Source organism: Olleya sp. KKT75 (assembly GCF_055635485.1).
The window spans coordinates 2,085,343-2,143,013 of sequence record NZ_CM145759.1 but is presented as its reverse complement, the minus strand read 5'-3'; the positions used below and the strand labels follow the sequence as shown (position 1 = coordinate 2,143,013).

Annotated in this window: 58 protein-coding genes, 1 other RNA gene and 1 pseudogene (2 of these 60 only partly in view); 30 read left to right on the top strand and 30 right to left on the bottom strand. The window is 31.9% G+C overall.

Annotated elements, in window-relative coordinates; translation table 11 throughout:
* The 4 genes from ACZ2G2_RS09455 to rlmB form a co-directional block, all read left to right on the top strand.
* A protein-coding gene (locus ACZ2G2_RS09455; RefSeq protein WP_470391945.1) for a RagB/SusD family nutrient uptake outer membrane protein crosses the window boundary here: on the top strand, positions 1-999 show its 3' portion. It extends 480 nt beyond the left edge of the window; only the last 999 of its 1,479 coding nucleotides appear in the window; its start codon lies beyond the left edge, outside the window; it ends in the stop codon at positions 997-999.
* Between the two features lie 18 nt (positions 1,000-1,017).
* Positions 1,018-1,770, top strand: coding sequence for a hypothetical protein (locus tag ACZ2G2_RS09450; RefSeq protein WP_470391944.1), 753 nt, complete (start codon positions 1,018-1,020; stop codon positions 1,768-1,770).
* 12 nt (positions 1,771-1,782) lie between these two features.
* Complete coding sequence (locus ACZ2G2_RS09445) at positions 1,783-2,583, top strand: hypothetical protein (RefSeq protein ID WP_470391943.1); 801 nt, start codon at positions 1,783-1,785, stop codon at positions 2,581-2,583.
* 67 nt (positions 2,584-2,650) lie between these two features.
* Positions 2,651-3,385, top strand: coding sequence for a 23S rRNA (guanosine(2251)-2'-O)-methyltransferase RlmB (gene rlmB, locus ACZ2G2_RS09440; protein WP_470391942.1), 735 nt, complete (start codon positions 2,651-2,653; stop codon positions 3,383-3,385).
* Here the strand turns inward: rlmB and ACZ2G2_RS09435 are convergent.
* The gene (locus tag ACZ2G2_RS09435; RefSeq protein ID WP_470391941.1) at positions 3,380-4,132 is read right to left on the bottom strand and encodes a rhomboid family intramembrane serine protease; all 753 of its coding nucleotides are present in this window, start codon (positions 4,130-4,132) and stop codon (positions 3,380-3,382) included. The genes rlmB and ACZ2G2_RS09435 overlap by 6 nt on opposite strands.
* A gap of 197 nt (positions 4,133-4,329) precedes the next feature.
* Between ACZ2G2_RS09435 and ACZ2G2_RS09430 the strand changes: the two genes are divergently transcribed.
* Positions 4,330-5,607, top strand: a complete 1,278-nt coding sequence (locus ACZ2G2_RS09430) for a replication-associated recombination protein A (protein WP_470391940.1) — start codon at positions 4,330-4,332, stop codon at positions 5,605-5,607.
* Here the strand turns inward: ACZ2G2_RS09430 and ACZ2G2_RS09425 are convergent.
* From ACZ2G2_RS09425 to radC, 4 genes are all read right to left on the bottom strand, one after another.
* Positions 5,604-6,398 (bottom strand): hypothetical protein, encoded by a 795-nt coding sequence (locus ACZ2G2_RS09425; RefSeq protein WP_470391939.1) that lies wholly within the window; start codon positions 6,396-6,398, stop codon positions 5,604-5,606. The genes ACZ2G2_RS09430 and ACZ2G2_RS09425 overlap by 4 nt on opposite strands.
* A gap of 1 nt (position 6,399) precedes the next feature.
* Complete coding sequence (locus ACZ2G2_RS09420) at positions 6,400-7,092, bottom strand: YjjG family noncanonical pyrimidine nucleotidase (protein ID WP_470391938.1); 693 nt, start codon at positions 7,090-7,092, stop codon at positions 6,400-6,402.
* Entirely contained in the window at positions 7,076-8,374 is a 1,299-nt protein-coding gene (locus ACZ2G2_RS09415; RefSeq protein WP_090841320.1) for a polysaccharide deacetylase family protein, read from the bottom strand. Before ACZ2G2_RS09415 ends, ACZ2G2_RS09420 begins: the two co-directional genes overlap by 17 nt.
* Positions 8,375-8,538: 164 nt before the next feature.
* Positions 8,539-9,237 (bottom strand): RadC family protein, encoded by a 699-nt coding sequence (gene radC / locus ACZ2G2_RS09410; RefSeq protein WP_090841321.1) that lies wholly within the window; start codon positions 9,235-9,237, stop codon positions 8,539-8,541.
* A gap of 69 nt (positions 9,238-9,306) precedes the next feature.
* Between radC and ACZ2G2_RS09405 the strand changes: the two genes are divergently transcribed.
* Both ACZ2G2_RS09405 and ACZ2G2_RS09400 read left to right on the top strand, forming a co-directional pair.
* Positions 9,307-9,900 carry an FMN-binding negative transcriptional regulator gene (locus ACZ2G2_RS09405; RefSeq protein WP_470391937.1) on the top strand — a complete coding sequence of 198 codons (594 nt, stop codon included), beginning with the start codon at positions 9,307-9,309 and terminating at the stop codon, positions 9,898-9,900.
* A 37-nt stretch (positions 9,901-9,937) separates the two neighbouring features.
* A complete protein-coding gene (locus ACZ2G2_RS09400; RefSeq protein ID WP_470391936.1) occupies positions 9,938-10,303 on the top strand; it encodes a DUF1304 domain-containing protein in 366 nt (121 codons plus the stop codon).
* Between the two features lie 107 nt (positions 10,304-10,410).
* On the opposite strand, the gene ACZ2G2_RS09395 is transcribed toward ACZ2G2_RS09400, so the two are convergent.
* The 3 genes from ACZ2G2_RS09395 to ACZ2G2_RS09385 all read right to left on the bottom strand — a co-directional run bounded on the left by ACZ2G2_RS09395 (position 10,411) and on the right by ACZ2G2_RS09385 (position 13,648).
* Positions 10,411-10,839, bottom strand: a complete 429-nt coding sequence (locus ACZ2G2_RS09395; protein WP_090841328.1) for an FKBP-type peptidyl-prolyl cis-trans isomerase — start codon at positions 10,837-10,839, stop codon at positions 10,411-10,413.
* Positions 10,840-11,229: 390 nt separating this feature from the next.
* Positions 11,230-12,210: a PLP-dependent cysteine synthase family protein gene (locus tag ACZ2G2_RS09390; RefSeq protein WP_101203376.1), complete on the bottom strand. Its 981-nt coding sequence runs from the start codon at positions 12,208-12,210 to the stop codon at positions 11,230-11,232.
* Between the two features lie 202 nt (positions 12,211-12,412).
* Positions 12,413-13,648: an ABC transporter permease gene (locus ACZ2G2_RS09385; RefSeq protein WP_470391935.1), complete on the bottom strand. Its 1,236-nt coding sequence runs from the start codon at positions 13,646-13,648 to the stop codon at positions 12,413-12,415.
* 8 nt (positions 13,649-13,656) lie between these two features.
* Here ACZ2G2_RS09385 and ACZ2G2_RS09380 point away from each other — a divergent pair, with 8 nt between their 5' ends.
* The gene (locus ACZ2G2_RS09380; RefSeq protein ID WP_470391934.1) at positions 13,657-14,937 is read left to right on the top strand and encodes an exo-beta-N-acetylmuramidase NamZ family protein; all 1,281 of its coding nucleotides are present in this window, start codon (positions 13,657-13,659) and stop codon (positions 14,935-14,937) included.
* 6 nt (positions 14,938-14,943) lie between these two features.
* Here ACZ2G2_RS09380 and ACZ2G2_RS09375 read toward each other — a convergent pair whose 3' ends face one another.
* From ACZ2G2_RS09375 to ACZ2G2_RS09360, 4 genes and pseudogenes are all read right to left on the bottom strand, one after another.
* On the bottom strand, positions 14,944-15,930 hold the full coding sequence (locus tag ACZ2G2_RS09375) for a hypothetical protein (RefSeq protein ID WP_470391933.1): 987 nt from the start codon (positions 15,928-15,930) through the stop codon (positions 14,944-14,946).
* A 262-nt stretch (positions 15,931-16,192) separates the two neighbouring features.
* Positions 16,193-16,342: pseudogene (locus ACZ2G2_RS09370) on the bottom strand (sterol desaturase family protein); the annotation flags it as partial.
* A gap of 75 nt (positions 16,343-16,417) precedes the next feature.
* The gene (locus ACZ2G2_RS09365) at positions 16,418-17,311 is read right to left on the bottom strand and encodes a hypothetical protein (RefSeq protein WP_470391932.1); all 894 of its coding nucleotides are present in this window, start codon (positions 17,309-17,311) and stop codon (positions 16,418-16,420) included.
* A 27-nt stretch (positions 17,312-17,338) separates the two neighbouring features.
* Positions 17,339-17,833: a YkgJ family cysteine cluster protein gene (locus ACZ2G2_RS09360; RefSeq protein WP_090841341.1), complete on the bottom strand. Its 495-nt coding sequence runs from the start codon at positions 17,831-17,833 to the stop codon at positions 17,339-17,341.
* A 21-nt stretch (positions 17,834-17,854) separates the two neighbouring features.
* Here ACZ2G2_RS09360 and ACZ2G2_RS09355 point away from each other — a divergent pair, with 21 nt between their 5' ends.
* Complete coding sequence (locus ACZ2G2_RS09355) at positions 17,855-18,553, top strand: class I SAM-dependent methyltransferase (protein WP_470391931.1); 699 nt, start codon at positions 17,855-17,857, stop codon at positions 18,551-18,553.
* On the opposite strand, the gene ACZ2G2_RS09350 is transcribed toward ACZ2G2_RS09355, so the two are convergent.
* The 4 genes from ACZ2G2_RS09350 to ACZ2G2_RS09335 all read right to left on the bottom strand — a co-directional run bounded on the left by ACZ2G2_RS09350 (position 18,550) and on the right by ACZ2G2_RS09335 (position 25,621).
* Positions 18,550-19,077 (bottom strand): DUF2059 domain-containing protein, encoded by a 528-nt coding sequence (locus ACZ2G2_RS09350; RefSeq protein WP_470391930.1) that lies wholly within the window; start codon positions 19,075-19,077, stop codon positions 18,550-18,552. The genes ACZ2G2_RS09355 and ACZ2G2_RS09350 overlap by 4 nt on opposite strands.
* Positions 19,078-19,110: 33 nt before the next feature.
* Complete coding sequence (locus ACZ2G2_RS09345; RefSeq protein ID WP_470391929.1) at positions 19,111-20,733, bottom strand: amidohydrolase; 1,623 nt, start codon at positions 20,731-20,733, stop codon at positions 19,111-19,113.
* A 99-nt stretch (positions 20,734-20,832) separates the two neighbouring features.
* Positions 20,833-22,560 carry a TonB-dependent receptor gene (locus ACZ2G2_RS09340; protein WP_470391928.1) on the bottom strand — a complete coding sequence of 576 codons (1,728 nt, stop codon included), beginning with the start codon at positions 22,558-22,560 and terminating at the stop codon, positions 20,833-20,835.
* A gap of 40 nt (positions 22,561-22,600) precedes the next feature.
* Positions 22,601-25,621, bottom strand: coding sequence for a tetratricopeptide repeat protein (locus tag ACZ2G2_RS09335; protein ID WP_470391927.1), 3,021 nt, complete (start codon positions 25,619-25,621; stop codon positions 22,601-22,603).
* A gap of 255 nt (positions 25,622-25,876) precedes the next feature.
* Between ACZ2G2_RS09335 and ACZ2G2_RS09330 the strand changes: the two genes are divergently transcribed.
* The 3 genes from ACZ2G2_RS09330 to ACZ2G2_RS09320 are packed head-to-tail and all read left to right on the top strand — an operon-like array spanning position 25,877 to position 28,400.
* Positions 25,877-26,563 (top strand): cell division ATP-binding protein FtsE, encoded by a 687-nt coding sequence (locus tag ACZ2G2_RS09330; protein WP_090841353.1) that lies wholly within the window; start codon positions 25,877-25,879, stop codon positions 26,561-26,563.
* 11 nt (positions 26,564-26,574) lie between these two features.
* Complete coding sequence (locus tag ACZ2G2_RS09325) at positions 26,575-27,465, top strand: glycosyltransferase family 2 protein (protein ID WP_470391926.1); 891 nt, start codon at positions 26,575-26,577, stop codon at positions 27,463-27,465.
* Positions 27,462-28,400 (top strand): glycosyltransferase family 2 protein, encoded by a 939-nt coding sequence (locus tag ACZ2G2_RS09320; RefSeq protein WP_282068720.1) that lies wholly within the window; start codon positions 27,462-27,464, stop codon positions 28,398-28,400. The genes ACZ2G2_RS09325 and ACZ2G2_RS09320 overlap by 4 nt, the downstream gene beginning before the upstream one ends.
* On the opposite strand, the gene ACZ2G2_RS09315 is transcribed toward ACZ2G2_RS09320, so the two are convergent.
* Complete coding sequence (locus ACZ2G2_RS09315) at positions 28,386-28,802, bottom strand: sugar 3,4-ketoisomerase (RefSeq protein WP_272023473.1); 417 nt, start codon at positions 28,800-28,802, stop codon at positions 28,386-28,388. The two genes, ACZ2G2_RS09320 and ACZ2G2_RS09315, sit on opposite strands and share 15 nt — an antisense overlap.
* Complete coding sequence (locus tag ACZ2G2_RS09310; protein WP_470391925.1) at positions 28,789-29,901, bottom strand: glycosyltransferase; 1,113 nt, start codon at positions 29,899-29,901, stop codon at positions 28,789-28,791. Before ACZ2G2_RS09310 ends, ACZ2G2_RS09315 begins: the two co-directional genes overlap by 14 nt.
* A gap of 31 nt (positions 29,902-29,932) precedes the next feature.
* Here ACZ2G2_RS09310 and ACZ2G2_RS09305 point away from each other — a divergent pair, with 31 nt between their 5' ends.
* Positions 29,933-31,075, top strand: a complete 1,143-nt coding sequence (locus ACZ2G2_RS09305; RefSeq protein WP_101203363.1) for a glycosyltransferase — start codon at positions 29,933-29,935, stop codon at positions 31,073-31,075.
* A gap of 1 nt (position 31,076) precedes the next feature.
* On the opposite strand, the gene ACZ2G2_RS09300 is transcribed toward ACZ2G2_RS09305, so the two are convergent.
* The 8 genes from ACZ2G2_RS09300 to typA all read right to left on the bottom strand — a co-directional run bounded on the left by ACZ2G2_RS09300 (position 31,077) and on the right by typA (position 40,221).
* On the bottom strand, positions 31,077-32,384 hold the full coding sequence (locus ACZ2G2_RS09300; protein ID WP_470391924.1) for an O-antigen translocase: 1,308 nt from the start codon (positions 32,382-32,384) through the stop codon (positions 31,077-31,079).
* Positions 32,385-33,488, bottom strand: a complete 1,104-nt coding sequence (locus ACZ2G2_RS09295; RefSeq protein WP_470391923.1) for a DegT/DnrJ/EryC1/StrS family aminotransferase — start codon at positions 33,486-33,488, stop codon at positions 32,385-32,387.
* Complete coding sequence (locus ACZ2G2_RS09290) at positions 33,485-34,357, bottom strand: GNAT family N-acetyltransferase (RefSeq protein WP_470391922.1); 873 nt, start codon at positions 34,355-34,357, stop codon at positions 33,485-33,487. The genes ACZ2G2_RS09295 and ACZ2G2_RS09290 overlap by 4 nt, the downstream gene beginning before the upstream one ends.
* Before the next feature lie 156 nt (positions 34,358-34,513).
* Complete coding sequence (locus tag ACZ2G2_RS09285) at positions 34,514-35,992, bottom strand: hypothetical protein (protein ID WP_470391921.1); 1,479 nt, start codon at positions 35,990-35,992, stop codon at positions 34,514-34,516.
* Complete coding sequence (locus tag ACZ2G2_RS09280) at positions 35,989-37,368, bottom strand: class I SAM-dependent methyltransferase (protein ID WP_470391920.1); 1,380 nt, start codon at positions 37,366-37,368, stop codon at positions 35,989-35,991. Before ACZ2G2_RS09280 ends, ACZ2G2_RS09285 begins: the two co-directional genes overlap by 4 nt.
* Positions 37,368-37,568, bottom strand: coding sequence for a hypothetical protein (locus tag ACZ2G2_RS09275; RefSeq protein ID WP_090841374.1), 201 nt, complete (start codon positions 37,566-37,568; stop codon positions 37,368-37,370). Before ACZ2G2_RS09275 ends, ACZ2G2_RS09280 begins: the two co-directional genes overlap by 1 nt.
* A 76-nt stretch (positions 37,569-37,644) precedes the next feature.
* Positions 37,645-38,418 (bottom strand): nicotinamide mononucleotide transporter family protein, encoded by a 774-nt coding sequence (locus ACZ2G2_RS09270; RefSeq protein ID WP_101203357.1) that lies wholly within the window; start codon positions 38,416-38,418, stop codon positions 37,645-37,647.
* A gap of 3 nt (positions 38,419-38,421) precedes the next feature.
* Positions 38,422-40,221 (bottom strand): translational GTPase TypA, encoded by a 1,800-nt coding sequence (typA, locus tag ACZ2G2_RS09265; protein WP_470391919.1) that lies wholly within the window; start codon positions 40,219-40,221, stop codon positions 38,422-38,424.
* A 226-nt stretch (positions 40,222-40,447) separates the two neighbouring features.
* Between typA and ACZ2G2_RS09260 the strand changes: the two genes are divergently transcribed.
* Genes ACZ2G2_RS09260 through ACZ2G2_RS09240 form a run of 5 tightly spaced genes read left to right on the top strand, consistent with a single transcriptional unit; the run spans position 40,448 to position 45,769 of the window.
* Positions 40,448-42,205, top strand: a complete 1,758-nt coding sequence (locus ACZ2G2_RS09260; RefSeq protein WP_470391918.1) for a hypothetical protein — start codon at positions 40,448-40,450, stop codon at positions 42,203-42,205.
* A gap of 5 nt (positions 42,206-42,210) precedes the next feature.
* Positions 42,211-42,843 (top strand): ATP-binding cassette domain-containing protein, encoded by a 633-nt coding sequence (locus ACZ2G2_RS09255; RefSeq protein ID WP_470391917.1) that lies wholly within the window; start codon positions 42,211-42,213, stop codon positions 42,841-42,843.
* Entirely contained in the window at positions 42,840-44,033 is a 1,194-nt protein-coding gene (locus ACZ2G2_RS09250; protein WP_470391916.1) for a hypothetical protein, read from the top strand. The genes ACZ2G2_RS09255 and ACZ2G2_RS09250 overlap by 4 nt, the downstream gene beginning before the upstream one ends.
* A 30-nt stretch (positions 44,034-44,063) precedes the next feature.
* Positions 44,064-44,882, top strand: coding sequence for a 3-deoxy-8-phosphooctulonate synthase (kdsA, locus tag ACZ2G2_RS09245; protein ID WP_470391915.1), 819 nt, complete (start codon positions 44,064-44,066; stop codon positions 44,880-44,882).
* A 26-nt stretch (positions 44,883-44,908) separates the two neighbouring features.
* Positions 44,909-45,769, top strand: a complete 861-nt coding sequence (locus tag ACZ2G2_RS09240; protein ID WP_470391914.1) for a hypothetical protein — start codon at positions 44,909-44,911, stop codon at positions 45,767-45,769.
* On the opposite strand, the gene ACZ2G2_RS09235 is transcribed toward ACZ2G2_RS09240, so the two are convergent.
* Together ACZ2G2_RS09235 and ACZ2G2_RS09230 are read right to left on the bottom strand one after the other, a co-directional pair.
* Entirely contained in the window at positions 45,770-46,117 is a 348-nt protein-coding gene (locus tag ACZ2G2_RS09235; RefSeq protein WP_470391913.1) for a DUF1801 domain-containing protein, read from the bottom strand. It abuts the gene before it with no gap.
* Between the two features lie 6 nt (positions 46,118-46,123).
* The gene (locus tag ACZ2G2_RS09230; RefSeq protein ID WP_090841394.1) at positions 46,124-46,498 is read right to left on the bottom strand and encodes a hypothetical protein; all 375 of its coding nucleotides are present in this window, start codon (positions 46,496-46,498) and stop codon (positions 46,124-46,126) included.
* 147 nt (positions 46,499-46,645) lie between these two features.
* On the opposite strand from ACZ2G2_RS09230, the gene ACZ2G2_RS09225 reads away from it, so the two are divergent.
* From ACZ2G2_RS09225 to ACZ2G2_RS09190, 8 genes are all read left to right on the top strand, one after another.
* The gene (locus tag ACZ2G2_RS09225) at positions 46,646-47,254 is read left to right on the top strand and encodes a hypothetical protein (protein WP_470391912.1); all 609 of its coding nucleotides are present in this window, start codon (positions 46,646-46,648) and stop codon (positions 47,252-47,254) included.
* A gap of 265 nt (positions 47,255-47,519) precedes the next feature.
* The gene (locus tag ACZ2G2_RS09220; protein WP_470391911.1) at positions 47,520-47,813 is read left to right on the top strand and encodes a winged helix-turn-helix domain-containing protein; all 294 of its coding nucleotides are present in this window, start codon (positions 47,520-47,522) and stop codon (positions 47,811-47,813) included.
* A 54-nt stretch (positions 47,814-47,867) separates the two neighbouring features.
* Positions 47,868-49,259: a DUF4153 domain-containing protein gene (locus tag ACZ2G2_RS09215; protein WP_470391910.1), complete on the top strand. Its 1,392-nt coding sequence runs from the start codon at positions 47,868-47,870 to the stop codon at positions 49,257-49,259.
* Positions 49,260-49,261: 2 nt separating this feature from the next.
* Positions 49,262-49,624, top strand: coding sequence for a hypothetical protein (locus ACZ2G2_RS09210; protein ID WP_470391909.1), 363 nt, complete (start codon positions 49,262-49,264; stop codon positions 49,622-49,624).
* Positions 49,625-49,631: 7 nt separating this feature from the next.
* Complete coding sequence (locus ACZ2G2_RS09205; RefSeq protein WP_470391908.1) at positions 49,632-50,105, top strand: Coq4 family protein; 474 nt, start codon at positions 49,632-49,634, stop codon at positions 50,103-50,105.
* A gap of 2 nt (positions 50,106-50,107) precedes the next feature.
* Complete coding sequence (locus ACZ2G2_RS09200; RefSeq protein WP_470391907.1) at positions 50,108-50,740, top strand: SanA/YdcF family protein; 633 nt, start codon at positions 50,108-50,110, stop codon at positions 50,738-50,740.
* The gene (locus ACZ2G2_RS09195; RefSeq protein ID WP_470391906.1) at positions 50,741-51,124 is read left to right on the top strand and encodes a ribosomal maturation YjgA family protein; all 384 of its coding nucleotides are present in this window, start codon (positions 50,741-50,743) and stop codon (positions 51,122-51,124) included.
* Positions 51,111-51,755 (top strand): DUF1361 domain-containing protein, encoded by a 645-nt coding sequence (locus ACZ2G2_RS09190; protein ID WP_470391905.1) that lies wholly within the window; start codon positions 51,111-51,113, stop codon positions 51,753-51,755. The genes ACZ2G2_RS09195 and ACZ2G2_RS09190 overlap by 14 nt, the downstream gene beginning before the upstream one ends.
* 70 nt (positions 51,756-51,825) lie before the next feature.
* On the opposite strand, the gene ACZ2G2_RS09185 is transcribed toward ACZ2G2_RS09190, so the two are convergent.
* Both ACZ2G2_RS09185 and ACZ2G2_RS09180 read right to left on the bottom strand, forming a co-directional pair.
* Positions 51,826-54,072, bottom strand: coding sequence for an Ig-like domain-containing protein (locus ACZ2G2_RS09185; protein ID WP_470391904.1), 2,247 nt, complete (start codon positions 54,070-54,072; stop codon positions 51,826-51,828).
* Positions 54,073-54,137: 65 nt separating this feature from the next.
* Positions 54,138-55,343, bottom strand: coding sequence for an NAD(P)-dependent oxidoreductase (locus tag ACZ2G2_RS09180; protein WP_470391903.1), 1,206 nt, complete (start codon positions 55,341-55,343; stop codon positions 54,138-54,140).
* Positions 55,344-55,443: 100 nt separating this feature from the next.
* Here ACZ2G2_RS09180 and ssrA point away from each other — a divergent pair.
* From ssrA to ACZ2G2_RS09160, 4 genes are all read left to right on the top strand, one after another.
* Positions 55,444-55,838, top strand: a transfer-messenger RNA (tmRNA) gene (gene ssrA, locus ACZ2G2_RS09175).
* Positions 55,839-55,982: 144 nt separating this feature from the next.
* The gene (locus tag ACZ2G2_RS09170) at positions 55,983-56,828 is read left to right on the top strand and encodes a hypothetical protein (RefSeq protein WP_470391902.1); all 846 of its coding nucleotides are present in this window, start codon (positions 55,983-55,985) and stop codon (positions 56,826-56,828) included.
* A gap of 63 nt (positions 56,829-56,891) precedes the next feature.
* Positions 56,892-57,182, top strand: coding sequence for a hypothetical protein (locus ACZ2G2_RS09165; protein ID WP_470391901.1), 291 nt, complete (start codon positions 56,892-56,894; stop codon positions 57,180-57,182).
* A 102-nt stretch (positions 57,183-57,284) separates the two neighbouring features.
* Positions 57,285-57,671, top strand: partial view of a primase-helicase family protein gene (locus tag ACZ2G2_RS09160; RefSeq protein ID WP_470391900.1) — the beginning only. The gene runs 810 nt beyond the window's last position; 387 of the gene's 1,197 nt are visible here — the first part of the coding sequence; its start codon is at positions 57,285-57,287; the stop codon falls past the right edge of the window.

The window sequence follows — 57,671 nt, the reverse complement described above, 5'->3', positions numbered from 1 at the left end:
ATGGGCGCGATAGCTTTAACGTATGTACCTGAAATTGGAGAACAATTACCAAGAAATACAAACGGAGAGGTGTTTACTTTAATAGAGTCTGACTTAACATTAGCTAATAGCTTATTAGATAATAGCACAAGTAACCCAACGTTTATAAACAAGGATGTTATTAAAGCACTTTCTGCAAGAATGGCAGCTTATAGAGGTAACTATACATTAGCTTCAACATTAGCTTCAGAGCTGTTAGCTGACTACCCAATTGCTAACACAGCAGATTACTTTAACATCTGGACAGATACAAGTAACTCTGAAGTTATATTCAAGTTAGAAAGAACAGATAACGATGCTTATGATAACCAAGGAACAGCAAGCGGTGGTACTGCTGGTAGTTTATTTGCTTTTGGTAACAGCACAATCTCTGGTTCTCCATTTATGGAAATGGACCGTCACTTATTTAACAATTTAAATAGTGGGGATATTAGATCTTCTCGTTACATAGATCCTTCATCACTTATATCTCCTGACTACGAGAATGCACTTAATTATAAAGCTGAAGACGTTTTAGTAATTAGAAAATATCCTGGTTCTGAGGGAGTTAACTTAATGAATGATTTAAAAGTATTTAGATCTCCTGAAATGCTATTTATTATGGCTGAGGCTGCTGCCGAAAATGGACAGCTAGTGCAAGTTGCAACGTTAATTAAACAATTAAGAGACGCTAGATTTGGATCTTCGCAAACATTGCCTGTATATGACAACCAAACAGAAGCTTTTGGTGCAATATTAGACGAAAGAAGATTAGAGTTGGCCTATGAAGGACATAGATGGGTGGATATTAAAAGACTTGGAGCTAAAGGGAACAGAACTTTAGACAGAGAACCTTTAGATTGTGCGGCTGTAAATGCAGCTGAATGCAGTATGCCAAATACAGATAAAAGATTTACAATGCCAATTCCTTTAAACGAAATTGACATTAATCCTTTATTAGCTCAAAATCCTGGGTACTAATTTAAATATAAAACAACAATGAAAAACATAAGAAAAATATTAACAATGTCACTAGTAGCTTTTAGTTTCTTCGCATGTGAAGAAAATGAAAATGTGACATATGACGGTTCTCAAACTGGTGTTGGTTTTACAGAAGCAACACAATCATTAACTGTACGTACTGAAGGATCAACAATAACTTTAGATGCACAAGCAACTACTTTGTCGGAATCTGACAGAACGTATAACGTAACTGTTGATATGGAAGCAACAACTGCTCCATCTCCAAGTAACTACTCATTTGGTACTTTAACTATCCCGGCAAATTCTTTTGACGGGTCTATGGACGTTACATTTAACGACACAGACTTAGTTGATTTTGTATCATATGACTTAGTATTAAAACTAGAATTGGATGCAGGATTAGCTGTAGTAGGATCAGAAACAGCAACTATATCATTTAATAAATATATACTATGTAATGATGTAGAACTTGTAATAAACGATGATAGATATGCTTCAGAAAGAACTTGGGACATCGTAGATTCAAATGGTGATGTAGTGCAATCTGGTGGACCTTACAGTGATGTAATTGGTGGCCAGGTCATAACTGCTAACTTTACATTAGCTGACGGTTGTTATACATTTACTATGTATGACTCATTTGGTGATGGACAAGTTGATGGAACTGTGACTGGAGATTACTCTTTAGACTGCTCAATTATTAACCATGCATCCGGTACAGGTAACTGGGGTAGTTCAGATTCAACTGATTTTTGCGTTAACCCATAATAAATAAAAAAAATGAAAAATATAAAACATATACTTTCAATATTCGCTATCTGCCTATTAATAGTAGGCTGTGAATCTAATGATGACAAACTTACAGGTGGTAATTCAGACTCTGGTTGGATCCAATTAGATGCTGACTCGAGTAGTGCATTTGATAATCAAGGAATTGTTGAAATTCCTTATTCTTTACCTTACGGTACAAATTTTGAAGGTTTAGCTTTAACGTACAGTATTGAATTAGTATCAGGTTCTTATCCTGAATCTTCATTAGGTAACTTTACAACTGCAGTAGGCTCAGGGCTTAACGAAGGAGTAATACAATTTAATTTACAAAATGTAAGTAGCAATTATGAATTACTTTTTACTTTAGTAAGCTCTAGCAACCCTGACTACTTAATAGGTTTACCTGACGGTAGCAAGCAAACTACTTATACGCTTTCTGTTTGTAATGTACAAACATCTGCAACCTATTTAGGGGATGCTTTTTCTACTGATCTAGGAGATCCTGCAGGAACAGTAGTGCCACCATACACTGTAACTGTAACACCTTTAGAAGAATGTGGAACATACAGTTTAGACACTAGTTGGGGTCCAGATTTTGTCCCTAACGTATGTGGAGGATGTGTAGCTGTAGGACAATTTCCTAACGCTTCAGTTCTAACTATAAATTCAGATAACTCTGTAACAATAGTTGGAGATAATGGAAGTGGAACTGGTACATTTGATCCTATAAACGACACGTTTACTTTAAGTATAGCACAAGAATTATTTACGAGTGACTTTAATGTGGATGTAGTTTTAACTGGAAACTAAAAAGAATATTTTCTTTATACTTAAAAGAGCCTGCAATTTGCAGGCTCTTTTTTTATACCTTTGCGTCATGGAAAAAACCACTCAAATATTTGGTCTTAGAGCTATTATTGAAGCTTTAAATGCAGGAGAGCATGTAGATAAAGTCTTTTTACAAAAAGGACTTAAGGGCGACTTGTTTCAAGAATTAGAAACCGTTTTAAAAAGCAAAAGAGTAAACTCTTCTTATGTACCGGTTGAAAAATTAAACCGATTAACTAAAAATAATCATCAAGGCGCTGTAGCACAAATTAGCCCAGTCAAGTTTTATGACATTGAAGAGCTATTTGAAATGGTATCTGCAAAAACAAAAACACCTCTTTTTTTATTACTTGACCAATTAAGTGATGTAAGAAATTTTGGTGCTATTATCCGTACTGCAGAATGTACTGGTGTGGATGGTATAATTATACAAAGTAAAGGTGCTGCTCCTGTCAATGGAGACACAATTAAAACTAGTGCTGGTGCTGTATTTAAAGTGCCATTATGTAGAGTTGATCACATAAAAGACGCGGTATTCTTTTTACAGTCGTCAGACATAAAAGTAATTGCGGCTACAGAAAAAACAGATAATACATTGTATGATGTTTCTTTTAAAGAACCTTGTGCTATAATAATGGGATCTGAAGGACGTGGCATAAATCCTTCTATTTTAAAAATAGCAAACGAAAAAGCTAAATTGCCTTTATTAGGAGAAATAGAATCTTTAAATGTAAGTGTAGCTTGTGGTGCGTTTTTATACGAAGTTGTAAGACAACGTTTATAGTTCCTTATTTTCTTTAAACGTATAAGTAATAGTTACTGGTAGAGTTACTTTTGGAAGATTACTTTCAGGTAACTCCTCCTCTACTACGGTTTCAATAAAATTACCATTTTCATCAAAATGTTGTAAAAACTCGTCCTCCTCTTCATTGTAGTTTGGATCTTCCCACACATATCTTTTCGGCTTTGCTATTTGTTTTCTAAATACAAATGCAAATAGTAATCCTACTAATAAACCACTTAAATGGCCTTCCCAAGAGATGCCTTCTTCTAGTGGTATTGTATTCCAAATCATACTCCCGTATAAAAAAGCCACTAATAAGGATAAGGCTATTAACCTATAGTGTTTTGCAAAGACACCTTTAAAAAAAATAAAACTAGCCAAGACATAAATTAAACCACTTGCACCTATATGGTAAGATGGTCTTCCAATACACCATGTTAAAAAACCTGATAATAAAATACCGTATAGTAAAACTTTAAAAGCTATAGGCCTGTAAAAATAAAACAGCGCTGTACTTAAAACAAATAATGGTATGGTATTATGCCATAAATGGGAAATTCCGGAATGTATAAACGGACTACATATAACACCAATCAAACCTGAGAGTTTTTGAGGATAAATACCTAAAAAATTTAATGGATACCCAAACCTTAACTCTAGAGCAAATATTAACCACAACAACATTACAAATGCAATTGGATAGATTATAACATCTATGGTAAATTTAAAAGGCTCTTGTGGTTTCATTCAAAGTCAATATAGCAAATAGTTATCCAATTTTACTGTATTGCAATAATGTCAGTCGCATACTGCGTGAAGGATTGAACGGGTTGTCTGAAATCCTTTTTGCCTAAGCAAAAAGATTGAGTAGTGAAAGCCTGACTTTTTTGTGAAGAATGAGCAAAAAAGGCACGCCAAAACAAAATTTAATTTAATTTTACATTATGAACACGCCTTTAGCAGAAAGATTACGTCCACAAACCCTAGACGACTACATCAGTCAATCACACTTAGTAGGACCAAATGGAACTTTAACTAGCCATATTAATCAAGGAATTATACCTAGTATGATCCTTTGGGGCCCTCCTGGTATTGGAAAAACAACATTAGCCAATATTATTGCGACTACTTCTAAACGTCCTTTTTATACTTTAAGTGCGATAAGTTCTGGTGTTAAAGATGTGCGAGAGGTTATTGAAAAGGCCAAAAATAGTGGTGGGCTTTTTACTGCTAAAAATCCCATATTATTTATTGACGAAATTCATAGATTTAGTAAATCGCAACAAGATAGTTTGCTTCAGGCTGTAGAGAAAGGTTGGGTCACATTAATTGGGGCTACTACAGAAAACCCAAGCTTTGAAGTTATCTCTGCATTATTGTCACGCTGTCAGGTTTATATTTTAAAAGCTTTTGAAAAAAGCGATTTAGAAGCCCTTTTAAAGCGTGCAATTGAAAAAGACGAGTTCTTGTCTAAAAAGAACATAAAACTAGAAGAAACTAATGCTTTACTGCGCTTATCTGGTGGAGATGCCAGAAAATTATTAAACATCTTTGAATTGGTGGTTAATAGTGACGTTAAAGATGTGATTACTATTACTGATGCAATGGTTTTGGAGAAGGTCCAAAATAATACGGTACGTTATGATAAAACGGGAGAGCAACATTATGATATAGTATCGGCATTTATAAAATCTATTAGAGGAAGCGATCCTAATGCGGCTGTTTACTATTTGGCTAGAATGGTTGAAGGTGGTGAGGATGTTAAATTTATTGCTCGTCGTTTATTAATCCTGGCTAGCGAAGATATTGGCAATGCTAACCCGACTGCTTTGGTTATGGCAAATACAACGTTTCAGGCAGTAACCACAATTGGTTATCCTGAATCAAGAATTATTTTAAGTCAATGTGCTACATATTTAGCATGTTCGCCAAAAAGTAATGCTGCTTATATGGCAATAAACCACGCGCAACAATTGGTTAAACAAACGGGCGATTTAAGTGTGCCTTTAAATATTAGAAATGCACCGACTAAATTAATGAAAGAGATTGGTTATGGAGAAGACTATAAATACAGCCATAATTATGAAAATAATTTTGCTAGTCAAGAATTTTTGCCAAAAGAGGTTAGTAATACAAGATTATACGAACCCGGAAATAATGCTAGGGAAAATGCCCAACGTGACTTTTTAAAATCACGTTGGAAAGAAAAATATGGATACTAAAACTGGATATTAATTGCTTTAGTCACTAAAGTATCATTTTTATACTGTGCTAAAATCCATTGCGCATTCATTTTATAAATAACAGCATCCATTCCTTTTACAACATAAACATCTTCTTTTCCTGAAAACAAAATGGTGTAAGCGATAGTGTTATTATCCGTTTTTAATTGATAACAAAATACTGAACCTGGGATCAATTCTGCTGTATACAAATCCTTTTTAGAGACTTTTAAATTAGTGGTCTCAACCACTGTTTTTAATACTGTATTTGGTGTTTTTTCTTGAGGCTTAACTATTGTATCAGGCGTATCTTCTTCCTCTAAAACTAATGGTTGACTTACCTTTTTTGCTTTATAGTTATGCTTAAAATTTTGAAAGGTTTTAATTGTATTACGTAAAGCAACATTGTAAGCTACTTTATATTGCTTATCAGAAGAAATCCCCTCTTCCGAGGTAAATACAACCTGATTATTGCAATTTCTAAAATTAATTGTTAGCTTTGTTTTAAACATATTACTATGTTCAGTCACATCTGCATAAACCACTAAACATCCATTTTTAACAGCATCTTCTGGTAAACTTTCTGACTCCAGAAAAACTATAAAGTTTTGCTTGCGTAATAAAAACTGAGTTAGTCCATTTAATTGGTAATCGTTAGCGTTTTTTTGACAAGAAAACTGTTCCGGCACCACAATGTATTTATAATCGTTTAACTGTTCTTGTGCATTTAAAGCGATTGAAAAAGTAAATAAGAAGATTACTAAAGCTGTTATTTTATGTTGAAATTTCATGTTATAAATATTTTTTAATGTCTAATAAGTGGTTTACAAATTTAATATCTGGTTGCTCTTGTACGTTGTGGTAATTAAAACAGATGGCATCTAAACCTATATTTAAAGCACCCAATATATCTGCTTCGTAATTATCTCCAATCATAATACTATTTTTTGTTTCGGCTTTAGCCGAATTTAAAGCATGATTAAAAATTTGAGGGTTAGGTTTTTTAACGCCTGCGCTTTCTGCACTAGTCACCGTTTCAAAGTAGTGATCCAATTTGGAGCTTTTTAATTTATTAGTTTGCGCCTCTTTAAATCCGTTTGTTATTATGTGTAATTTATACTTTGTTTTTAGGTAATCCAAAATTTGATAAGTACCATCATAAACATGATTAAAACTAGATAAAAAAGTAATGTAATCTTCTGATAACTGATGGATTATTTGATCTTCTACAGTAAACTGTAACGCATCAAAAGTTTCCTTTAACCTATTATAACGTAAATCTTCTTTGGTTACTTTTTCGTCTCTGTATAATTTCCAGTATTTAAGATTTATGGGTTCGTAAAAACTTAAAAAATCCGTTAAACTAGCAGTTACATTATGCTTTTTAAAAATAAACTCAAAGGTTAAAGCTGAGTTTTTATCAAAGTCCCAAAGGGTATGATCTAAATCGAAAAAAACGTGTTCTACTTTATTTGTTTTTGGCATCCAATATTATATTAAAAAGGGTTTTAAAATGTTTCCAACGGTCTTGTTTGCTAAACGTATAATTATGAAATACGGGTACAAATGTTCCGTTTACTTTTTTGATACTGCTTATTAGTCGTTTTAAAGCTTGTTCCTTATCTAATAACGAATGGTATTTTAAAAAAGCAAAATCTAACGCTTGATAGGGCACTATTTTTAAAGGCGTTTGAACTTCAAAATCTAAGTCAAAAAATAAAAAAGGAGTACATGTTCCGGCTCTAAAGCCTAAGTGATTGACATAACCCATGGTGTAGTCTTCAGGGATTTCTAACTCTACTAAATTACGGTAAGACTCTGGTAAATTTACTTTAGAAAACGATTGCCTAGAGCCAACAATAGCCGTATTTATAATGGCTTCCATCCTAACTTTCTCTTCCTTTAACAACTCTAAATTTGTTAATGCGAAAAATGATGTTTTTATACCGACTTGGCAATAATCTGCCACGTGCTTTATAAGCGATACAAACTTTTGTTTTTGGGGATTTATATTTTTATCGTAGGTCGAAAAATCGCCTAACAAAAAGAAAAATACAAATTTATATTTTGAAGATTTTTGCTTATTAATAATATATTTATAAGTATCAAAAGGGTCCCGTTTAAATCCACTTAAAACAGAATAACGTTGATAAAATCGTTTAAATTTAAAAGTAAATACATCTTTAAACGTCCCACCTAAAGTACGCATGACGCCTTTTAACTTATACTCATAAGCCACAGGTACATCTATAACCGGTTTAACGGTATATACTTGTTCTGGAAAAACAAAATCAGGATAATTACTTTCTAATAGATGTTTAAATTTATAAGCCCAAATATCTACGACTGGTTGATCCAGAAAATTATTTTTAAAGGCTATACTCTCTTGTGCAGTAAAACGCCCATATTGATCCTTTACATGTGGTAAATACTCTTCATAGCGACTTAATAAATAAAACGAAGCTGCAAAAATATCAAATGGTAATGCACTTTTATCTCCTGCAGTAAAAAAACACTTGGTGTCCTCCCAAGGTAGCACAGCAATATCTATGTCTGACAAACCTTGTTCAAACAATAACTCATTACTACGTATAAAAATCTCGTTACTTAAAGGTTGTCTTGTGTAGGACATTTTTAGGCTATCGTGCGCAATAAAGGTTTCGATAGTTGTAGTAAAACTTACAGGTATGCCCAAAACACGAGTGCAAATTTGTTTAAAAACATATTTGACTCTTGGTGTTATTTTATGTGTGTAAACTAGTAGCATTTATTTTGAAAGTAGTATTCTGTATTTAGTAAGCAGTCTACTAATATCAAAAATATGAATTTCCAAAAGTAAAAGCCTTACATTATAAATATAAATGCATAAACCAGGTCTTCTAATTATAGATATTTAATATTGGACAATACATTACACTTTAAACTAGTGTTTTAAAGCATCCCCTCGTCAGCAAAACTAAAATAAGCGTTTTCTGTAATAATCAAATGGTCCAATACTTTTATATCTAAGCTTTGTGCAGCTGTTTTTAGTTTTAAAGTCACATCCTTATCCGCTTGACTTGGCTTTAAAGTACCAGATGGATGATTATGCGATAAAATTAAGCCTACTGCACCAACCTCTAAGGCTGTTTTTAAAACTAAACGCGTATCTACTAATGTTCCTGTTATGCCACCTTTACTAAGTTGATTTTTGTAGATTACTTTATTAGAATTATTAAGATAGACTATCCAAAACTCTTCATGAGGTAGCTCTCCAATAACGGGTTGCATTAGCTCGAAAACAGACTTACTGGATTGGATTTTCTTTTTTTGTAACGCTTCTTCACCTCTGCGACGTCTCCCAAGTTCTAAAGCCGCAATAATACTTATAGCTTTAGCCTCTCCAATACCTTTAAATTCCATTAATTGCTTTATGCTAAGTTTACCAAGATCGCTTAAGTTATTATCCACACTGGCTAAAATACGCTTGCATAAAGACACCGCACTTTCACTTCTGTTACCTGAACCTATTAATATAGCTACTAACTCCGCGTCACTTAACGTTGCTTTTCCTTTGTATAATAACTTTTCCCGAGGTTGATCGTCTTGAGACCAATTTTTAATTGAAAATGAAGTACTTTTATCTGACATTTTATAAAACTACATAATATTTTGTGATTTTTAAATGAAATTAAAAACATAACCTAACAGCCAACAACTTTGTATCCTCCTAAAAAACATCAAGATAGCGACAAAAAACACTTAATAGAAGTGATAAAAACGTATCCTTTAGCGACTGTTATTTCGGTTAAAGACAACACACCATTAATTACACACTTGCCTTTAATTTACAGAGCATCTGATGGTAAACTAGTTGGTCACATTGACATTTATAATCCACAAACCGAATTACTAAAGGATTTAAATGAAGTGACACTTATTTTTTCTGGCCCACAATGTTATATCTCTCCAAGCATTTATACAACCACTCAATTACCAACTTGGAATTATATTAAAGTCCATTTAACTGGGACCGTACAACGTATTGAAAATAAAGCCGAATTAAAGCAATCTTTAATAGACATGACGTCTTTTTTAGAAGCGCCTGATCATAAATATGTATTAGAGGCGGACAATCCAAGACTAGATAAAAATCTAGATTACATCAAATTATTTGAGATTACAATAAAAACATGGGAAGGAAAATTTAAATTGTCTCAGGATAAAAAACCAAAAGACACCGAAAACGCAAGACTAGAATTATTAAAGACTAATCAAGAACAAGTTAAAATGTTTTTAGATCAAGTCTTTTAAAGTACCTATTTTATAATAACCAGCTTAAACTAAACTTATGGATATACTAATTAAAATAATTATTGCAATTGTAGCAGCGCTACACCTCTACTTTTTATACTTTGAAATGTTTGCATGGGAAACTACCGGACGTAAAGTTTTTAAAAGCTTGCCGAAAGAGATCTTTAAACCCACTAAAAGCATGGCAGCAAACCAAGGTTTGTATAATGGTTTTTTGGCTGCGGGGTTAATTTGGACCTTTTTTATAACTAATCAAGAATGGTATAGCAATATTGCTATTTTCTTTTTAGGATGTGTTGCTGTTGCTGGTATTTATGCAGCATTAACAGTCTCTAAAAAAATATTTTTTATACAAGCAGGACCTGCTTTAATAGGTATTATATTGTTATTGATTGCTAATTAAGTATCGCGTTTAAAAAATAGAATTTACGACTTAAAAAGAAGCATAAAAAAACAGCCATTATTATACAAAATATAATAATGGCTGTTTTTAATTATAAAATAAGTGACTTATTTAATACCTACAACTTCAAGGTCAAAAATAAGGTCTTTACCTGCTAACGGGTGATTTGCATCTAACACGATAGTTTCGTCTTTTACCTCAACTACTAATAAATTAGTTTCACGACCATCTTCTGTTTTAGACACTAAGCCCATACCTACTGCAGGAGTCATATCCTCAGGTAAATCTGATTTGCTTACTTCTTGTATTAAAGCTGGGTTAACATCACCATAAGCTTCTTCTTTAGCTATTGTAATGGTTTTTTTCTCGTTCAACTTCATATCAATCACACCTTTTTCAAATCCAGGAATTAATTGTCCTTGACCTAAAGTAAACTCTAAAGGCTCTCTTCCTTCTGAGCTATCAAAAATTTGCCCGTCAGATAATTTTCCTGTGTAATTTACTTTAACTGTGTTGTTTTCTTTTACTTGATCCATACTATATTATAAAATTTAAAACGTGCATTCTGCATAATTTTTATGCTGTAATTATTATAGATTAAATGCACTGACAAGGTAAACGCCAAAATCAAGCCAAACCCTAAAATATTAATATTCAAACCAATATTATCTTATTTAGAAATAAAAATTTAACAGATCAGCCCTTTGATAGCAGTAAATGGGTTAGTTAAAAATGCTTTTGAAAGAAAAAATAAAGCCTAAATTAAAATCAGCAACTATGTCATGTTACCAATTAAAGTTAAGTATTTATGTGTCATAACTACAAAAAAACGAATTATAGATTACATGTATTTGTTATATCAAAAAAGCTCACAATTAAAATTGTGAGCTTTTTTATATACTTAATTTGCTTACGCAACATTTGTGCTACTCTATGTAACCCATTTTACGCATCCAATCGTCATTAAACATTTTTCCAACGTATCTACTTCCATGATCATGGAATAATACCACCACAACATCATCTTTAGTAAAGTGTTCTTTTAATTGTAACACACCTTTAATAGCTGCTCCTGCACTATTACCTAAAAACATACCTTCTTCTTTAGATAGTCTTTGTGTATACACAGCTGCGTCTTTATCTGTTACTTTAGTAAACCCATCAATAATATCAAAGTCTACGTTTTTTGGTAGGATATCTTCTCCGATACCTTCTGTTACGTAAGGATAGATTTCTTTTTCGTCAAAAATCCCTGTTTCATGGTATTTTTTAAATACAGAACCGTAAGTATCAATTCCCCAGATTTTAATATTTGGATTTTGTTCTTTTAAATATTTACCAACTCCAGAAATTGTACCTCCTGTACCTACACCAACCACAAAATGTGTGATTTTACCATCTGTTTGCTTCCAGATTTCTGGCCCTGTACTTTGGTAATGTGCTTTAGCATTACTTGGGTTATCATATTGGTTAACATACCAGCTATTTGGTGTTTCTTCTCCTAAACGTTTTGATACAGAATAGTAAGATCTTGGATCATCTGGCTCCACTGCTGTTGGACAAACTACTACCTCTGCGCCTACTGCTTTTAATATATCTACTTTTTCTTTACTTTGTTTGTCCGCCATTACAAAAATACATTTGTATCCTTTTATTATGGCTGCTAATGCTAATCCCATTCCTGTATTACCTGAAGTCCCTTCTATAATTGTTCCTCCTGGTTTAAGACGTCCATCTGCTTCTGCGTCTTCTATCATTTGTAAAGCCATACGGTCTTTAACGGAGTTTCCTGGGTTAAAAGTTTCGTATTTAGATAATACTAAACATGGTAACTCTGCAGTTAACTTGTTTAATTTAATTAGTGGTGTATTACCTATGGTTTCTAATATGTTATTTGCGTATTGCATCTATTGTTTTTTTTTCTTTTGCAAAAATAAGTTAAAAGTTAAAGCTTGAAAGTTAAAACCGAAATTATTTATTTTGGAATGGAACTTTGGTTGGTCGCGTTAAGGATTGAGCAATCTGTTTGAGCTCCTCGCAGAGAGCGAGTTGTGAAAGCCTGACGGTTGTCCTGATCTAAAATCAGGATAACAGTAACGCCCAAATTATTTAATCAAATCTAATAGCCTTTACAGGCGAAATTTTTGAAATTATATAAGATGGTATTAACAGCATTAATAGGCATAATACAAACGTCCCAATATTTAACGCTATTATATAACCTAGGTTTATATAAACGGGTACTGCCGATACATGATAGGTTTTTGGATCTAATGGAAATAGTCCAAAATACTTTTGAAGCATTAGTAAACTTATCCCTATTACATTACCCCAAAACAGTCCTTTTAATATCAGATATGCTGCGTTATAAAGGAAAATTTTACGGATGCTATTATTGGCGCTTCCTAAGGCTTTTAAAATTCCAATCATTTGTGTGCGTTCTAAAATTAGCACTAATAATGCGGTTATCATGTTTATCCCTGCTACTAAAATCATGATACCAATGATAGCGTATATGTTATTATCAAAGATTTTAATCCACTCAAAAATCATTGGGTATACTCTATCTACGGTTTTAGCATTTAAGGTAGATGGTACTTCTTTAAAAATTGCGCTACCCGTAGCTTCTAATGTATTAAAATCTTCTATAAAAACTTCGAAACGTCCAACTTGATCGCTATCCCATTTGTTTAAACGCTGGATTTGTTTGATATCTCCAATAACATAAAGCTGATCCATTTCTTGCAAACCAGAATTGTAAACACCAACTATATTATATGTTACTCCGCGCGGTGGTTTGGTAGAGTCTTCCCTTAAAAAGTAGGTATTTATACGGTCGTTTAATTTTAATTGTAGCCTATTAGCCAGATATTGCGATACTAAAACATCGGTACTAATATCCTTTGTGTAATCGGGTAATTTACCTTCTATTAAAAATTCTTTAAAATATTGCCAATCATAATCTGCACCAACACCTTTTATTACAATATATTCAAAATCGTTTTCTAATCTTATTATTCCTGATTTTGTTGCTGTACCTTGGACATGTGTTACTTCTGGAATATTTTTAAACTCGGGATAAAAATCTTGTTGGGTAGTTATTGGTCTTATGCTTTCTTGTGAGTTGTTGGTATCGTAATTTTCGATAATAGTGTGTCCATTAAAGGCAATTACTTTTTCTCTAATTTTTTGCTGTAAACCAATTCCTGTCGCAATAGCTATCATCATTACAATAATACCCAATGCAATTGCTACGATACCAATTTTTATTATTGGTGCCGATATACTACTTTTATACGCTTTACTATCAATTATGCGTTTAGCTATAAAAAACTCGAAATTCAAACTAGATTATGCGATTTAATGTTTTCAAAAATACAGTTTTATTATTTGTTTTAGTATTAATTTCTTGCGGAATGAAAAAGCAAGATTCAAGTTTAAATACAAATGAAAAAACACCAGTTACTACAACTTTAAAAGCAGAGGTACAAAATCCGATTCAGGAAGTCAAATCCTTAATAGTTGGCGCTAATCAAACCGAAGCATATTTACCTTTACTAAAAGGACAACGTGTTGGTATTGTAGCCAATCAAACTAGTGTGCTTTTTAATGTTTTAACTGATAACGCTTCAGGTAACAATTATACACACCTTGTAGACTCTTTAGTGCGTTTAAATATTGACGTCAAAAAAGTGTTTGCTCCAGAACATGGCTTTAGAGGTAAAGCTGATGCAGGAGAAGTTGTTAAAGATGGTTTTGATACTAAAACAGGGTTACCAATTGTGTCTCTTTATGGTAGTAACAAAAAACCAAGTGTTGCACAATTAAAAGACCTTGACATCGTGATTTTTGATATCCAAGATGTTGGAGCGCGTTTTTATACTTACATTTCTTCTTTACATTATGTTATGGAAGCTTGTGCTGAACAAAACAAAACTTTAATAGTTTTAGACAGACCTAATCCAAATGGACATTATATTGATGGTCCTATTTTAGAGGAAGCACATACTAGTTTTGTAGGTATGCATCCTGTACCTGTTGTACACGGTTTGACTATTGGAGAGTATGCACAAATGATTAATGGCGAAAACTGGCTTAAAAACAACGTACAATGCGCCTTAAAGGTTATTACTGTTAAAAACTATACTAGACAAATAGCTTATGACTTACCTATTAAACCATCTCCAAACTTACCTAATGCACAAGCTATAAACTTATATCCTAGTTTATGCTTTTTTGAAGGTACAAATGTAAGTGCTGGACGTGGTACGGATTTGCAGTTTCAAATATATGGTTCTCCTTTTTTATCAAAAACACACTACACATTTACACCTAAACCAAATGAAGGTGCAAAATATCCAAAACATGAAAATAAAGTCTGTAATGGCTATAATTTAAGTGACGTTAAACACCAAAGTGCATTAAATTTAAGTTATCTAATTACTGCTTATAAAAACACGACAAACCCATCTACATTTTTTGTTAGTAATGGCTTTTTTACAAAACTTGCTGGAACTAAAAAACTGCAACAACAGATTGAAGCTGGTTGGAGTGAAGACAAAATAAAAGCCACTTGGACAAGTGGCTTAAATGATTTTATGATTAAACGAAAACCTTATTTGTTATACAAATAATATCGGTTATTCGTCATACTTTTTACCGTTAGGTCTTAAGTTTTCTTTTCTGTATTCTTCTCTGGTTTGCTTATCTAAACCATCGTTGTTTATATCAGAAATATTGTACTTAACTTCTTTTACCTCTATTGGGTCACTAGATCTGTCTGAGTTATGCTCTGCAACATCACGCTCTTGCTTTTTTCTTTCTGCTTCTTCTAAAGCAAGTGCTCTTTGCTTTTCACGCTTTGCTTCTGCAATTTCTCTATCTTTAATTGCTTGACGGTTAGCTTCTATTTGGGCTAATTGTTTGTCAGCTTTATCTTTTGCTGCTTTCGCTCTGTTGGCTTCTGCTAGTGCGTGTTCTTTTCTAGACTTATCCGCAGCTTCTTTTTTAAGACGCTCTTTTAATTCTCTTTCTTTTACCTCAGCTACTGCACGCTCTTTTTTAGCTTTAGCATCACCCTCTCTTTGGATACGTTCTCTTTCAGCTCTTTCTTTAGCTTCTTTTTCTGCTCTGCTTGGTTTAGAATTTGCACTAGCTAAACGTGTATCATCTTTTTTATAACCTCTTGGCTTAATATTTCTTTTAAGTAATTCTTCCGCAGGTAAACTTGCACGTAAAACATCTTCCTCCAAATCCGCAATGGCATTTGTTGGTTTAGCTATAGATTCTATTCTGTTTAAAGAAATTGGATATACAGCATCTTCTCTATACGCTACAACAGTGTAACGTCCTACTTCAAAATGGTGAAGCGGAATCCTAGCTTCTTTACTTCCTAAATCCATTAAAACAGATTCTTTTTGACTGTGGAATAAAAAACTAAATCTAAAAATTTGAGTGCTACTTTTAAGAATGATCGTATCTCCAGTTCTATTTAGAACATGGACAAGACCAGCTTTAGTTGCATTTACGTTTTCTGTAATAGTAGTTCTGCTTCTTGATTGCGCTAACGCAGAAGTAGTTACCATAAGTAAAACAAGGAGTGTGTATGTTATTTTTTGCCTAATCATAATTTTAAATTATATCGATACGCTAAAAATCAGTTGTAAGGGAGTACAAATTTAAAATGAATTTGTGTTAATACATATTAAACTCCCTTTAATTTACTTAAAATTAGCTGAACGTCACAAAATATTCGACGAATAGTTAATTTATCTGATTATCAATGATTTAGAGATATATCGCTTATTTGATTAGTATATATTCAAATAATGTACCAAGTCTATATAGTATCAACACTATTTAACAAAATATTACAAAAACCCTTTAATATTAGTCTGTTGTTGGGTTTCTATACTTATAAAAAGGTTGCTTTAACAAGTGTGATAGCTCACTGTTTTTGGCTTCGTCCGGAAAGGTGTCTACACCATAAATAATTTGATCTCTATCCAAAGTCATATAAGTCCCCAAAAGACGATCCCAACTATTAATATTTACACCCTATGAGAAGATGGAATCGTTTCGAAGTATGTAATTATAGATTCCATTAATGATATGCTATTTGTTTACAATAAACTTAACTTTATTTAAATCTGATTGTAACACTTGTGCTTTCCATGGAAGTGCCTCCTCAATATTATCTAAACTTCTATAGGTTGCATAATTTAAAAATGCGAACAAAGCAACATTAATCTTATCAATGCCTTCCTCTGTATATTTTTTCAACATTCGGCGTGCCTTATTATCTTTACCTAATATTAAAGCTTCCTTTATCTTTAATAATTTGTGCTTTTGTAACAATGCTTCTTTTGTGTCATAATCACTATTTTGCAATAAATTTTCTGCCTCAAGCATATATATGTTTGACAGCATAATAATTTCTTCTTTTACAAAATCTTCAGCATAAATAGCAAAATCTAAATATTTATTAGCTAGTCTAAAAGTTGTTGCGTAATTTTTATTTTCGAAATAACTATTTAATTCTGCCTCCAAAAAAGAGGTATCTAGTGCATATTTTTTAATAATTGCAGTCAAGTCTTGCGTCATAAACTCGTCCGCAGTCCTCAAATCTAAAATATTACCATTAGGATCCATAACCTTTACATTATCGTCATTAAAACGATTAATATAACTCATGTTACGTTTACCATCTATCTTATCAAATAGTTGCTGATACATAGACTCATTAATAATAACAGGTACAAAATATTTCCATACTAACGTTTTTACAGCATCGCTTTCAAACAATTCTGTAACCACTTTAGTCCCATCAGTATCTTCTAATATTATGGGATAAGAATAATTTGCTGAATCTTCCCAAATAACCAATAGCATCTTATTTTTAGACAATGCTAATTTTTTTGCTAAGGTTAAAGAGGTCAACCATTCTTGTGCCATAGCACTTGTAATGGTTGCAACGCTTAATAATAGGGTAAATAAAAGCTTTTTCATAATACTTAAAAATACAAAATAATTGTATTAATATTTAATTCGTTTTTTCATCTCTTCCACAATATTAAATGCTGCGGGACAAATAGCGACGTTTTTTAACGTTAAATTAGATATTTGCTGAAATTTTTTACGGTCAGTATGCGGGAATTCGGCGCAAGCCTTAGGACGCACATCATAGATAGAACAGTAGTTATCTGCTCCTAAAAAGGTGCACGGTACAGACTGTAACACGTAATCATTTTCTTCGTCTAGACGTAGGTAAGTGTCAATAAATTGTTGTGGTTTTTGTCTAAAATGCTTAGCAATACGTTGCACATCTTTATCTGTAAAAAGAGGTCCCGTAGTTTTACAACAGTTGGCACACGTTAAGCAATCCGTTTTTTTAAATTCGGCTTCATGCAATTCTTGCATAATATAATCCAGTTGCTTTGGTGCTTTCTTTTTTAGCTTAGTAAAAAAGGTTTTATTTTCCTTATGCTTATCTTTGGCAAGCTTTGGGAGATCATTTAAAAATTCTTCCATGTTACAAAAATAGTATTTTAAATGAAAGACCTTTTCGGAAAAGCCTTATTAGATTATCAGAATAATAATTATACAGAAGACTTAATGACGTCTACTAACATATCTGATGAGGATGAGTTACCTCTTCCTTATCTTTTTAGAGATTATAAAGCTATGCCTAAGTTAGAACAACAGGCGTTAAACTTAGCAAAAGGTAAGATTTTAGACGTTGGTTGTGGTTCTGGAAGTCACAGTCTATATTTACAAAGTAAAGGGCTTAGCGTTAAAGCTATTGATGTGTCTGCTGGTGCTGTTGCAGTTAGTAAAGCACGAGGTGTAATTACTATTGAAGAAAAAGCGCTTTTAGATGAAACCGATACTTTTGATACTATTTTATTATTGATGAATGGTACCGGAATATTTCAAACCTTAGATCAAGTCTCCTCGTATTTGTTGCATTTAAAATCTTTATTAAATGAAGGCGGTCATATATTAATAGATTCTAGCGATATAAAATACATGTATTTAGATGAAGATGGTGGTTTTTGGCAAGATATGAATGCTAATTATTATGGCGAACTAGATTACTTTTTAAGTTATAAAGACGAAAAAGAAGCCCCAATGAAATGGTTATATCTTGATTACAAACTATTATTTGATGCGTGTACTGCTATTGACTTAAAATGCGAAATGCTCGCGGAAGGCGAGCATTATGACTATTTGGCTAAGCTATCGATTTAAAGATCGTATCCTTTTTCTGACAGTTTAGAAATCATTCTTTTATATAAATCACCACTCCACATTACAGAAATGTCACCCATAGACTCATTCATTGAATCTTGAGAGCTTACAATTTTTTGACCGGTATCACTCTTGTAAAATTCGGTTAAAATAATTTTATCACCTTCTGTTAAAGCTTCTGGTTTAAACATGTTTTTTCCTGCTTTGGTTGCGTATAAAGCGTTCATGTTTTTTACGTCTTTATGTGTAAAATGCGCTCTGTAAGCAGACACTACCATTTGTGCCAACTCGCTCATTGCATCAGTTCTTTCATTTTTTAACTCTGTCCAAACTGTTGCAGGCACTGCTTGAGATGCAAACTGCTCTTCTAGCATTGTAAACATTTGATCTATTACGCCTTCGTAATACGTCATTGTCCCATTACTTTTTATACACGTTTTAACATCTTCACTGTATTGATCAACTTGAGCAAAACTTGATGTCCCAATTGCTAAAAAGCAAACTAATGCGATAATTTTTTTCATTTTAAATATGTTTATGTGATTACAAAATAGCAACTACTGTGCCACGCCATTAATATATGTTTCTTTTACCTTGATGTTTGGGATTTCTTTTTGATCAATGGTCATTATATTATCGCCTAAGATAATAAAATCGGCATATTTACCAACTTCTATGCTTCCTTTTTCCGTTTCTTCAAAATTAGAGTATGCTGCCCAAATGGTCATTCCTTTTAAAGTCTCTTCTCTGGTTAGCCCGTTTTCTTTATTAAAACCACCTTCTGGATATTGGTTAGTGTCTTGTCTAGATACTGCTGCGTAAAAGGTTAAAAATGGACTAACTCTCTCTACCGGAAAATCTGTACCTAAAGCAACTCTTCCACTTTTTTCTAATAATGTTTTATAAGCATAAGCGCCTTTAATTCTCTCTTTTCCTAAACGGTCTTCCGCCCAATACATATCGCTTGTAGCATGGGTTGGTTGGATTGAAGGTATAATATTTTCGTTTTTAAAATATTCAAAATCATTATCTGTAATCACCTGTGCGTGCTCTACTCTCCAACGTCTGTTACTTTCTGACTGTAATGTTTTAGCATATGTCTGTAACACAAAACGGTTAGCAGAATCTCCAATAGCATGCGTATTCATTTGATACCCCGCTTTTTCTATTTGTTTTGCTAAATCTTGATAAGCCTCCACACCTATAACTAAAGCGCCAAAATGATCATGTTGGTCCGAATAATCTTGCTTTAACGCTGCACCTCTAGACCCTAAAGCTCCATCTGCGTAAACCTTAACAGATTGCACATTTAAACGATTTGTTTTGATTTTTCCTTTATTTAAATAGTAGTCTAAATTGGCCTTTTTGTTACTAATCATAGCATAAACACGCATATCCAAAGTACCAGCTTGCTGTAAGCTGTCAATCAACTCTATGACTTGTTTATCTAATCCTGCGTCAGACACCGTAGTTAATCCTAAAGCTGTACATATTTTTTGAGCCTCCAGCAAAGCATCTATTTGTTGTTGTTTTGTTGGCTCCGGAAAAATAGCTTCTACCAACTCCATTGGATTATCTATTAAAAGACCGGTAAGTTTACCGTTTTCTTTTAAAATCTCTCCACCTTCTGCAATTGTACTTTCTGTGATTTTAGCTAAATTTAATGCTGCTTGATTACAAATCATCGCGTGACCATCAATTCTAGTTAAAGCCACGGGTGTGTTAGGAAATAATTTATCCAATTCTGCTTTAGTAGGATATATTTTAACGTCCCAATCGTTTTGATCCCAACCTCTACCTATTATAAATTTAGAAGGTTTCTTTTTCTGAAATTCGACAACCTTACTTATAACGTCATCATAACTTTTTGTATCCCTAAGATTAACTTGTAATTGGTTTAAACCAAGTCCATAAAAATGGCAATGTGCATCAATAAAACCAGGTAAAACAGTTTGACCAGCAACATCAATAAGTGCTTTTGCTTTATATTTATTTTTAATATCTGCTGCTTTACCCACCGCCACAAATTTACCGTCCTTAATAGCAAAAGCTTCTGCGTTAGAAAAGTTAGCATCTACAGTATACACATTAGCATTAGTGATAATAGTATCTACATCTGTCTTATCTACACCACAAGATGTTATGACTAAAAATAAGAATAGGATTTTGGTGAATTTCATATTTTAAATTTTTCCGTAAATATAAGCATAAAAAAAAGCCTCTAATTGAGGCTTTTTTAAACTTTTATTTGTGTTCGGTTTTAAACCGAATTATTTTAACTAAAAATCAAACTTATACGTCGCACCTGCCAAAAACTGAATGCCTTGTACTGGTGTATTTTGCCATTTTGTATAAGATTCGCCTACTAAATTATTTCCTTTAGCAAATACAGAAAAACGATCATTAATATGATATCCTACATGTGCGTTAGCATCAAAATAAGCATCCAAAGTAACCACTCCTGTCATTGGCGTTATTAAACTTGGAATATTAAATTGGTCTTTACGTTCTCCGATATAATATAAATTTGCTCCAGCAAACCACTGTTGATTTATTTGATAATCTACAAATACAGATCCTTTTATATCTGGTAAATTCCATGCTTCCATTTGATTTTTTGCATCATATGAAAAGTATTCTCCTTTTATCCCTAGCGTGAAATTACGATTAATGTCCACGTTTAATTCTGCAGCAACACTTAACGTTGTTACATCATCATAAGCAATACCAAAAGAGTTCCCGTAGGTATAAGCTTCTGACGTTTGCGTGATATCATTATTAACAAATAACGCTTTATTTTTCTCTGATTTGTAGCTTCCGCTAACTGTGTAACTCATAGCATTAGACAATTTCCCTTTTAACCCTGCAAATCCATTATATTGTTGGTCTGTAGGTGCTATAAATAAATTAGGTGACACAAATTGGTTCTCGTCAGCAAAGTCATAATAAGAGTTTTGTATTAACCCACCTTTTACGCCTCCAAACACAATTAAAACATCATCCACTAATCTGTAACTAGCTGCAATATTTGGATAGATAAAAAATTTGCTTTGACTAGCCTCTGTATCATTTAAATAAACCGCTTTAACACCTAAACTTACTGATAAGTCATCATTATTTAATTTAAAAGTTGGCGCTACACCTACTATAAAATTACCATAATTAAGCGCTGTAGGTACTGCGTAAGCTTTATCAAAACTACCGCCTAGGTAATCTGCAAAGACTTCTACATCTACTTCGTTATCTCTAATCTCTACCGTTCCTAAAGCATTAACTTCTAATCTATTTTCACCAGAACCATAATCGTCACCAAAACGTCTAAATAATAAACTTCCTGATTTAAAAACTGAATCTTCAAACATAATATCTCCACCAACATGCGCAGTAGTAAAACTATGACCAACATCTAATGTATCTGCTGTTGCTTGATTAAATAAAGGCTGTTGTAAACCATACCAATTATAGGTTTCATGTTGAAAACCTCCTAAAAGAGACCATGTGTAATCCCTATTGTTTTTAGTATAGTTTAAATTAAGCTTAGAGTCTGAAAAACCACTATCCGTTAATACATCATCTATATCTCCTTGAGAAGAGTGATGCCCAATATATGCACTAAACGCCTGGTCTCTACCAATCGCATGATTTAAATAAGCCTCTCCTAAAATAGTAGTATAAGTCCCCACACCCAATGTAGCATAGTTGTTATATAATTTTACTTTTTTAGCTTTATCTACTACCGCTGCTTTTCCTTTTGCAGGCGTAAATGTTGATGCCACAGGAAAAGAGAAAATATTATATTTAACGTCTTTTTTTGTTGCGGTATCTGTATCATCCAACGATGGTGTTTCTTTAACTTTAAAAGCATCAGAAATTGTTGGTGTATATGGTTTTACTACATCAATAACACCTGTCTGTATAGTATCTCCTTCCCTTTCTTGTGCTAATGCAAAGACCGAAATTAATAACGATGGTATTAATAAAGTGATTTGTTTTTTTGTAATAAACATAATTTATATTTATGAATTGCGATTGTCTTGATTGCTGATTTTAGTCTTCAGTAATTACTGATGAATTTGTTTTAGCTTCTTCTGCTTTTATTCTAGTCAATTCTGTTTGTGCTTCTGTTTTCACATCCTCAAAATTGCTAAAGTTTTTGATTACACTTTCAAGTATATACGTTGCTTGAAAAGCATCTCCTAAAGCATAAAAGTTTTTAGCCATTATAACTAATCCTTTTGCTCCGTAATATTTATACCCAGAATAATCTTTTGCTAAACGCTGTGTTACCGTGTTAGACTGGTTATACAATCCGTCTTTATTTTTAAAATAAGCATTGTAGTATAAGGCTTCTGCTGCAGTTTCGCCTGTTGCAAATGTTTCGACTTGTGCATACGCTGTTCTTGCTTTAGCTTGATCATTTGTTTTAATAGCAGAACGGGCAATTATAACATAAGCATCACTTCTTATTTTATTATCTAAATTAAGGTTACTAAGCACTTTTTCCGCGTAAGCGACCGCTTGATTATAATTATCTAATTGGTAATTAGCCTGCATTAAATTAGATTGTGCAAACAAACTATTTTGCGGAAAGTTAGCCTCTACTTCTAATCGTTTTAAAGTTGGAATTACTGCATTCCAATCTTTTTTATCTAATTGAATTTGAGACAAACGTAATAATGCTTCTTCAGAGAATTCGCTTTGCGACTTACCGACAACAAATGCATAATGCGGTTCTGCATTAGACTTTAAATCTTTTTTAAAGTATAGCTGACCTAAGTAAAAATGTGCTTGTGTGGCATGCAATCCGTTTGCAAACTGGTTTAAATACCCATTAAATTGTTTGATGGCTGCGTTTACGTTTTCGTCTAAATATTGTTTCTCTGCAGCCTCGTAAGTTGCATTATCTAAATCGGCATCTGTAACCTCAACAAAATCCAATGTTCTAACCCAAGTAGCATACTCATCTACTTGACCTAAATCTATATAAATTAAACGTGCTGTTGCTACCGCTTGATTTGCTTCTGGCGTACTTGGATAATCTCTTGCAACCGCTTTAAAGGTTGTTAATGCTTGTTGATTTTTATTAGCGTTATAATAGACTAAACCTTGACGTAATTGCGCTTTGCTTGTAAAAGGACTTGTACTATACTCCTTTTTTAATTGGTTATAAATACCAATAGCTTTATCATCTTTACCTGCTTTTACATAACTATTACCCAATGCATACATCGCATCATCACGCAATTTAGAGGTTGGATATTTTGCAATAAATTGTTCTAATTGAGTGGTCTGATTACTCTCATTACCAATGTAACCATAACTCATTGCTTTTTGGAAAAAAGCATAATCGTTTTCAATTTTTCCAACTTGCATAGCGTTATCGTAAGCAGCAATCGCTTCGTTATAACGACTGGACACAAAATAACCATCCGCTAAACGTAAATATGCATCATTCAATCTAACTTTATCTGTTTTGTTTTTTTGAATAAACTGATTAAAATATGTGGTTGCTTGACCATAATTTTTTTGTTTAAAGTACGTGTAAGCAATATTGTAATCTAAATTTTCATACTCTACAGTCTCAGACGCACCGCTTTGTTGTGCAAATTGTTTAAACCCTATTAAAGCATCATCATAATTTGTTAAGTTATAATCTGTCTCTGCTTTCCAGAAGGTTGCTCTAGCGGTATATTTTTGATCTTGCTGTTCTTTTAAAGAACTATCAAAAAGGTCTTCTGCATCTTGATATTTACTATCATTAAACAACTCTAAACCTCTATAAAAAGCCACTTTTTGATAAGCAACTTTACTTTCAAAACTGTTTTTATTTTTTAATAAAACCAATGCTTCCTTATAATTTTTAGAGGTAATGTAAGAGTCTATTAACAACCCTTCTACTTCTTCTTTATATTGCGTGTTTGGATATTTTTCTAGATACCCATTTAAAACCTGCGGTACAGATTGATACGCATTACCAATTTGGTAACTAATCTTAGCATAGTTTAACCAAGCATCTTCCTGGATTTTTAAATCATAATCCATTTGCGATGCATTTCTGAAGGCATTTAATGCTTCTTGTTTTTTACCAACATTAACATAACTTTCTCCTAAGTGATAGTATGCGTTTTGGGCAACACTATTATCTGCACTTACAATTTTATTAAATTCTGAAATGGCTTTATCATAATCCTTTTGCTTGTAATACGCGTATCCTAATTGGTAGTAATCCGTATTACTCCACTTTCCTTTTTTACCATTATAATCTGTTAAGTATGGAATAGCTTCGTCATACTTTTCTAGGTTGAAATAACTTTCTCCTATAATTTTATTTAATTCCGAAACTTCATTTCTATCGCTAGTTTCTAATTTAGACTTAGCCAACTCTATCGCTTTATCAAATTTCCCTAATTTAAAATTTAAATCTGCCTGATAGTAACTTAGTTTTTCCTTATACTTTTCTTCATCTCCAACCTGCTCAAAATACTTATTAGCTCCGTCGTAGTCATCTCCTTCATAAGACATAAATCCTAAATAATATTTGGCTTGTGACCCGTATTTTTGAGACGTCTCTACGCGTGTTAAATACTTTCTGGCGTCTTTATAGTTTTTGGTAGTAAACGATGCATATCCGTTATTAAAGTTATAAGCTTCTTTATCCGCTCTAGCCAAAGACCCTTCGTCCACTTTTGCATACCATTTTTGTGCATAAGCATATTTACCATTGGTAAAGTAATATTCTGCAACATCTACAAATGCAGTATTACGTTTTGTACTAGTTGGATAATCTTCCACAAAACGCTCCATTAATACATCTGCATTTTGCTGGTTTAATCTAATAGCAGCATTTGCAATATAAAAAGCACAATTACTTTGTACATTCTCGTCATCCGTCGTTTTATTGATTTGACTAAACAAATTTTGAGACGCTAAATATTGCTGACTATTATACAACTGAAGTGCTTTTTGGTAATCTCCAAGACTACTTGTATACACCGCGGATTGTTGCCCAAATAATTGGAAACAAAACGCTAAGGTTATAAAAAATGTAAGCTGTTTTTTTACTAACATTGACACTGTTTTTAAATTATAAATCAAAGATAAATTAATCTATAGGTCTAACGCTGAATTTTACTAATAATTATAAACGGAGTTATTAAATGCAGAAAATCTACTCTATTTTTTCCAAATAACTATCCGCAAGAGATGCGGTAATAAATTATTACTTTTGACCTCCTTTTTTTACTATTAATTGTTTACTTTGTCATCTACAATTTTCTGCAATACAAAAGCGTTATAATAACTTAAGAATATTAAAATTATTTTATGTCTGACACTGTTTTAGAATTAAAAAATGCTTCAATTTTTCAAGGTGAAAGCTTAGTACTTTCTGACATTAACTTAGAGGTTAAAAAAGGTGATTTTGTTTATCTAATTGGTAAAACTGGTTCTGGAAAAAGTAGTTTTATGAAAACGCTTTATGGCGATTTAAAACTAACTAAAGGAGAAGGTCATATTGTTGATTACGACTTACTAAAACTAAAAGAAAAAGAGATTCCGTTTTTACGTCGAAAGCTAGGTATTGTATTTCAAGATTTTAAATTACTTACAGACCGTACTATTAACGACAATTTATTATTTGTTTTAAAAGCTACAGGCTGGAAAGACAAAGCTAAAATGACGGAGCGTGTCGCTTCTGTTTTAGATAAGGTAGACATGAAAACTAAAGGTTTTAAATTTCCGCATGAATTATCAGGAGGAGAACAACAGCGTATTGCTATTGCACGTGCTTTGCTAAATGATCCAGAATTAATATTAGCAGATGAGCCTACAGGAAACCTAGACCCACAAACTAGTATTGAGGTTATGGAAGTCCTGCAAGAAATAAATAAAAATGGAAATACCATTTTAATGGCTACCCATGATTATGCTTTACTTTTAAAATACCCAAGCAAAACATTAAAATGTGATGACAATAAAGTGTTTGAAGTTGTACAACGTAAGGCTAATTAATCCCTATTTGTATGCTTTCTGTTTTAATACCGACCTATAATTACAACGTTACCACATTAGTTAACAGTCTGCATGCACAATTACTAAAATCACAAATTAATTTTGAAATTTTAATATTAGATGACGGATCAAACCATGTTATAAATACAACCAATCAAGTATTAAACACATTAGCATTTGTAACATTTAAAACCAATCCTAAAAATGTTGGATTAAGTAATAACCGTAATCTTTTAGCTGAAGCGTCCATCTATAACTATATTTTATTTATTGATGGTGACTCTCTAGTTATATCGGACCAATACATTGCCAATTATCTTAGTAATATTACACCTGAAACTGGTATCATTTATGGTGGACGTATCCATCCAAAACAAGTCTCTAAAAAAAGAGAATTACGCTTAGTTTACGGAAAAAAAAGAGAAGATTTAAGCGCCAAGCAAAGATCTGAAAAACCGCATAAACGCATGTTTTGTAATAATACGTTAATGACTAAAGCAACATTTAACGCTATTACGTTTGAAAAAACATTAAACCAATATGGTCATGAAGACACATTATTTGCATACAAAGCAAGTGTTTTAAAAACAGCCATTTTACATATTGACAATCCTATTTTACATGGTGATGTTGATTTTAATAACGTCTTTTTAAACAAAACAGAAAAAGGATTACAAAACTTAGATTATATTTATAAATCGGAACTTATACCACAAAATTTTATTCCTTTTTTAGAGTATTTCTCTAAATTAAAACGATTTAAACTAAATTATCTTTTAGCCTATTCTTACTATTTTACTAATCCGATAACTAAGTATTTATTAACCAACAAACTGACCTCTTTAGCATTATTTGATATCTTTAGAATTAGCTACTTTTGTCATATTAACCTCAAAAAATGAGTCCTTTCTTCTCTGTTGTCATACCGCTTTATAATAAAGAAAGTTATATTTCAAAAACATTAAACACGGTTTTAAATCAGTCGTTTAAAGATTTTGAAGTTATTATAGTTAATGATGGCTCTACAGACCAAAGTGTTTCCGTTATAGATACTTATACAGACAAAAGGATAAAACTTATACATCAAACAAATCAGGGCGTTTCCGTTGCACGTAATACTGCAATAACAGCTTCAACCGGAATGTATATCGCGACATTAGACGCAGATGATATTTGGAAACCAAATCATTTAGAAGCATTAAAAAAGTGCATTGATACTTTTAAAAACGCTGTCTTATTCTGTAATAATTACGAAATTAAAAGACGTGATGGTTTTGTAACAAAAGCTAAATTTAATTTTGAATACCACTCCGACTGTCTTTTAGTAGACAATTTTTTTGAAGCTAATATTATAAACTACATTCCGCACTCTTCTTCTGTTGCATTTAAAAAAGATACGTTCTTTAAAATAGGAGCTTACAATACGCAATTACGTACAGGACAAGATATTGATTTGTGGATTAGATTTGGCTTACATGGTGCCATAGCATTTAACCCCGTGGTTACCATGCTTTACAACTTTTTTGACCCTAATAGTTTATCTAATAGTAAACTGAATGATAATAGGTTATTATTGATTAGTCAGTATACTACTGAAGAACAAACTAACCCGTCTTTAAAACGCTACATGGACATTAAGCGTTATGCTTTAGCCATTAGATACAAGTTTAATAATGAAGATAAAAAAGCGACGTTTTTAATTAATGAAATTAACGTCAACAATCTTAATTTTAAGCAGCGTTTGATATTAAATTGCCCAAAAACACTTTTAATAAAACTGAAACAATTTCAAGAGTTTTTGATAAAAAAGAATATTTATTTATCAGCTTTTAGATAATACAAATTGATTATAATCCCTGATGTAATCTATCTCTTTATAGACATCGGAAGCCAACACCAAACATACGGACCCTGCTGAAAAATTTTCAAGCTCTCTCCAAATACCTGGCACAATCAACAAACCTTTATCGGGTTTATTAAGTGTTACGGTTTTAGTAGACTTACCATCTTTTAATATAACATCAAAACTACCACTTAAGGGAATCAAAAATTGATATAATGCCTTATGTGCATGTCCACCGCGATAAGCATCACTTGGAACATCGTATAAATAATAGACACGTTTAATATCAAAATCCAAACAGTCTTTTTCAATAACCGAAAGATTACCTCTCCCTTCTTCGTCAGAAATTTTAGGGATATTAATTATTTGGACGTCGTCAAGATTAGTTTGTTTCATTTATACGTTTTAAATAGTTGCTCCATTGTGCTCCAATAACTTCTTCAGACAAATGGCTTACGCTAGATTTAGCCAAAGCTTTACACGCGCTGTATAGATCTGTATCAAATATAAAAGTATTTAATGCAACCGCTAAAGTTTCTGTATTAAAATTTTCAACTAAAAGCCCATTCTGCTTATCAACAATAATTTCACTTGGTCCCGATTGACAATCTACTGACACGACAGGAGTTCCCATAGATAAGGATTCCAACAAAACCATCGGAAAACCTTCATATCTACTTGTTAATACCGTGTATTTTGCGTCTTTTATAAACTTAGCTGGGGCTTTAGTAAAGTTATAGAATAAAACATCCTCTTCTAACTTTAATGCAGACGCTAATTGTTGTAATTCAACTTTGTCCTCACCATCACCCAAAATTACCAACTTGACATTCTGCATTGGTAATTTAGACTGACTGTAAGCATTTAATAATAAAGTTATGTTTTTACTTTTATTAACTAACCGTCCAAAATATAAAATATATTGTTCTGGTAAATTCAAATTTACATCTGTCGCATAATTTAAGAAGTCTTTATCAAATGCGTTATAAATGGTTGTGACATTTGCAAAACCGTAGTTTTGCTTTATTTTTTCATTTATAGCCTGACTAACAGTAATAAAGTTAGTGTCTGATTTATAAATCAATCGCGCTAAAAATCTTGCTTTTGGAATATAAGTCTCCGTATTATAATTATGTACCCAGTATACCACATTTAGCTTTGTGTAGACTAGCTTATTAATAAGCCACTCTTTAATAAAAGTAGGTCGAGATCTAGAATCAACAACTATTGAAATATCATGCTTTTTAAGATATTTTTTAAAAGCAATCAACCGTTGCAGTCTTCCAAATATAGGCGTCCCTTTTGCTTTTAAAATGCCTAAATCAAAACGCTGTCCCGAAAATTCAAAATCTTCTCCAGACAATACGGTAATGACATGTACTCGAAAACCAAAACCCTCTAAAATCTGAGATAATTTTGCACTTGTACGTTCTGCGCCTCCGCCTGCCAATGACGACGCAACAATCCCTACATTAATTTTATTATTAGTTTGCAAATGGTTAGTTTTGGATAATCAAATATAGTAAATGAAAATCTTATTATTGGGTGAATATAGTAGATTACACAATTCTTTAAAAGAAGGTTTAGAAGCTTTAAATCATGAGGTTGTTATAATTGGCTCTGGAGATGGATTTAAATCCTTTCCGGTTGACTATAAAGTGTATTCTGTTTTTAGAGAAAAAAAAGCCCTGCTATTTTTATCCAAAGCTATATTAAAAGTGTTTAGAATTAATATTATAAAAATAGAGCTTGCCATTAAATACTATTTAGTGTTTAACAAATTAAAGCAGTTTGATGTGGTACAACTTATTAACGAAGCCTCACTTAAAACAACTGCACGCTTAGAGATAGCACTACTAAAAAAACTTTTTAAGAAAACAAAAAAGGTGGTTTTACTGTCCTGTGGAGAAGATTATTACAACATTTCTTATGCCTTAAAAAACAAAGAAAACTATAGCCTTCTAACACCTTATCTAAATGACAACACTTTAGCAAAAGACTATGCTTTTACTTTAGAATATGTCACAGAACGACACAAAAAACTACACACCTTTTTAGCACGTAATTACGACGGGATTATTGCTTCAGATTTGGATTACCATTTACCTCTAATTAACACTCCTAAATATTTGGGTGTGATAGCTAATCCAATAAATACAGATCTTATAAATTACACACCTTTAGATTTAGATCAAAAAATTAAAATATTTTTGGGTATAAATACTGAAAATTCAATAAAAAAAGGCGTCTTATTTTTTGAGAAAGCTTTAAAAATTATAGCGTCAAAATATCCTGATCTAGTCGAAATAACAATCACTAAAAATCTACCATACAACACATACATAAATAGCTATAACCAAGCACATATAATTTTAGATCAAGTCTATGGTTATGATCAAGGTTATAATGCTTTAGAAGCAATGGCTAAAGGTAAGGTGGTATTTACTGGCGCTGAGCAACAATGGTTAACATATTATAATGTAAAAGAAGATACAATAGCTATTAATGCATTGCCCGATGTAGACTATTTAGTCAAAAAAATAGAATGGTTAATTACTAACCCAAATATTATTAAGACAATATCTGTAAATGCTAATGCTTTTATAACAACACATCATAACTATAAAAATATAGCAGCACAATACGTTAAAACCTGGAATACATTATAGATTACTCTCCTTCTAAATTATCCGGTAGTACACCAAATAAAGACGAATAAAAAATTAGTAGTATTATGGCGTAATACATAACATTAGTTATAAAATAGGCCATATTTGCCCCGACTACCCCAAATTCGTCAATCAATAATGTACTTGTAAAGTATAAGGTTATTACCGAAAAAGCCTCGGTAATAATGTAGTGCCAAAACATGCGTTTAGCCAAAAACTGATAAGCAATGACTACTGACAGCACTTTTATAAAGTCGCCCATTAATTGCCATAAAAACAAATCTTCAACAGGTGTAAACTCGTCCGTCAACACAACCTGAACAATAAAATGTCTCAAAAAATAGATGACCACTAATCCAACAGCAAATATTGGAATAATAGACTTATAAAAACCAAAAACTTCTTTTCTAAAATCCTTGATATTATCAATCTCTGAAAATCTAGGTAAGATATACATGGTCAAAAGCGTGGTTACAAATAACAAGTAATACTTTGATATTCTATTCATGGCTTCCCAAAAACCGGCTTCTTTTAATCCAATATTATCTATAATATAGCTTCTAATTAGTATCGCTATTAATGGTAATATTATTGCAGAAAACAAAGCCATACCGGAATACGAACTTAACTTTCTAGCAAAACTTAAACTAAAGTTACTTGACTTTATCAATGGTGCAAAATTTCGACGATTAATAATTCCAACCAATGTGATTAAAAATATAAGGGATTCTGCCACTACCACAGCTATCAAAGCCCCATCTACTTTTTGTTGCCAAATCAACAAAATAGTAACTGTAGCCCCTAAGATTTGTCCAAAAATATTGAATATTATCAGGTACTTGTATTTACCAAACCCATTTAAAATAGAAAAGGCAAACATGTTTAGGCAATAAAAAGGTATTGCTACAGCAAATATCCTAATGATATAGGCATAATTATTATAGTCTTTAAATATTAAATCACTAATATAATCCGCTTTCAGGTAAACCAGAAAAGACATTAATAAACTGGAGATAAAGCCTAAATAGAATACTGTAGATAATACTTTACTAAGTTGAACGGTATCTTTTTTAAATTGGGCGATATACTTTACAACCCCTTTATATAACCCAAGTATAGATATGGATTGTATAGACCCTGTAAAGTTTCTTAAATTACCAACTAATGCCATCCCTTCTGACCCAACAAATAAAGCTAGTGCTTTTGATGTTAAGAATCCTGCTATTATTTTTACAATAACAGAGATTGAGTTAAGTGAAGCCACTTTAACTAAAACATTAGTATTTATGTATTCTAAAAATTTTTTCAATTAATATCCGTTAAGTATTGCTATTACAGTATCGACCTGAAGTTTAGTCATAACTGGACTAATAGGAATACTCACACAAGTTTCGTGAATTTTTTCTGTTATCGGAAATTTTAACTCGTTAAATCGTTGAAGTGCTTTTTGTTTGTGCGGCGGAATTGGATAATGAATCCCTGATTGAATCTTATGTGACTCTAAATAATTAATAAAATCATCGCGATTTTCTACCAAAACAACAAACAGATGAAACACATGATTCTGCATACCATTAAACTTAGGTAATTTAATTCTTGAGTTTTTTACTTCTAACAAATAACGTTTTGCAATAGCTACACGCTGTACATTATCCGCATCCAAAAATTTAAGCTTAACATTTAAAAACAACGCTTGAATTTCGTCTAATCTATTATTTACTCCCAATACATCATTTATATATTTAGATGATGTGCCGTAATTTCTTAATTTAAAAATAACATCAGCTAATGCTTTATTATTAGTAGTGACCGCTCCTGCATCTCCTAAAGCCCCTAAGTTTTTACTTGGGTAAAAGCTAAAAGCTGCTGCATCGCATAAGTTTCCCGATCGTTTTGATGTTAGACTATCGATAGCTCCTGTGGATTGTGCAGCATCTTCAACAACTAATAACTGGTTACGCTTGGCTAACGCATTAATTTCAGAAACATCACACAATTGCCCATATAAATGAACAATCAATATCGCTTTTGTTGTTTCGGAAATATGTTTTTCAATTTCCGATGCTTCTATATTAAAGCTATCCGTATTAGGTTCAATCAAAACAGGTTTTAAGCCCACTTCCATAATAGCCAATATAGATGCAATAAATGTATTAGCAGGCACAATAACTTCATCTCCCTTTTGCAATACGCCTAATTCTAAATAGCCTTTAAAGATTAAAGCTAAAGCATCAAACCCATTACTGACACCAATACAATATTTAGTTCCACAATAATCCGCATAGTTAGCTTCAAATGTTGTTACACCTTGTCCTAAAACATATACTCCTGAATTTAAAAATGCATTGAACTCCGATTTGAATTCTGACTCAAAACGTGCATTAATTTTTGTTAGATCTAAAAACTTTATCATATCAATACCGTATCTAAAATTTTATAACTGTTAGTATCCACCGTATAAAAATCTTGTGTTACCGTTCTTGCTCCAAAACCTTCCTTCCAATATTGCAAACCTTGATTAACTTGTCTTCCGTTATTTACATTAGACACTCCAAAATCAAAAAATCGTTTATTATTAAATACAGACGTAATTAAATAATGATGCAAAAAATCTAAACTTCCTAATTCATTCTTTTGATTATTACCAGATATATATTGCGAATGCGCAACATATTTGCTCTCAAAAATTGTAGTCCCTGCTACTATCTGATTATTTTGATAGACATTAAATTGACGTATTTGTTTTCCAAAATTAGTTTTTAATGCTGTTATTTCGGCTAAACTATGCACCGGTTTCACATTATGTTTTTCATTTAAATTAGGCTCAAGCACTGTAGACCAAAAAGATTCAAAACTACCTTCTTCTTTAATAACTAAACCCTGTTTTTTGCCTCGTTTAACGCCTTCTAATCTATCTTTAGAAAATTTCAAGCCCTGTCTGTAATCAATTACAGATAATGCATCCCGTCTATTAAGTTTTGCATTTAGCAAAAACATGATATAAGACTGCTCATCGTTTGGCAATGTATTATAAATAGAAGGCAATATTTTTAATTGTAATTCTGTTATTTTAGCTTCATTTAAAAATTTTAAAAGTGCTTTATAAATTAATAAAACGCTATTCAATTTTAAATTTTCTTTAAACACTAAGCCGCCATACGTTAACCCTTGATGAGAATAAACACAATCTTCAACCCTGTTTGCTGGTAGTATAGCAACTAATTTTTCATCTTTAAAAACAAGCAATGAGAAATCATTAAATCTGTCGTTATGGTACTCCATAAAGTTTCGATTAAATAAAAACGTTGCGTTCTTGGAGGCGACAACAAAATCGTTCCAAACGTTAAAGTATTCGGGGTTGTATGTTTGTATTGAAAAAATAATATTACAATTTTAGGCCAGCCTAAATTACTAATTAAAAAAGCAATTGTAGTACATTTATTTAGATATTGGCTCAAAAACAGTTTCTCCTTGACTATTAATATATTTATAGACTCCAAACGGCGCGCCTTGATTGATCATAATATAACTACTATCAACTTCAAGATGATCCAAATAACTCCTGTTTTTACTTAAATAAGAAAAAAGGATTCTAAAAAAATTAACTGGAGTTTTAAATTTAGTATCAAAGTCTGGAGGCATACCATTCCATTTAATTGCCAACATAGCAGTATAAATAGAATATATTAGATCCGGATCTGTTTGTTTAATTCGCGCTTCTAACGTGGTATTAAAACCAACAAACCCACCATGATCTGCAGTTATAATAATTAGCGCATTTTTATCCTGACTATCTATCAACGTAATAATCTCTTGTAACCATAGATTAGCTTGTTGTAACTTATGTAAGTAGTTTTCTTTTTCCGTTATTTTATTTACAGACTCACTTGAACTGTTAGTAACATGAGAAGGCAATAGCTTTTGAATAAAGTAAAAATTAGAAGTCAAAGTATCTTTTGGCAATACCGTTTTTAAATCAGAAATAACATCTCTAACGGGTCCCAGTCCTTTATACCTAAACGGTACGTCTTTATATTTTATGTTACTATAATCAAATCCTAAAGTTGGTCTATTTAGCAAAAAATAATACTTGTCCATCAAAAGATGTGTTTTATACGTATTGTTTTTAAAAATCTCTAAAACAGAGTTTTTAGAGACAATATTTTCTCTAGCATGAGACAACTCTGCAAAAGAGTGATCCGGACTAGAATAGTAATGGTGCTTCATTGCTAAAAGCGAACTATTAGAACTTAAAGTCGAATAATAATTACTTCGATAGTTTGAATAATTTTTAAAACCGGCTTCATTTAAATAGCTGTTAAAACTAGAATTGTCATAGCCATAAGGTCCTTTGCTTAACTTATCCACATTAGCATAACCATCTACTTGAATAAAATAAACATTAGGGGTTGTCTTAAATATAACCTTGGTAATAGCATCAGGCTGCTCTAACCATTGTTTAGAATACGTGACGTGTTTAAAAACAGTAGGAATAAGTGATACTAAAGCCATAACCACCAATAGAAACTGAAAGACCACTATTTTTTTTAAATGTTTACTGAAAAATAATGCGCAACACAGTGCTACAATAATTAGCGGAATGATATAAATTAACTGAAACCTAAAGGTACTTATCAAAATAAAACTGCCAAAAAAGCCAATATCTAATAAAACAAAAAGCTTGAATTTATTAGCTTCTAAAAGTTTAATTTTTTTTGAAAAGTAATTAAGAATACTAAAGATTAAAACTGGAACAACAATAAAGAAAAAACTAAAAAACAGTAATTGACTTACCGAATTTGCTTGTGTGTAATTAGCATTAAAATAATATAACATGGGATACAAACCCGAAGCTATACCGACTAAGAGTGGAAGATTACTTTTATTATTTATAAAATTGGCAAGATGTTTTTTCATTTAACCTTCATTAAATACAACACACGATGCGTGTCTTGGATAGCTAGCTTTTCTATGATATCAAAATAAGAGCTGTATTCTTTTTCAAAATTACTAATGTTATAAAAATCGAAGTAATTCTTAAAATCAGTCTTACTATCTAATAATCTTTGCACCCAAGAATCTTCTCGTTTAGGGAATTCGATAATTAAATATTTAGAAAACGATGCAAAAAAATGTGCAGACATTTTAAACGACACATTTCCACTAAGTGACATATGGTGTATGACTGCTAGAGCTAAAGTAGCTTCTGGCGCAAAAGCTTGTATGCGCTTTAAAAACGATAGACGCTCTGTATTATTAAACCCGATACTTGCAGAAGGATTTAAAACATCCAACACAAAAGGCGTCATGTAAGTCTCTTTGTTTTCTTTAATTGTTTTAAAGTTAAAATCTACCGCGTTATTATCAATATCACAAACTAAGGCCTCCTGTAATTGACGTTCTATTTTTCTAACAAACGTACCGTCATTGCCACCAATATCAATAATAGTATTAGTCTTTAATGTATCAATCCATTGATTAATAATTGTCGCCTTTTTAACAAAAGCACTAGTACTATAATTTGTTTTATCATAATAATCACCCCACTCACTATGCTCTTTAAGTGTTAGATTTTTTATATAATTATATAAGCTTTGAACAATATTTAACTGTGCTTTTTTAGATAATACAGATGCTTTAGATTCGCCTTTATAATCTTGACTATGCTTGTCTTCAAACTTTGCTAATAAATGAATATTAGTATACAAAAACGGGTTAAGTTTAGTTCTAAAAGGCAACATAGACGCCAACATTTTAATTGGAATACCGTCTATAAAATTGCTTATTAATTTTATGGATTGCGCACCATGATAATGTGATAATACTAAAGGTCCTAAAAAATGAGATATAAATTGTTTGTATCCTCGCCAGGGTGAATCTTCGACATAAAAATCAAAAGAAAGCGTATCAATAAAAATAGCTTTTCCGTTGTAAAACGCAACATTAAAGGCACTAGCATCTTTTAAAGAAAACCCATGCTCTAAGGCGTACTTCTGAAGTTTTAATGTTAATAATGCCGCTTCTTTGTATTGATTAAAACTCCACTCGTATGGATAAGTAATAAACGGAATGTGTTCTGGTTGGATTATAATTTTTTCAGCTGTAGCTGAAACTTCTTTATGGGCAACCAAAAGCTTGTTATCAAATAAGGCTTTAAAAAATCCAGAAGTATTTAAGGCTTCATACTGCTTAAAATAGATAGGATTAATGGTTCTTTTAATAACACCATCGTCTACAAACACATATCCAGAAGGATCTCTAAATGAAGCACTATGTTTAGATATGGTAGTCACTATTTAGACGTTTTATCCGTATCAGAATCTTTTACATTAATATCATCAAAAAGATCATCATTCTCCTTTTTGTCCATTCCCAAAAAGACTTTAACTTTATACATGATATTTTTTGAAAATAAAAGAATAGCCGCAACTGCAGCCACGATAGATTGAATAATCATCGCACCTAAACCCGGATCAAAATAGAGACTATACATTTGTGTTTTTTGTAAATATAAACATTGTTACAAATTTATATTAAGAATATAATGTAATTATTAAATCAGAGAAGCTTTAACCTAACTCTTCTTTTGTCTTTTTAACATCGCCATTAATACGCCAATCAAAAAAAGTAAGTATTGAATTTATGATGTAAAACACATATTTAACAATGTTTGCAACATTACCTTGTATTACATTTTTAATAATCTGCGCTAGGTTATAAAAAGACCACGTTAAAAAAGTCTGCTCGTATTTAAAAGCGGTACTTATATTACCCACTAATGATATTCCAAAAATAATAGCAACGGTGTGTTTAAAAAATTGATTTTTAATAGTTGTTCCAAACCAATAAAAACCTAAAAACACTAATGTATAAGAGACTATAAAGGCCAAAAGTATGAGTAACCAATATTTGGTATCTGCTTTTTTAACCTGCTCACCATCACTCCATTTTTTGGTAGCAATAATGGCTATAATAAATGTTAAGGGGTAGGTTATAATGGCAGAATGATTTCCAAATAGGTAATCAATAATACCTGAATTAACAGTAGTAAACACGCCAATCCAATTTCCTAGATTTTGTTGTTTAACAATCATTCTAGCAGCTAATAAAGATACAACAGCTCCTATTGTAGACAATAATCCAATTGGAAAAGCGCCTTTAGATATGTAATCACTAAAACCAGAAAGAGGTACCCCAAATTGGATACCTCCCTGATAATATATTGTTTCATGAAACCCTCTGTAAAAACAGATAGCGGCTACCAAAATTACACCAACTATATCTATATATTTAGAGTGTACTACACGTCTAAGTGTTGGATTTGGTAACTGTAAGTGCTTCACGTATTAAGCAATCTTGTTTCTCTTACGATCGTTTTCTGTTAAATAGATCTTACGTAAACGAATATGGTTTGGTGTAACCTCTACATACTCATCTTTTTGGATATATTCTAATGCTTCTTCTAAACTAAACTTGATAGCTGGTACAATCTTAGCTTTATCATCTGCTCCAGAACTACGTACATTACTTTGCTTTTTAGCTTTAGTAATGTTTACAGCCATATCATCTTGACGAGAGTTCTCACCAATTACTTGACCTTCGTAAATATCTTCACCTGGCTCAACGAAAAACTTACCTCTATCTTGTAATTTATCGATAGAGTAAGGTATAGCTTTACCATTTTCCATAGAAATTAAAGAACCAGAAATACGTCCAGCGATAGCACCTTTTAATGGTTGGTATTCTTTAAAACGGTGTGCCATAATTGCCTCTCCAGCAGTAGCTGTTAATAACAAGTTACGTAAACCAATAATACCACGAGAAGGAATTAAGAATTCGCAAATCATACGATCTCCTTTTGCTTCCATACTTAATAATTCACCTTTACGTAAAGTTACAAACTCTACAGCTCTACCAGAAACAGTTTCTGGAAGGTCAATTGTTAATTCTTCAACTGGCTCACATTTAACACCATCAATTTCTTTGATAATTACCTGTGGTTGCCCAATTTGTAATTCATAACCTTCACGACGCATCGTTTCAATTAAAACTGACAAGTGTAATACACCACGTCCAAAGACCATAAATTTATCTGCACTACCAGTTTCACCTAGTTTAAGTGCTAAATTCTTTTCTAATTCTTTTTCTAAACGATCTTTAATGTGACGAGACGTTACATATTTACCATCTTTTCCAAAGAAAGGAGAATCGTTAATTGTAAATAACATACTCATTGTAGGCTCATCAATTGCAATTGATTTTAAACCCTCTGGGTTTTCAATATCTGCAACAGTATCTCCAATTTCAAATCCTTCGATTCCTACAATTGCACAGATATCTCCTGTTTGTACGCTGTCTACTCTTTTACGTCCTAAACCTTCAAATATAAATAATTCTTTGATTTTACTTTTTGTAACAGAACCATCTCTTTTTACAAGAGATATTTGTTGTCCTTCTACTAAACTTCCTCTTTGTAATCTACCAATCGCGATACGACCTGTAAAAGAAGAAAAATCTAAAGAAGTAATAAGTAATTGAGTTGTTCCTTCATCAAAAACAGGTGTAGGAACGTGCTCTATAACCATATCTAATAATGGCTCAACATTTTCAGTTTCTACTTTCCAGTCATCACTCATCCAGTTGTTTTTTGCCGAACCATAAACGGTTGGGAAATCTAACTGCCACTCTTCTGCTCCTAATTCGAACATTAGATCAAAAACTTTTTCATGTACTTCATCCGGAGTACAGTTTTCTTTATCTACTTTGTTTACAACAACACAAGGTTTTAAACCTAAGTCAATCGCTTTTTGTAATACAAAACGCGTTTGAGGCATTGGTCCTTCAAAAGCATCCACTAATAATACAACACCATCAGCCATGTTTAATACACGCTCTACTTCTCCTCCAAAATCGGCGTGACCTGGTGTATCAATGATATTAATTTTTGTGTCTTTGTAAATTACAGAAACGTTTTTAGAAGTAATTGTAATTCCTCTTTCACGTTCTAAATCATTGTTATCCAAAATTAAGTCTCCTGTGTTTTCGTTTTCACGAAACAATTGACAGTGGTACATGATTTTATCAACCAACGTAGTTTTTCCGTGATCGACGTGTGCAATAATTGCAATATTTTTAATATTAGCCATAATGGTGCCTTATTTTAAGCGTGCAAATGTACTCAATTTTTATCTAAAAACCCGTTTTAATTTATATTTGATAAATTCCTCTTTAAAATTTGTAACAATTTTAAACAAACACACACAGATAGTTATGTTTAAATATAGAAATTTACTATAAAATATTTCCTACAAAACAATATATTATTAGATTTGTTAACTTATTAATCAACCTGTTAAAAAACCAATCATAACCATGAAAAAAATCCTTTCCCTATTAGTCGTCTCTTTTTTGTTAGCCAGTTGCGGTACTAAAAATGAAGAATCTTACTTTATCCCAAAAGACGCTGTTGGTGTCATGTATATTAATCTTAAAACGCTTTCAGAAAAAAGTAATGACTTGGATTTAAAAAATCTAAGTGTTAATGCTTTAATCGAAGACAAAGCGCCTAAAGAAATAAAAGAATTTGTCTCTGAGTTTATGACCTCAGAAAACTTAAACAACACCTTTAGAAAAGAATTTATTCTTGGATTTGGGTCGTTTAAAAGATTATCAGGATTTGGTGGTTTAGCATTACCTATTAAAGATGCCGCCAGTTTTGAAGCCTTCATACAGCCAATGTTAGATAAAATGCCTGATGCAGAAAAAGAAGTTAATGTAGGAAAAGACAAAGACTTTACAGTATACTCTATCAGAGAATTAGCTATTGGTTGGAACAACAAAACAGCCTTAATAATTGGTGCTGACAAATATGCAGGCGCAGAGTTAAAAGACCTTACCACTTTAAATAGAGCAGAATCTATCTTAGCTACAAATTATTTTGATGGCTTTTTTGACACAAAACAAGACATGGGCCTACACTTAACTTCTACACCGTTAGGGGATGCATTAGACGGATTACTTAATGCTTTTGCTGGCGTAAAGGTTAATTTAGAAAACAACAACTTATCATACTACGGAAGTTTTGAAAAAGACCACATTCATACTAACACAAATCTTAAGTTAAATAAAGACTTCACATCTTTATTAGGTTATAAAAAATGGATGAGCACTTCTTACAGCAAATCTATGCTTGATGTACTTCCTAGCAACCCATTACTTTTAGCAAAAATATCAATAGATCCAGCAGATTACTTTGAGCACATGACTAGCTTAAAAGACAATAAAGTATTACCTGTTCAAGTTAGAGAAGAATTAAAAAAGTCTTTAGAAAAAGCTAATAATGAATCTGAAAAAGAATTAGGAATGAGCACAAAAGATATTGCTGAAATATTTGAAGGATCTGTAATGCTAGCAATAACTGAAGGTACAAAAGTTAAAGATACAGTATATGATTACGATTATTACACTGGAGAAAAGACATATGAAATAGTAGAGAAAAATACACCAAATATGTACGGTGCAGTAGCTATTAAAGACAAAGCAAAATTTGATAAAATTTTAGCTAAAATTCAAGAAAAAGGAGCACCTCTTAAAACGATAAGTCCTAATTATTATGAAATTGATAAAAACTCTTACATGGTAATTACCGACGATTTAATCTATTTTACTAATGATGCAGACAAAGCAAACGAGATTAACACCAACAAAAAACTAGCTAATAATTTATCAGATTTTAAACATAAAGACAAATTATCGCATTCAATTTACCTTTATACAAAAGGAAATGTTGCAGAACTAAGCAGTGATTTTGCGCAGTCTTTAGGTAACATGTACAATCCTTATAACGGATACAATACTACTTACGGTGCTGATAATACAATGGATAAATTTAAAGATGAAAGCATCGCGATTTACGATAAGTATTTTGGCGAAAACCATTACTTTATCGATATTGATGGAGGAGAATCTTTTACTTATACTAAGGGTGACAAAAACTCACTAATTCAAACCGTTTTATATGGTGATGATCTTGCTAAGACTATGAACAAGATAATGACTGATATTGAGAATGAAACTGAAACGACACTTGAAGAAGAAGAAACGGTGATAGAAAGTACAGAATCTAATTAATTAGCGTGCAAATTACAATCCAAAATATAACACCAGAATTTTTTACTCCAGCTTCTTCCGAAGTCTGGAGTAAAAATTTTGAACTACTCCCTAATTCAAAATATTTAATTAAAGCAGTTTCGGGAAGTGGAAAAAGTTCGTTTTTTAATTTCCTTTATGGATTAAATAATCGTTTTACTGGCAGTATTAATATTGATGGTAATACAATTGCTTCATTATCAGAAAATGATTGGACGTCTTTAAGACGAAACAAAATTTCGAATGTATTTCAAGGTCTTCGTCTATTTCCAGAATTAACAGCTTTGGAAAATATTCAACTTAAAAACACATTAACCAATCATAAAACTGAAACCGAAATTTTGGCAATGTTAGCACAATTGGATGTAGATCAATTAGCACACAAAAAAGCAGAAACTTTATCTTACGGTCAACAACAACGTGTTGCTATTGTTAGAGCTTTATGCCAACCATTTAAAATCTTATTATTAGACGAGCCCTTTAGCCATATAGATCAAGCTCAAATAACAAATGCAGTTAACCTTGTCTCTCAAGAAGTAGAACAAAACAAAGCAACTTTAATAATTGCAAGTTTAGGTGATACTTATAATATCAATTATACAAAAATACTACTGCTATGATTGATACACTTCTAAAAAAACAAGTTGATAAATCTCAACTCCTATTTTTTGCACTCAGTTCTAGCTTAGGATTAGCCATATTATTAATTGTGATTCAGTTATTTATTGACACAAGACCGGTGTTTAGTTCAGAAAACGATTTGTTAGGCAATCAAAACTTAATTATTTATAAAGACTTAGGACGAGATAACGCTTTTACTACAGACGAAATAGCAGAACTTGAACAACAACCCTTTATTAATAAAACGGGCGGTTTTACACATGGCACCTATCGTGTGCTTGCAAGTGTAACATTACCCAACTACACTGGGATATCTACAGAAATGTTTTTAGAAGCTGTTGGAGACGAATTTATTGACATTAAAAGTGACGATTGGAAATGGCAACCCGGAGATCGAGAAGTCCCGATTATAATTCCTAAAAACTATATTAACCTTTATAATTTTGGATACGCAGCAAGTACTGGAATGCCTCAGATTAATGAGAAAATTATAAGACAAATTCCTATTGACCTAAAACTTACTGGCTCAAGTAAAACAGAACTATATCCTGCCTATATTTTGGATGCTTCCGAAAAAATAAATTCTATATTAGTTCCAGAATCCTTTTTAAGTTATACCAACAAAACACTAAGCCCATTAAAAGAATCTAAAATATCTAGAATTATTCTTGATGTTATCAATCCATCAGATCCTAAATTATTACAATTTCTAGCTTCAAAAAAGTACAATTATTTATCAAATGATGTACAAAACTCAAAACTGAGTTATGTCTTAAAATTAATACTTAGTATTGTTTTAGGTATTGGGTTATTAATTACATTCTTATCCATTTACTTAGTCATAACAAACATTAACTTGTTGATATTAAAAAACAAACAGACCATTACGCAACTTCACTTTTTAGGTTATTCTAAAACTCAAATTGCTAAAGTATACCATACCATTGCTTATAAAATTTTAGCTGTTTCCATTGTCGTTGCTTTAGTATTAAGTGTTATTAGTAAAATTATTATTTCGCCTTACTTAGCACTTTTACACGTCGAAAAAACAATGACTTCTATTATTTATCTAGTTGCAATAAGTATTGTCCTTTTTATATTATTAGCCTTGTATTATCGTAACCATACAAATAGTAAAATACAGCAAATGTTAAGACCCAATACAAGCCTACTAACTACTGAAAATTAACTTATCTTTGCATCATAAATTATTACAATTATGATACTTCAAGATATTCCTAAAATAAAACATACAGACAGTAACAATTTCTTTTTGCTTTGTGGGCCTTGTGCTATTGAAGGAGAAGATATGGCGTTTAGAATTGCCGAAAAAGTTTTAACTATTACTAACAAACTTGAAATTCCTTATATTTTTAAAGGAAGTTTTAAAAAAGCTAACCGTAGTAGAATTGATAGTTTTACGGGTATTGGAGACGAAAAGGCTTTAGAAATTTTAGCTAAAGTTTCTGAAAAATTTGATGTCCCAACAGTTACGGATATTCACGAAGTAAGTGATGCTGCAAAAGCTGCGCAGTATGTTGATGTATTACAAATTCCTGCTTTTTTAGTACGCCAAACAGATCTTGTTGTTGCTGCTGCCAAAACAGGTAAAGTAGTCAACCTTAAAAAAGGACAATTTATGAGTCCTGAGGCTATGAAGCATGCAGTACAAAAAGTAAAAGATGCTGGAAGCGACAAAGCTTGGATTACAGATCGCGGAACTATGTTTGGTTACCAAGATATGATTGTAGACTTTAGAGGCATCCCAACAATGCGTCAGTACGCTCCAACAGTATTAGACGTAACACACTCTTTACAACAACCAAATCAAAGTGTAGGTGTTACCGGTGGACGCCCAGATATGATCGAAACTATTGCACGTGCCGGAATTGTAAATAACGTTGACGGTTTATTTATCGAAACACATTTTGATCCTGCTAATGCTAAAAGTGATGGCGCAAACATGCTACATTTAGACAATTTAGAAGCATTATTAAGCAATTTAACTGCTATTAGAAAACTAGTAACTACTTTTTAAATACATACACTAATTATTATTTTACAATGAAAAACAAAACGCTAAACACATTAGCATTGTTATGTCTTACCCTATTTTCAATTTCGACAATAGCACAAGACACCAATACAGAGAGATACACTGCAAATAACAAAGGAAAGTTTTATGTAAGTTGGGGAGGAAACAGAGAAACCTTTTCTAAATCTGATATTAGATTTGAAGGTGAAGGCTATGACTTTACAATACAAGATGCTACTGCAAAGGACAAACCTAAAGGTTGGCATATAGATTACATCAACCCTGCAAGCATGACAATACCACAGACAAACTTTAAAGCTGGGTATTTTATTTCTGACAAGTATAATATTGCACTTGGGGTGGACCACATGAAGTATGTCATGAACAGAAACAGAACAAGAACTGTGAATGGATATATTGATTTACCGGCTGATGAAGATGGTAGTATTTTTAATCAAGAATTTAATGGTGATGAATACTTTTTATCAGAAGATTTTTTAAAATTTGAACACACTAACGGATTAAACTATGTGTATTTAGAGATTAATAGATTTGATGATATTTCGTCTTTATTTAAGATAAACAATACAGACATCTTTCAATTAAATGTAACTGAAGGTTTTGGTGCTGGAGCCTTATACCCTAAAACAAATACTACGTTGTTAGCAAAGGATCGCTATGACGAGTTTCATTTAGCCGGTTACGGAACCCACTTAAATGTTGGTCTTAACCTTACTTTTTATAAATACTTTTTTATTCAGGTAGATTTAAAAGGTGGTTTTATAAACATGCCAGATATTAGAACAACAAGTAATGCTAACGAGAGTGCGTCCCAACATTTCTGGTTTTTACAACGTGTTATCTCTTTTGGTGGCCGATTTAGACTATAGTTAATACAAACTATAAGCCTCTTGTAATATAGCTATTACAACTGCATCATTGACGTCTTCTAAAGCCTGATATCTTAAAGACATCATTTTTTTTCGCTTCTCAGTAACGTGATGCGATTTAAAGACATTAATTTGATTGCCTTTTACAAAAGCAATATCTACAAATTGTCCTTTATGACTCGCATTAAAATAACAAAAGGGCTTTCCGTTTATATAATAAAACGGAAGGCCCCACTTGTACTTTAATTCTGCAATACTAATAGTATGCTCAACAATGACCTGCAAATGCAGCAAAATAGAACGGTAAGGTTCTGGTTGCTTTAAGATATAATCTTCAGCAGGATTCAATTGTTATTATAATATATGTAATAAACTTAATACGCCGATTGCTAATAAAGCAATACCAATAATAGCTTTAAAAGGCATAAGCTTGCTTGATACTTTTCTTAATGTTTCTTCCAAAGCTGGTACTTTTCCAAATACGTGCGTTAGTAACAATAAACCTCCAACAATACTTACTAATCCGTAGATACTAAATCCTCCTGAAAATATTCCTAATATTGGTAACACCAATAATGCACCTCCAATTACTGTTTGAAAAGGCGCTAATACACCAGCAATTTTATTAAAAAAGTTAGCTTCTCCATCCCATTTATCTAAAGTCGCTAATCCTAATAATAAACCTCCTGAGATGTTTGCAATGTCTAAAAGTAAACTTGTCAATGCCATAATAATTTTTGTTTTTAAATAGTTAGATTATAAATCTATGAAAAATAAATAGCACTTCCCCCTAAATGTTAAAATGAATATTAAGAAACTTTTAACTTGCATATTTAAACGATTTACGGTTACTTTGTAATTCAAAGTACTTTTACCATGAGCGACAAAGATTATTTAAAAGACATTAGCACGATTAAAAATTTAATGAATAAGTCTTCAAGGTTTATATCATTAAGTGGTTTGTCAGGTATATTAGCAGGTATCTATGCTTTAATTGGAGCAGCTCTAACCTACTATTTAGTCACAACTTATAGCTACGGAACATTAACTTTAGATGGTTGGGTTTTTAGATACGTCTTTTTTATCCTATTTATGGTTGCTTTTTTAAGTGTGGTTACCGGAATTTATTTAACTACAAAAAAAGCAAAACAAAATGGAGAAAGTATATGGGACGGTTCTTCAAAACGGTTACTATTTAATTTTCTAATTCCGTTAGTGGCGGGTGGTTTATATATTTTAATAATACTTAGCCAAGGACGTTACGGACAAACCGGTGGATTAATGCTTATTTTTTATGGATTAGCATTAGTCAGCGCATCAAAGTACAGCATAGGTAATATCAAGTATTTAGGTTTTACCGAAATAATCTTAGGTCTAATTGCCACCTTATACCCTGGATACGGATTCTGGCTTTGGGTTATAGGTTTTGGAATTATGCACATTATTTATGGTACTTATATGCATTTTAAATATGATGTTAAATGAAATTAAAGAGTCATATTTATTTAGGAATTGGAATTTTATTGACTGACTTTATATTTATTTTAATTGCCCTATTTATTTTAGAAGGCTATAAATATTCTCACAGTGTAAATACTATTAAATACTTCCACTTTACGAATATGTCTATTACCGAAAAATTGGCTTACATATCAATTTACACAATAATTGCTTTAAACATCGCTTTAATAATATACGTAATTATAAAAAATAACAAAAAATAGATTACTACTTTCGTAGGAACTAAAGCATGAGCATAATAACTAACATCAATAAAGTATTTGACCACAGAATAAGACTTGGTATCATGTCTGTTTTGATGGTTAATGAATATGCCGATTTTAAATCACTAAAAGAATTGCTTGGAGCAACAGACGGAAACTTAGCTAGTCACACCAAAGCACTTGAAAAAGCAGACTATATTACAGTAGAAAAGCAATTTATAGATCGTAAACCAAACACACGTTACAGTGTTACTAAATTAGGTCAAGCCGAATTTAAAAAGCATATTAACGCACTTGAAAAATTAATTAAAAAACAATAACACTATTTTTTTATCAATCTACTTTGAAAAACAAAGTACTTTTAAATAACTATTATGAAGCACCTAACCTTAATTATCGCCGCGCTATGTTTTAGCACACTTTTTTACCAACAACAAATTGGTTTAAACCTAAGTCTGTTTTCCATAATCAGTATTGGCATATTATGGTGGCACAACAAATCAAAGTTTAAGAATCAGAGGACTATAATCTATGCAACTATTTATTTAGTAACTGCCGTTCTAGTATTTATACATGGCTCTGCTTTGTCTATATTTGTTAACCTGTTTTCATTTTTCACCTTAGTAGGTTCAGTCTCTTCCAGCAAAAATGCAATTTATGTCCAATGGATTAACGGATTATACTCTGTGATTGCAGGTTATTTCCAACGTAGATTTGATGGTCCAAAAACTACTGAAGTGTCTACGACAAAAAAAAATATTGACATTATACATTGGATAAAACTGATTGGCATTCCGTTAGTATTTGTTATCATCTTCATGTTACTTTATAAAAATGGAAACCCAATATTTGAAGATTTAATTACCGAAATTAATTTCGACTTCATCAATATGCAATGGATACTACTTACTGTATTGGGGTACTTCCTATTTAATAACATTAATCAACCTGTCACTGTAGAGCCTGCTACAACTTTAGATAGTAACACCTCCAACTTATTAATTGAGAGTGAGAATACTTCCGAAGAAAAAAATAAAAAAGATAACCAATTAGGGACTACTCTACTGGCTTTTCTTAATGTGCTTATTATATTTTATATTATCACGGATGCAACCTATTTATTAACTAACATAGTAGATACTGCAAACCACCTGTCCACTCAAGTCCATAATGGGATTAATGCATTAATAGCTTCCATTATAATAGCCATACTTACTATTTTATTCTTTTTTAGAGGCGATCTTAATTTCTACAAAAAAAACAAAACCACTAAACAGCTCTCTTTTTTATGGATAGGATTAAACATTATACTGATTGTTTTGATTTCCATAAAAAACTACCAATACGTCTCTGCTTTTGGATTTACCTATAAACGTCTTGGTGTATTTGCTTATTTACTTTTAACTTTTTCAGGCTTGATTACCACGTTTATAAAAGTATTTAAGATCAAAAACCTATGGTATTTATTCAGAATAAATACTCAAATCGCTTTTGCTATTTGCATAATGTCTGCTACCGTAAACTGGGATTATTCGATAACAAAATATAATATTAATAACGCTAAAGTTTTGGATCTAAACTATTTAATTAGTCTAAAAGGAAACAACTCTAAACTACTTCAAAAACATGCTTTACAGCACAGATTATCTAACCACACAACTACACGCATTAATAAAAAATGGACCCGACATAATCAAGACCTAGTTAATAAGGATTGGCAAGCATACAGTTTAGAAAACTTTACTAATATGTCTAAATCTAAATAGTAATGAATTTTATAGATAACACAGCAAAAAGTGCCCTATTGGCGACTATTATCTTTTGGTTACTCAATCTAAATCAAATTACCTTAAGTAGCGCTTTCTTCTTTATAGGGATTTCATTATTACCTATATTTTTATGTAGTTTAATAACAATATCAGCTACCATTTACCCAATTTTTGTAATAGGAGGAAAAACAAAATTAGCTAGAAAAAAAACATTCAAAAGATACTTTCCGTATTACGCAATGCTCCTTTTTAGTGTTTCGATAATACTACTTACCGCAACACAATTCGATCCTTTTTTACTATCCTTTTTAACCTCAGCATTTATAACAACAAGCCAATCGTGGTTATGGTTTTCAAAATAATAAATCTATGCAAAAACAACGTAAACAATTAATAGCTTGGCTTTTTAAAGTCACACAACATATTTACACGACCTACTTTAAAACCAACACACCTTGGAATATAAAAAAAGAACAATTACTAGAATACAGTCCTAGCACTTTTGGCTACCATTTAGGATTGTTTTTAGACAGCAATGGCTTTGAATTAATCCCTAAAGTAGAACGTCACGACGCATACCATGTAATAACCGGATACAATAGTAACGAAGAAGACGAAATTGCATTACAATACCTCTGCTATGGTAATGGAAAACGTAGTATTTACCTCTTTGGCGTTATTACAATTGGCACTATTATTTTGCCAGAATACTGGAAATATTATCTCAAATCATATCGTATTGGAAAAAGCGCCAACATGTTTTACAACTTAGATTACAAAGGGTTACTTAATACATCGATAAGTACTTTACGCGGTTCCATATTTGTTAATTTAAACTACTAAACATGAAAAAACTAATCAAACGTGGTATTAAATTAGGGGTTATATTAATCCTTGCTATTTTACTAGCCAATTATCATATAAACTATAATACCAAAGGAAAACTGTATAACTCCATTGAGAATATCCCTAAAAACAGAGTAGGTTTAGTGTTAGGCGCTGGAAAATACGTAGGCAATAGCAATCATGTAAATTTATACTACAAATACCGATTAGAAGCTGCCTTTTTATTATATCAAAACAAAAAGATAGAATACATATTAATTAGTGGTGACAATAGTACCGCTGATTATGACGAGCCTTCTACATTCAAAAAAGACTTAATAGATCTAGGAGTCCCTGAAGATAAAATAATATTGGACTATGCCGGATTTAGAACATTAGACTCCCTAATCCGAGCAAAAAAGATATTTGGACTAGACAGTTTTACAATTATATCGCAACAATTTCATAACCAACGCGCCATTTACCTTGCAGAAAACAACAACTTAAATGTCATAGCCTTTAACGCCAAAGCTATTAAAGGGCGCTATGGATTTAAAACAAAAATTAGAGAATATCTAGCTCGAACAAAAGCTATTATAGATGTTGTAATTAATAAACAACCTAAATTTTTAGGACCAAAAATAAAACTGTAAATGACACTAAAATTCAACCCGCTATTTACGGTCTTAACGGTAATACTACTAATAACCGAAATTGCTATTGCCTACTTTTTAAAAGATGGTTTTGTACGCTATACTGTTGGAGACTTCCTTGCTTCTATTTTAGTGTATTGCGCCATAAGGAGCTGTTGTAGTACAAAAGCTGTGCGGGTAGCACTAACTGCTTTAATTATTTCTTTTACAGTAGAATTTGCACAACTGTTTAACCTACTTGATCTTTTAAATTTAAGAGCAAACAAAATAGCCTCTATAATCCTTGGAAGTCATTTTAGTATTGAAGATTTAATCGCTTACGCTTTAGGCATCATAACCATCTATTTTATAGATATAACTTACATTTCAAATGAAAACCATTAGACAATTTATCGCTGCTGAAACAAAAACTATTTCAGTATTAATATTACTATCTGCATTTAGTATTCTATTGCTTCTATTTAGAATAAAACTAACACAATCTCACTACTTTTTATTTTTAGTGTGGAATCTTTTCCTTGCAGGAATTCCATATGCTATTACTAGTTATTTAAAAACTTTAAAGCATATAAACACACTGTCTCTTTTAATTATTGGTAGTGTTTGGTTAGTCTTTCTGCCTAATGCGCCATACATAATTACAGATTTATTTCATCTACGTTATAGCAGTGCACATCTAGTTTGGTTAGACACTTTAATAATTATTGTGTTTGCAATAACTGGTCTAATCCTTTTTTATAAATCTGTATTTACAATGGAGAAGATTATTAAGACTTACGTCGAAAAAAGAGTCGTTGCATTTATGCTACCTGTATTATTTATACTAGTAGGTTTTGGTGTTTATTTAGGTCGTTTTTTAAGGTTTAATTCTTGGGAAATCATCAACAAACCTTGGGTCATAATAACTACCATTTTTGAAATACTAACACAACCTATAACACACAGTGCCGCATGGTTATTTACAATTTGCTTTGGATTGTTTTTAGGTGTGTTTTATTATGTTTTAAAAACCTAGCGTATTAAAACTAAAGCATAAAAAAAGGAAGTAACCACTTCCTTTTTTAAAAAATTATAAACCAATACTATTACTGCACATCTAAAGTAACAACAGCTGTATCACAAGCTTGCTGGGTACCATCATCACAAATAGTATACATAAAAGTATCTTGTCCTACAAAACCAATATTGGGTGTGTAAGTAAAATTACCAGCTGCATCGATAGTTACGGTACCGCTTGATGGGTTTGTATTTGCTGTTACAGTAAAATTATCACCTTCAGGATCAGTATCATTTGTATATACAGTATCAGAAAACGCAGTATCTATAGCTACAAGGTAAAAATCATCTACAGCATCTACGGTATTAACAGGGAAATCATTAAAATCGTTAGGATCTGTACCTGAAGCTATCTCATTACAATCGCTATATCCATCATTATCAGTATCCAATACACTAGGTGTCGTTATAACCAAAGCAATTAAGTATTGATTAGTAATTGTATTTGTTGCTTTAACATTTATATTAGTTAAACCATCTGGAAAATTGTATGGACTAGTCAATTCATTAATTCCAGCTTCGGCTTCACCTGGAAGTAAATAAAATTGATAAGTATTATTTGGAAACTGATCTAAATATTCATTTCTAACAACATTTAAATCTAAATATTGGTTAGGAGCACAACCTTCGACCGGAACAGTAATCCACGTTAAAGCAACATCCTGTGCGTCTAAATAATCCGGAATACCATCTCCGTCACTATCCTCATTCATTGGATTACCATCATTATTATAATCCTCGTCTATTGTATCTATTCCGTCGCCATCATCATCTGTATCTAAATAATCTGGTGTTCCATCTTGATCTGTATCATCATCATCAATGTTATTATTTACATTAAGGTCTTCATTTAAATCTAAAACCCCATCTGCATCACTATCGAATAAATCTATACAAGACATTTCTGTACCTAAATCAGTTAGTCCTGTAGTAAAACTACCAGTAACTGCGTCCGTACTTTGTCCACTTTCTAAATCAAAAAACCGAGCTAAAAATGCAGTATCTGTAATACAATAATCAATTGCAGTATCCAACTGCCCATTTATTATTGGTATTATGTAAGATGTGTTGTTATAATACAATTGCAAATAACCATTTGTTGATGGCTCTCCATTACAATCGTTAAATATTCCTACTAAATTAGTTGTTGTAGATTCATCAATTGTAAGAGTGATATTTACGTCTTCAGAAAAAGGCCCAATATTTTCAGTAAAATCATTTCCATCACAACCAAAATCCTGAATAGTTAGCGTTAACATTTCATCCGCAGGAATCAAACCACAAACTAATCCATTTTGATTTGTATAACCTCCAGAATAAGAATACCAATCCGAGGTACTACGCTGTAATTGCACATAATTATTAGGCAACGTATTACCATCAGCATCTTGTAAAGTCACACAAAATGGTACTGCAGCAAAAGGCGCGTCACAATTCCAGAAACTAAAATGAGAGACCTCTCCAACATATTTGTTTCCTACTAACTCAGCAAAACCTTCTTCTTTCCAGTACCCATAAACCTCATCAAAATACCATAATGGTATTGTAGCTGGCGGATTAGTAGCGCTTGTAGGCACCGGAACGCTAATTAAAGCTACCGAATCTTCTCCAATAGTTAAATCTTCTCCGTTTTGACCAATCAACTCCACAGCTATCATTCCGTAGGTTTCTAAAACACGTAAATCACCGCTTTCATTTTCAGCAATTAATGCACCTGGCATTTGTAAAGCCATATCCTGATTATCAGGGTTTAAATGTTTTATAACTACAGACACGTTACCTTGGTATTCAAACCCAAACTTAGTTTGATACGTCCCAGGTAATTCCACAGACACACCGCTAGGCAAATCAAAGGTTAATGGTTGACCCGAAGCGACTGTTGCTATTGGCTCTGAGTCCAATAACATTATAGCAACTTGATTAACACCATCTGTTGGTACCAACGCTCTAGATCCATCTATAAAACCAATTTTACTAGCTTTTACGTAAGCAAATTGCTCATACACTACAGCTTCCTCTACAGAAAACACACCATTAGCATCAGTAATTGCCATAGTGGATCCAATAGTAATAGTCACTCCAGAAATAGGATCACCTTCCTCATTAACAACAGTACCAATAAAACGTGCTGTTGTGTTGTCTCCAAAATTATCTAAAAACGGATTACTAGTTAAACCATCTACCTGCTGTTGATTAAGGGGTATATTATTATCTTTTTCGCAAGAAAAAATGAATAATAGGGCTACTGCCGAAAGTATTAAATTTAATTTTTTCATCTTTTTAATATTGTAATTATTACTTAAGTATAACATGTTGAGACTTAAAAGTCCTATTTATTATGTTACTCCTTACCATCTACATAGTCTTGCAAATAACTAAAACGCTTTGTTAATTTACCATTTTCAGTAATCTTTGCACGTTTTAAAACACCATCCGCATCACCATTAAAAAATGCAGGAATGACATGCTTTAAAAACATATCTCCAAAACCTTCACTAGCATCCTTTGGTAACTCACAAGGTAAATTATCCACTGCCATTACGGTAATAGCATCTTTAGCATTAAAAGCAACTTCTTTTTCAGTTTTAGCATCGTAACCATAAAAAGGATCTGCAATAGTCGATGGTCTAATTGTAGTCGCTACCGGTCCATCAATATCGCAAGATATATCTGCGACTAAGTTTATTCTAAACTCAGGGTCCTTAGCATCTTCTCTGGTAAATAAATACGGTGCTCCATCTCCAAAAAAGTGACCTGCTATAAAAAAGTCTGTTTGTTTAGCATACGGCATAAAATTACTTTCGTAACCTGATGCATCTTTATAAAACGCCCATTTATCTCCAACTTTTCCATCTTTACGCTTACTATATTCCATAACATCAACCATACAGTACACAGGCTCTGTAAATTCTGATGTTAAATATAATGCATCACTAACTTCCTTTATTTTTAAATGGTCTAAAATTTCTTTAGCACCTTTTGCAACTTTTCCTGTTCCTGATAGTAAAATTTTAATATTTGGTAGCGTAATTTTATCAAGCTCGCTTTTAACCTCATCTAAATCCTTTAAATTCTCAACTTTAGGCAATTCAAATAAATTATCGCGTAATCCTAATGCTCTAAAACCATTATAAGCACCTACAAGTCCTGCATAACGCCCAAAACCAATTAACCTTGCTCCACTTTGCTTAACAATTGTTTCGTGATCATACATTTCTATATTCTTATCTAGAATAGTTTTTAAAAGCTTTCTATTATAAGGCTGCTTTTTAATAGTATGACTAAAGAAAAAGTATTTTTTATTGGGTATAAGTGCATCAAGTGGCACTTCTTTTACACCAAACATCACATCTGCATCAGAGATAGTATCTGATACCTGAAATCCTTCTTGCTGATAATCGGCATCCTTGAACACTCTAATATCTGAAGCTTCCACAACTAACTCAGCTTCAGGAAAATTAGTTTTAAGTTGCTTTAAGTCTTTTGGAGAAAAAACCACACGTCTATCTGGTGGGTTTTTACGCTCTTTTATAATTGCGAATTTCATTTTGTTTAATTTGGTATAAAGTTTGCACTAAATTAAGTGTAAATGCATGGTTATACAAACTTTTTGGTAACTTTGCATTCTTATTATTTTTAATTAAAATGGGGTCGACTGGTTTTGACAGCGAGATTAATTAGATTGTAAGCACGTCGAGTAATGATTTTGTACTCGTAAAACCCTTGATCAACTTTTTAATCGGCGAGAATAACTACGCTTTAGCTGCCTAATCCGAATTATAGTAGGATTAAGCCTCGGTACACAAGGTGTACGAGCTTTATGTCTCCGGAAAGCTTTGATTGACAGCGTTCCATTTGAGGCATCGAAAATGTCAATATAGGCTTAGTAGCGCTTTGATGCTTTGCTGAAACTAAAAAAGATAAGTTGTAAGTGGGTTGTCTTTAACCAGCTTACAATCGAAAACCTAAGAAAAGAATAAACGTGTAGAAAGCCTTTTGGTTACTTGTTTGGACGAGAGTTCGATTCTCTCCGACTCCACTTTTAAGCCCTGTAAGCATAATGTTTACGGGGTTTTTCGTTTTGCGTTGACAAAATCGTTGACAATACCTTCTCGCTTTAACTGTTTTGTTGCTTGGCGCTAAATTAGTATTTTTATGGTAGTTACACCAAACTAATACTAAGATTATGAATTTCTACATTACTCTTTTTTGCTTAATTACTATTTCTAGTTTAGTTCACTTTGGCTTAATATGTAAATCCTATTTACCTTTGGTAGAATTATATTTCGAAGGAGAGAATGCGCATAGGAATAAAAGCAAAGATCGTATTAGAACACTTACAACTTTTTTTCTTTTTTCAGCTCCTCTAATTTTTTTTAAATCGTTAAAACAATCAAGTTTCGAAAATAATTATGTCAATTATATAATACTAATATTAATACTGGTATTCTCTATACTCTGCATTTATTGCCATAAATATAGAGTTTGGAATGATAATCCTATATTTAAAACTGCAAAAAAAATAAAAGAAGAATTAGACCTTGTAGTACTTATTGACTCACTAAAAATCGAGTTCAATAAAAAAATAAGCTTTATAGATAAAAGATTAGAAAATTTCAATAATGAGTTAGTGGCAGTAAAAAATGGAGCCGTAAAAAGAAAATCTACAAAAAGGGAAGAGAGAATTGAATTTATTAAAAAGCAATTTAAAGTGTTTAGTGCAGATATAGCAAGTTTTCCTATTTACAATAATGAAACGAAAACTTTTTTCTTTCAAGATTATGAAACAACAGAACTTCAGAGTTATCAAACTCTATTAATCTTTTTTTCGCAAAATTATAATATACCGTTAAAAGGGAATAAAACAATTATTTATGACCTATTTAATGACTATTTTGATATTAAGGACAGAGACTTAAAAGCAAATAACTGGACTCAATTTGAAAAAAAATACATTCATAAAATTGAAGAATTCACTTTTTATAGTGATTTATGTCTTTATAATAAAAAAAGCAACTCAACTGTTGACTAACTTGAACTAAGACTATGCCCCATTGGGTATCATTGTGGTATTAAACCATAAAATTAATACACAATGAAAGCTATTTACAATCCACACGAAGCTGTTCTACAAGAACTATCAGAATTAAAGAAAATAGTTCTAGATATTAAAAATCTTCCAAAAGAAGATTACACTCTTAAATACTATACTCGAAAAGAAGTATCTGTTCTTACTCATTGTTCTATACAAACAATAGATAACTACATTGATAAAGGATGGATTGCTATTGAAAAATTTGGTCCTAAGAAGAAATTAATACACCACTTCCAAATTTTCAATGAAGACCAATCATTAAAGGACTTCAAATACAAAAGAAAAGCATAGTAGTTTATCTAGAACTACTATGCTTTATATTTTTTTTCACAAAAACAGTATTAACTACCGTATATAACAAATATACGGATAAAATCTATAAATATGTCTGATATGCCATATTCAAGGATTGGTACATCTTATTATAAAACGGTACAAGTCCCAACTATAAATAACCAATTTAATGAAGCTCTAATAAAATGGGATGTTTCAACTATTATACAAGATCATGGTAGAAAATATTTAGATGAAATACCTAAATATAATGGCAAAATATGTTTTCCTAATCATTTTGAGTACACTAAAAAAGTTCATGATTTTTACAATACGTACTCACCATTAACTTATTCACCTAAAAAAGGCGATGTTAAAAACACTCTTTTATTTTTTAAACACATTTTTGGTTCACAGTATGAATTTGGCTTAGACTACTTTAAACTTTTATACGAACATCCTTCACAAATTTTACCAGTTCTATGCTTGGTCAGTAATCAACGCTCT

What these genes read in the sequence shown, in the direction of transcription:
- ACZ2G2_RS09450 (WP_470391944.1), top strand. Translation starts at nt 1,018, where the DNA reads ATGAAAAACATAAGAAAAATATTAACAATGTCACTAGTAGCTTTTAGT.
- ACZ2G2_RS09445 (WP_470391943.1), top strand. Translation starts at nt 1,783, where the DNA reads ATGAAAAATATAAAACATATACTTTCAATATTCGCTATCTGCCTATTA.
- rlmB (WP_470391942.1), top strand. Translation starts at nt 2,651, where the DNA reads ATGGAAAAAACCACTCAAATATTTGGTCTTAGAGCTATTATTGAAGCT.
- ACZ2G2_RS09435 (WP_470391941.1), bottom strand. Translation starts at nt 4,132, where the DNA reads ATGAAACCACAAGAGCCTTTTAAATTTACCATAGATGTTATAATCTAT.
- ACZ2G2_RS09430 (WP_470391940.1), top strand. Translation starts at nt 4,330, where the DNA reads ATGAACACGCCTTTAGCAGAAAGATTACGTCCACAAACCCTAGACGAC.
- ACZ2G2_RS09425 (WP_470391939.1), bottom strand. Translation starts at nt 6,398, where the DNA reads ATGAAATTTCAACATAAAATAACAGCTTTAGTAATCTTCTTATTTACT.
- ACZ2G2_RS09420 (WP_470391938.1), bottom strand. Translation starts at nt 7,092, where the DNA reads ATGCCAAAAACAAATAAAGTAGAACACGTTTTTTTCGATTTAGATCAT.
- ACZ2G2_RS09415 (WP_090841320.1), bottom strand. Translation starts at nt 8,374, where the DNA reads ATGCTACTAGTTTACACACATAAAATAACACCAAGAGTCAAATATGTT.
- radC (WP_090841321.1), bottom strand. Translation starts at nt 9,237, where the DNA reads ATGTCAGATAAAAGTACTTCATTTTCAATTAAAAATTGGTCTCAAGAC.
- ACZ2G2_RS09400 (WP_470391936.1), top strand. Translation starts at nt 9,938, where the DNA reads ATGGATATACTAATTAAAATAATTATTGCAATTGTAGCAGCGCTACAC.
- ACZ2G2_RS09395 (WP_090841328.1), bottom strand. Translation starts at nt 10,839, where the DNA reads ATGGATCAAGTAAAAGAAAACAACACAGTTAAAGTAAATTACACAGGA.
- ACZ2G2_RS09390 (WP_101203376.1), bottom strand. Translation starts at nt 12,210, where the DNA reads ATGCAATACGCAAATAACATATTAGAAACCATAGGTAATACACCACTA.
- ACZ2G2_RS09380 (WP_470391934.1), top strand. Translation starts at nt 13,657, where the DNA reads ATGCGATTTAATGTTTTCAAAAATACAGTTTTATTATTTGTTTTAGTA.
- ACZ2G2_RS09375 (WP_470391933.1), bottom strand. Translation starts at nt 15,930, where the DNA reads ATGATTAGGCAAAAAATAACATACACACTCCTTGTTTTACTTATGGTA.
- ACZ2G2_RS09365 (WP_470391932.1), bottom strand. Translation starts at nt 17,311, where the DNA reads ATGAAAAAGCTTTTATTTACCCTATTATTAAGCGTTGCAACCATTACA.
- ACZ2G2_RS09360 (WP_090841341.1), bottom strand. Translation starts at nt 17,833, where the DNA reads ATGGAAGAATTTTTAAATGATCTCCCAAAGCTTGCCAAAGATAAGCAT.
- ACZ2G2_RS09355 (WP_470391931.1), top strand. Translation starts at nt 17,855, where the DNA reads ATGAAAGACCTTTTCGGAAAAGCCTTATTAGATTATCAGAATAATAAT.
- ACZ2G2_RS09350 (WP_470391930.1), bottom strand. Translation starts at nt 19,077, where the DNA reads ATGAAAAAAATTATCGCATTAGTTTGCTTTTTAGCAATTGGGACATCA.
- ACZ2G2_RS09345 (WP_470391929.1), bottom strand. Translation starts at nt 20,733, where the DNA reads ATGAAATTCACCAAAATCCTATTCTTATTTTTAGTCATAACATCTTGT.
- ACZ2G2_RS09340 (WP_470391928.1), bottom strand. Translation starts at nt 22,560, where the DNA reads ATGTTTATTACAAAAAAACAAATCACTTTATTAATACCATCGTTATTA.
- ACZ2G2_RS09335 (WP_470391927.1), bottom strand. Translation starts at nt 25,621, where the DNA reads ATGTTAGTAAAAAAACAGCTTACATTTTTTATAACCTTAGCGTTTTGT.
- ACZ2G2_RS09330 (WP_090841353.1), top strand. Translation starts at nt 25,877, where the DNA reads ATGTCTGACACTGTTTTAGAATTAAAAAATGCTTCAATTTTTCAAGGT.
- ACZ2G2_RS09325 (WP_470391926.1), top strand. Translation starts at nt 26,575, where the DNA reads ATGCTTTCTGTTTTAATACCGACCTATAATTACAACGTTACCACATTA.
- ACZ2G2_RS09320 (WP_282068720.1), top strand. Translation starts at nt 27,462, where the DNA reads ATGAGTCCTTTCTTCTCTGTTGTCATACCGCTTTATAATAAAGAAAGT.
- ACZ2G2_RS09315 (WP_272023473.1), bottom strand. Translation starts at nt 28,802, where the DNA reads ATGAAACAAACTAATCTTGACGACGTCCAAATAATTAATATCCCTAAA.
- ACZ2G2_RS09305 (WP_101203363.1), top strand. Translation starts at nt 29,933, where the DNA reads ATGAAAATCTTATTATTGGGTGAATATAGTAGATTACACAATTCTTTA.
- ACZ2G2_RS09295 (WP_470391923.1), bottom strand. Translation starts at nt 33,488, where the DNA reads ATGATAAAGTTTTTAGATCTAACAAAAATTAATGCACGTTTTGAGTCA.
- ACZ2G2_RS09290 (WP_470391922.1), bottom strand. Translation starts at nt 34,357, where the DNA reads ATGGAGTACCATAACGACAGATTTAATGATTTCTCATTGCTTGTTTTT.
- ACZ2G2_RS09285 (WP_470391921.1), bottom strand. Translation starts at nt 35,992, where the DNA reads ATGAAAAAACATCTTGCCAATTTTATAAATAATAAAAGTAATCTTCCA.
- ACZ2G2_RS09275 (WP_090841374.1), bottom strand. Translation starts at nt 37,568, where the DNA reads ATGTATAGTCTCTATTTTGATCCGGGTTTAGGTGCGATGATTATTCAA.
- typA (WP_470391919.1), bottom strand. Translation starts at nt 40,221, where the DNA reads ATGGCTAATATTAAAAATATTGCAATTATTGCACACGTCGATCACGGA.
- ACZ2G2_RS09260 (WP_470391918.1), top strand. Translation starts at nt 40,448, where the DNA reads ATGAAAAAAATCCTTTCCCTATTAGTCGTCTCTTTTTTGTTAGCCAGT.
- ACZ2G2_RS09250 (WP_470391916.1), top strand. Translation starts at nt 42,840, where the DNA reads ATGATTGATACACTTCTAAAAAAACAAGTTGATAAATCTCAACTCCTA.
- kdsA (WP_470391915.1), top strand. Translation starts at nt 44,064, where the DNA reads ATGATACTTCAAGATATTCCTAAAATAAAACATACAGACAGTAACAAT.
- ACZ2G2_RS09240 (WP_470391914.1), top strand. Translation starts at nt 44,909, where the DNA reads ATGAAAAACAAAACGCTAAACACATTAGCATTGTTATGTCTTACCCTA.
- ACZ2G2_RS09230 (WP_090841394.1), bottom strand. Translation starts at nt 46,498, where the DNA reads ATGGCATTGACAAGTTTACTTTTAGACATTGCAAACATCTCAGGAGGT.
- ACZ2G2_RS09225 (WP_470391912.1), top strand. Translation starts at nt 46,646, where the DNA reads ATGAGCGACAAAGATTATTTAAAAGACATTAGCACGATTAAAAATTTA.
- ACZ2G2_RS09220 (WP_470391911.1), top strand. Translation starts at nt 47,520, where the DNA reads ATGAGCATAATAACTAACATCAATAAAGTATTTGACCACAGAATAAGA.
- ACZ2G2_RS09215 (WP_470391910.1), top strand. Translation starts at nt 47,868, where the DNA reads ATGAAGCACCTAACCTTAATTATCGCCGCGCTATGTTTTAGCACACTT.
- ACZ2G2_RS09210 (WP_470391909.1), top strand. Translation starts at nt 49,262, where the DNA reads ATGAATTTTATAGATAACACAGCAAAAAGTGCCCTATTGGCGACTATT.
- ACZ2G2_RS09205 (WP_470391908.1), top strand. Translation starts at nt 49,632, where the DNA reads ATGCAAAAACAACGTAAACAATTAATAGCTTGGCTTTTTAAAGTCACA.
- ACZ2G2_RS09200 (WP_470391907.1), top strand. Translation starts at nt 50,108, where the DNA reads ATGAAAAAACTAATCAAACGTGGTATTAAATTAGGGGTTATATTAATC.
- ACZ2G2_RS09195 (WP_470391906.1), top strand. Translation starts at nt 50,741, where the DNA reads ATGACACTAAAATTCAACCCGCTATTTACGGTCTTAACGGTAATACTA.
- ACZ2G2_RS09190 (WP_470391905.1), top strand. Translation starts at nt 51,111, where the DNA reads ATGAAAACCATTAGACAATTTATCGCTGCTGAAACAAAAACTATTTCA.
- ACZ2G2_RS09185 (WP_470391904.1), bottom strand. Translation starts at nt 54,072, where the DNA reads ATGAAAAAATTAAATTTAATACTTTCGGCAGTAGCCCTATTATTCATT.
- ACZ2G2_RS09180 (WP_470391903.1), bottom strand. Translation starts at nt 55,343, where the DNA reads ATGAAATTCGCAATTATAAAAGAGCGTAAAAACCCACCAGATAGACGT.
- ACZ2G2_RS09170 (WP_470391902.1), top strand. Translation starts at nt 55,983, where the DNA reads ATGAATTTCTACATTACTCTTTTTTGCTTAATTACTATTTCTAGTTTA.
- ACZ2G2_RS09165 (WP_470391901.1), top strand. Translation starts at nt 56,892, where the DNA reads ATGAAAGCTATTTACAATCCACACGAAGCTGTTCTACAAGAACTATCA.